The 57,671-nt window shown below is 45.5% G+C and carries 53 protein-coding genes and 1 tRNA gene (2 of these 54 cut by a window edge); 24 read left to right on the top strand and 30 right to left on the bottom strand.

What is annotated here, in order from left to right:
- Positions 1-2,362, top strand: partial view of a glycogen/starch/alpha-glucan phosphorylase gene (locus tag B7990_RS08170; protein ID WP_088640486.1) — the 3' portion only. Its footprint begins 113 nt before the window's first position; the window shows 2,362 of its 2,475 coding nt (coding positions 114-2,475); its start codon lies beyond the left edge, outside the window; it ends in the stop codon at positions 2,360-2,362.
- Positions 2,363-2,648: 286 nt separating this feature from the next.
- On the opposite strand, the gene B7990_RS08165 is transcribed toward B7990_RS08170, so the two are convergent.
- Both B7990_RS08165 and B7990_RS08160 read right to left on the bottom strand, forming a co-directional pair.
- On the bottom strand, positions 2,649-3,608 hold the full coding sequence (locus B7990_RS08165) for a Gfo/Idh/MocA family protein (RefSeq protein WP_088640485.1): 960 nt from the start codon (positions 3,606-3,608) through the stop codon (positions 2,649-2,651).
- A 23-nt stretch (positions 3,609-3,631) separates the two neighbouring features.
- Positions 3,632-4,501 carry a sensor domain-containing diguanylate cyclase gene (locus B7990_RS08160; RefSeq protein WP_088640484.1) on the bottom strand — a complete coding sequence of 290 codons (870 nt, stop codon included), beginning with the start codon at positions 4,499-4,501 and terminating at the stop codon, positions 3,632-3,634.
- A gap of 143 nt (positions 4,502-4,644) precedes the next feature.
- Here B7990_RS08160 and ybaK point away from each other — a divergent pair, with 143 nt between their 5' ends.
- Entirely contained in the window at positions 4,645-5,148 is a 504-nt protein-coding gene (ybaK, locus tag B7990_RS08155) for a Cys-tRNA(Pro) deacylase (protein WP_088640483.1), read from the top strand.
- 86 nt (positions 5,149-5,234) lie between these two features.
- Positions 5,235-6,209, top strand: a complete 975-nt coding sequence (locus B7990_RS08150) for a glycoside hydrolase family 16 protein (RefSeq protein ID WP_254917404.1) — start codon at positions 5,235-5,237, stop codon at positions 6,207-6,209.
- A gap of 90 nt (positions 6,210-6,299) precedes the next feature.
- On the opposite strand, the gene B7990_RS08145 is transcribed toward B7990_RS08150, so the two are convergent.
- On the bottom strand, positions 6,300-6,992 hold the full coding sequence (locus B7990_RS08145) for a 4'-phosphopantetheinyl transferase superfamily protein (protein WP_254917403.1): 693 nt from the start codon (positions 6,990-6,992) through the stop codon (positions 6,300-6,302).
- Positions 6,993-7,070: 78 nt separating this feature from the next.
- Here B7990_RS08145 and rd point away from each other — a divergent pair, with 78 nt between their 5' ends.
- Positions 7,071-7,232: a rubredoxin gene (rd, locus tag B7990_RS08140; RefSeq protein ID WP_073423447.1), complete on the top strand. Its 162-nt coding sequence runs from the start codon at positions 7,071-7,073 to the stop codon at positions 7,230-7,232.
- A 41-nt stretch (positions 7,233-7,273) separates the two neighbouring features.
- Here rd and B7990_RS08135 read toward each other — a convergent pair whose 3' ends face one another.
- The 5 genes from B7990_RS08135 to B7990_RS08115 form a co-directional block, all read right to left on the bottom strand.
- Positions 7,274-8,422, bottom strand: a complete 1,149-nt coding sequence (locus B7990_RS08135) for a GGDEF domain-containing protein (protein WP_088640482.1) — start codon at positions 8,420-8,422, stop codon at positions 7,274-7,276.
- Positions 8,423-8,613: 191 nt separating this feature from the next.
- Positions 8,614-10,551: a threonine--tRNA ligase gene (gene thrS, locus B7990_RS08130; protein ID WP_088640481.1), complete on the bottom strand. Its 1,938-nt coding sequence runs from the start codon at positions 10,549-10,551 to the stop codon at positions 8,614-8,616.
- Between the two features lie 125 nt (positions 10,552-10,676).
- Complete coding sequence (locus B7990_RS08125; RefSeq protein WP_141099241.1) at positions 10,677-11,627, bottom strand: hypothetical protein; 951 nt, start codon at positions 11,625-11,627, stop codon at positions 10,677-10,679.
- 48 nt (positions 11,628-11,675) lie between these two features.
- A complete protein-coding gene (locus B7990_RS08120; RefSeq protein WP_176407251.1) occupies positions 11,676-12,698 on the bottom strand; it encodes a hypothetical protein in 1,023 nt (340 codons plus the stop codon).
- Entirely contained in the window at positions 12,623-13,450 is an 828-nt protein-coding gene (locus B7990_RS08115; protein WP_254917402.1) for a hypothetical protein, read from the bottom strand. The genes B7990_RS08120 and B7990_RS08115 overlap by 76 nt, the downstream gene beginning before the upstream one ends.
- Before the next feature lie 192 nt (positions 13,451-13,642).
- On the opposite strand from B7990_RS08115, the gene B7990_RS08110 reads away from it, so the two are divergent.
- The gene (locus tag B7990_RS08110; protein WP_088640477.1) at positions 13,643-14,128 is read left to right on the top strand and encodes a hypothetical protein; all 486 of its coding nucleotides are present in this window, start codon (positions 13,643-13,645) and stop codon (positions 14,126-14,128) included.
- A 5-nt stretch (positions 14,129-14,133) separates the two neighbouring features.
- Here B7990_RS08110 and B7990_RS08105 read toward each other — a convergent pair whose 3' ends face one another.
- Complete coding sequence (locus tag B7990_RS08105; protein WP_088640476.1) at positions 14,134-15,069, bottom strand: bile acid:sodium symporter family protein; 936 nt, start codon at positions 15,067-15,069, stop codon at positions 14,134-14,136.
- Between the two features lie 173 nt (positions 15,070-15,242).
- Between B7990_RS08105 and B7990_RS08100 the strand changes: the two genes are divergently transcribed.
- The 3 genes from B7990_RS08100 (at position 15,243) to B7990_RS08090 (ending at position 20,027) form a co-directional block, all read left to right on the top strand.
- Positions 15,243-16,226, top strand: coding sequence for an acyltransferase (locus B7990_RS08100; protein WP_088640475.1), 984 nt, complete (start codon positions 15,243-15,245; stop codon positions 16,224-16,226).
- A 242-nt stretch (positions 16,227-16,468) separates the two neighbouring features.
- Entirely contained in the window at positions 16,469-17,074 is a 606-nt protein-coding gene (locus B7990_RS08095; protein ID WP_088640474.1) for a ribonuclease domain-containing protein, read from the top strand.
- Positions 17,075-17,114: 40 nt separating this feature from the next.
- Entirely contained in the window at positions 17,115-20,027 is a 2,913-nt protein-coding gene (locus tag B7990_RS08090) for a glycoside hydrolase family 44 protein (protein WP_088640473.1), read from the top strand.
- Positions 20,028-20,174: 147 nt separating this feature from the next.
- Here B7990_RS08090 and B7990_RS08085 read toward each other — a convergent pair whose 3' ends face one another.
- Complete coding sequence (locus B7990_RS08085; protein ID WP_254917401.1) at positions 20,175-21,185, bottom strand: hypothetical protein; 1,011 nt, start codon at positions 21,183-21,185, stop codon at positions 20,175-20,177.
- Positions 21,186-21,583: 398 nt separating this feature from the next.
- Here B7990_RS08085 and B7990_RS08080 point away from each other — a divergent pair, with 398 nt between their 5' ends.
- Both B7990_RS08080 and B7990_RS08075 read left to right on the top strand, forming a co-directional pair.
- Positions 21,584-22,423: a DUF4423 domain-containing protein gene (locus tag B7990_RS08080; protein WP_088640471.1), complete on the top strand. Its 840-nt coding sequence runs from the start codon at positions 21,584-21,586 to the stop codon at positions 22,421-22,423.
- On the top strand, positions 22,420-23,988 hold the full coding sequence (locus tag B7990_RS08075; RefSeq protein ID WP_088640470.1) for a carboxypeptidase-like regulatory domain-containing protein: 1,569 nt from the start codon (positions 22,420-22,422) through the stop codon (positions 23,986-23,988). The genes B7990_RS08080 and B7990_RS08075 overlap by 4 nt, the downstream gene beginning before the upstream one ends.
- 76 nt (positions 23,989-24,064) lie before the next feature.
- Here the strand turns inward: B7990_RS08075 and B7990_RS08070 are convergent, their stop codons facing one another.
- The 3 genes from B7990_RS08070 to B7990_RS08060 are packed head-to-tail and all read right to left on the bottom strand — an operon-like array spanning position 24,065 to position 25,889.
- Positions 24,065-24,388, bottom strand: coding sequence for a DUF3392 family protein (locus B7990_RS08070; protein WP_088640469.1), 324 nt, complete (start codon positions 24,386-24,388; stop codon positions 24,065-24,067).
- A gap of 13 nt (positions 24,389-24,401) precedes the next feature.
- Entirely contained in the window at positions 24,402-24,992 is a 591-nt protein-coding gene (gene coaE, locus B7990_RS08065) for a dephospho-CoA kinase (protein WP_088640468.1), read from the bottom strand.
- A 27-nt stretch (positions 24,993-25,019) separates the two neighbouring features.
- The gene (locus tag B7990_RS08060; protein ID WP_088640467.1) at positions 25,020-25,889 is read right to left on the bottom strand and encodes a DMT family transporter; all 870 of its coding nucleotides are present in this window, start codon (positions 25,887-25,889) and stop codon (positions 25,020-25,022) included.
- An 86-nt stretch (positions 25,890-25,975) separates the two neighbouring features.
- On the opposite strand from B7990_RS08060, the gene mscL reads away from it, so the two are divergent.
- On the top strand, positions 25,976-26,425 hold the full coding sequence (gene mscL, locus B7990_RS08055) for a large-conductance mechanosensitive channel protein MscL (protein WP_088640466.1): 450 nt from the start codon (positions 25,976-25,978) through the stop codon (positions 26,423-26,425).
- A 161-nt stretch (positions 26,426-26,586) separates the two neighbouring features.
- On the opposite strand, the gene B7990_RS08050 is transcribed toward mscL, so the two are convergent.
- Genes B7990_RS08050 through B7990_RS08035 form a run of 4 tightly spaced genes read right to left on the bottom strand, consistent with a single transcriptional unit; the run spans position 26,587 to position 31,099 of the window.
- Positions 26,587-27,768: a DNA replication/repair protein RecF gene (locus B7990_RS08050; RefSeq protein WP_254917399.1), complete on the bottom strand. Its 1,182-nt coding sequence runs from the start codon at positions 27,766-27,768 to the stop codon at positions 26,587-26,589.
- A gap of 8 nt (positions 27,769-27,776) precedes the next feature.
- Positions 27,777-28,820, bottom strand: coding sequence for a hypothetical protein (locus B7990_RS08045; RefSeq protein ID WP_088640464.1), 1,044 nt, complete (start codon positions 28,818-28,820; stop codon positions 27,777-27,779).
- The gene (locus B7990_RS08040) at positions 28,817-30,451 is read right to left on the bottom strand and encodes a hypothetical protein (RefSeq protein WP_088640502.1); all 1,635 of its coding nucleotides are present in this window, start codon (positions 30,449-30,451) and stop codon (positions 28,817-28,819) included. The genes B7990_RS08045 and B7990_RS08040 overlap by 4 nt, the downstream gene beginning before the upstream one ends.
- Before the next feature lie 15 nt (positions 30,452-30,466).
- Positions 30,467-31,099, bottom strand: coding sequence for an outer membrane lipoprotein carrier protein LolA (locus B7990_RS08035; RefSeq protein WP_088640501.1), 633 nt, complete (start codon positions 31,097-31,099; stop codon positions 30,467-30,469).
- Positions 31,100-31,262: 163 nt separating this feature from the next.
- On the opposite strand from B7990_RS08035, the gene B7990_RS08030 reads away from it, so the two are divergent.
- Positions 31,263-32,393, top strand: a complete 1,131-nt coding sequence (locus tag B7990_RS08030; RefSeq protein ID WP_088640463.1) for a hypothetical protein — start codon at positions 31,263-31,265, stop codon at positions 32,391-32,393.
- 320 nt (positions 32,394-32,713) lie between these two features.
- Here the strand turns inward: B7990_RS08030 and B7990_RS08025 are convergent, their stop codons facing one another.
- The gene (locus tag B7990_RS08025; RefSeq protein ID WP_088640462.1) at positions 32,714-33,769 is read right to left on the bottom strand and encodes a hypothetical protein; all 1,056 of its coding nucleotides are present in this window, start codon (positions 33,767-33,769) and stop codon (positions 32,714-32,716) included.
- Positions 33,770-33,926: 157 nt separating this feature from the next.
- On the opposite strand from B7990_RS08025, the gene B7990_RS08020 reads away from it, so the two are divergent.
- Positions 33,927-35,360 (top strand): glycogen synthase, encoded by a 1,434-nt coding sequence (locus B7990_RS08020; protein ID WP_088640461.1) that lies wholly within the window; start codon positions 33,927-33,929, stop codon positions 35,358-35,360.
- Positions 35,351-35,424, top strand: a tRNA-Ile gene (locus tag B7990_RS08015). The genes B7990_RS08020 and B7990_RS08015 overlap by 10 nt, the downstream gene beginning before the upstream one ends.
- A 59-nt stretch (positions 35,425-35,483) precedes the next feature.
- On the opposite strand, the gene B7990_RS08010 is transcribed toward B7990_RS08015, so the two are convergent.
- Positions 35,484-36,929, bottom strand: coding sequence for a sulfatase-like hydrolase/transferase (locus tag B7990_RS08010; RefSeq protein ID WP_088640460.1), 1,446 nt, complete (start codon positions 36,927-36,929; stop codon positions 35,484-35,486).
- A gap of 131 nt (positions 36,930-37,060) precedes the next feature.
- Between B7990_RS08010 and B7990_RS08005 the strand changes: the two genes are divergently transcribed.
- Positions 37,061-37,552, top strand: coding sequence for a type II secretion system protein (locus tag B7990_RS08005; protein WP_088640459.1), 492 nt, complete (start codon positions 37,061-37,063; stop codon positions 37,550-37,552).
- A gap of 474 nt (positions 37,553-38,026) precedes the next feature.
- Positions 38,027-38,632: a hypothetical protein gene (locus B7990_RS08000; protein ID WP_088640458.1), complete on the top strand. Its 606-nt coding sequence runs from the start codon at positions 38,027-38,029 to the stop codon at positions 38,630-38,632.
- A 242-nt stretch (positions 38,633-38,874) separates the two neighbouring features.
- On the opposite strand, the gene B7990_RS07995 is transcribed toward B7990_RS08000, so the two are convergent.
- The gene (locus B7990_RS07995) at positions 38,875-39,060 is read right to left on the bottom strand and encodes a hypothetical protein (RefSeq protein ID WP_088640457.1); all 186 of its coding nucleotides are present in this window, start codon (positions 39,058-39,060) and stop codon (positions 38,875-38,877) included.
- Positions 39,061-39,393: 333 nt separating this feature from the next.
- Between B7990_RS07995 and B7990_RS15220 the strand changes: the two genes are divergently transcribed.
- The 3 genes from B7990_RS15220 to B7990_RS07980 all read left to right on the top strand — a co-directional run bounded on the left by B7990_RS15220 (position 39,394) and on the right by B7990_RS07980 (position 41,307).
- Positions 39,394-39,615, top strand: coding sequence for a helix-turn-helix transcriptional regulator (locus B7990_RS15220; RefSeq protein ID WP_088640456.1), 222 nt, complete (start codon positions 39,394-39,396; stop codon positions 39,613-39,615).
- A complete protein-coding gene (locus B7990_RS07985; protein WP_088640455.1) occupies positions 39,612-40,841 on the top strand; it encodes a type II toxin-antitoxin system HipA family toxin in 1,230 nt (409 codons plus the stop codon). The genes B7990_RS15220 and B7990_RS07985 overlap by 4 nt, the downstream gene beginning before the upstream one ends.
- Before the next feature lie 64 nt (positions 40,842-40,905).
- Positions 40,906-41,307: a hypothetical protein gene (locus B7990_RS07980; RefSeq protein ID WP_088640454.1), complete on the top strand. Its 402-nt coding sequence runs from the start codon at positions 40,906-40,908 to the stop codon at positions 41,305-41,307.
- A gap of 271 nt (positions 41,308-41,578) precedes the next feature.
- Here the strand turns inward: B7990_RS07980 and B7990_RS07975 are convergent, their stop codons facing one another.
- Positions 41,579-41,809, bottom strand: a complete 231-nt coding sequence (locus B7990_RS07975; RefSeq protein ID WP_088640453.1) for a hypothetical protein — start codon at positions 41,807-41,809, stop codon at positions 41,579-41,581.
- Between the two features lie 154 nt (positions 41,810-41,963).
- Between B7990_RS07975 and B7990_RS07970 the strand changes: the two genes are divergently transcribed.
- Positions 41,964-42,161: a hypothetical protein gene (locus B7990_RS07970; RefSeq protein WP_254917397.1), complete on the top strand. Its 198-nt coding sequence runs from the start codon at positions 41,964-41,966 to the stop codon at positions 42,159-42,161.
- Positions 42,162-42,296: 135 nt separating this feature from the next.
- Here B7990_RS07970 and B7990_RS07965 read toward each other — a convergent pair whose 3' ends face one another.
- Positions 42,297-42,692 (bottom strand): hypothetical protein, encoded by a 396-nt coding sequence (locus tag B7990_RS07965; RefSeq protein ID WP_088640452.1) that lies wholly within the window; start codon positions 42,690-42,692, stop codon positions 42,297-42,299.
- Between the two features lie 86 nt (positions 42,693-42,778).
- Here B7990_RS07965 and B7990_RS07960 point away from each other — a divergent pair, with 86 nt between their 5' ends.
- Positions 42,779-43,000, top strand: coding sequence for a hypothetical protein (locus tag B7990_RS07960; protein WP_088640451.1), 222 nt, complete (start codon positions 42,779-42,781; stop codon positions 42,998-43,000).
- Between the two features lie 56 nt (positions 43,001-43,056).
- Positions 43,057-43,404, top strand: a complete 348-nt coding sequence (locus B7990_RS07955; protein ID WP_173466963.1) for a putative toxin-antitoxin system toxin component, PIN family — start codon at positions 43,057-43,059, stop codon at positions 43,402-43,404.
- Between the two features lie 148 nt (positions 43,405-43,552).
- Here B7990_RS07955 and B7990_RS07950 read toward each other — a convergent pair whose 3' ends face one another.
- Positions 43,553-44,536: an Rpn family recombination-promoting nuclease/putative transposase gene (locus B7990_RS07950; RefSeq protein WP_254917396.1), complete on the bottom strand. Its 984-nt coding sequence runs from the start codon at positions 44,534-44,536 to the stop codon at positions 43,553-43,555.
- 209 nt (positions 44,537-44,745) lie between these two features.
- Between B7990_RS07950 and B7990_RS07945 the strand changes: the two genes are divergently transcribed.
- Positions 44,746-45,786, top strand: a complete 1,041-nt coding sequence (locus tag B7990_RS07945) for an acyltransferase family protein (RefSeq protein WP_088640449.1) — start codon at positions 44,746-44,748, stop codon at positions 45,784-45,786.
- Here the strand turns inward: B7990_RS07945 and B7990_RS07940 are convergent.
- The 7 genes from B7990_RS07940 to B7990_RS07910 all read right to left on the bottom strand — a co-directional run bounded on the left by B7990_RS07940 (position 45,783) and on the right by B7990_RS07910 (position 56,079).
- Positions 45,783-47,261 (bottom strand): sulfatase-like hydrolase/transferase, encoded by a 1,479-nt coding sequence (locus tag B7990_RS07940; protein ID WP_176407249.1) that lies wholly within the window; start codon positions 47,259-47,261, stop codon positions 45,783-45,785. The two genes, B7990_RS07945 and B7990_RS07940, sit on opposite strands and share 4 nt — an antisense overlap.
- Before the next feature lie 45 nt (positions 47,262-47,306).
- The gene (locus B7990_RS07935) at positions 47,307-49,412 is read right to left on the bottom strand and encodes a hypothetical protein (RefSeq protein ID WP_088640447.1); all 2,106 of its coding nucleotides are present in this window, start codon (positions 49,410-49,412) and stop codon (positions 47,307-47,309) included.
- A gap of 21 nt (positions 49,413-49,433) precedes the next feature.
- The gene (locus B7990_RS07930; protein ID WP_088640446.1) at positions 49,434-50,861 is read right to left on the bottom strand and encodes a sulfatase-like hydrolase/transferase; all 1,428 of its coding nucleotides are present in this window, start codon (positions 50,859-50,861) and stop codon (positions 49,434-49,436) included.
- A gap of 104 nt (positions 50,862-50,965) precedes the next feature.
- Complete coding sequence (locus tag B7990_RS15175; RefSeq protein WP_088640445.1) at positions 50,966-51,469, bottom strand: type IV pilin protein; 504 nt, start codon at positions 51,467-51,469, stop codon at positions 50,966-50,968.
- A gap of 394 nt (positions 51,470-51,863) precedes the next feature.
- Positions 51,864-53,153, bottom strand: a complete 1,290-nt coding sequence (locus B7990_RS07920; RefSeq protein WP_088640444.1) for an ATP-binding protein — start codon at positions 53,151-53,153, stop codon at positions 51,864-51,866.
- A 313-nt stretch (positions 53,154-53,466) separates the two neighbouring features.
- Positions 53,467-54,819 carry a GGDEF domain-containing protein gene (locus B7990_RS07915; RefSeq protein ID WP_088640443.1) on the bottom strand — a complete coding sequence of 451 codons (1,353 nt, stop codon included), beginning with the start codon at positions 54,817-54,819 and terminating at the stop codon, positions 53,467-53,469.
- Positions 54,820-54,855: 36 nt separating this feature from the next.
- Complete coding sequence (locus tag B7990_RS07910) at positions 54,856-56,079, bottom strand: ATP-binding protein (RefSeq protein WP_088640442.1); 1,224 nt, start codon at positions 56,077-56,079, stop codon at positions 54,856-54,858.
- 222 nt (positions 56,080-56,301) lie between these two features.
- On the opposite strand from B7990_RS07910, the gene B7990_RS07905 reads away from it, so the two are divergent.
- A protein-coding gene (locus B7990_RS07905; RefSeq protein WP_088640441.1) for a TIGR03960 family B12-binding radical SAM protein crosses the window boundary here: on the top strand, positions 56,302-57,671 show its 5' portion. 1,204 nt of this gene lie beyond the right edge of the window; the window shows 1,370 of its 2,574 coding nt (coding positions 1-1,370); its start codon is at positions 56,302-56,304; its stop codon lies off the right edge, out of view.

The following is a 57,671-nucleotide window of genomic DNA, read 5'->3' as shown; positions in this document are numbered from 1 at the left end:
CACGGTGACGGACCACGAAAAGTTCCTCGCTGTGGCTTACGCCGTGCGTGATCGTCTTGTTGACCGTTGGATCAAGACGCAGAACACCTATTATGAAAAAGACGTCAAGCGCGTCTATTACCTCTCTCTCGAATTTTTGATTGGCCGTACGCTCGGCAACTCCGTGTTGAACCTCGACGTCGAAAGCGCCGTGACGGAAGCTCTTGACGAAATCGGCATGACGCTCGAAGAACTCCGCGAACAGGAAGTGGACGCAGGGCTTGGCAACGGCGGTCTTGGCCGCTTGGCAGCTTGCTTCCTCGACTCCATGGCTACGCTCGAGCTCCCGGCAACCGGTATGGGCATCCGTTACGAATACGGTATGTTCAGCCAGAAGATTGTGAACGGCGAACAGGAAGAACAGCCGGACAACTGGCTGCGTCTCCCGAACCCGTGGGAAATCGCCCGCCCGGCAAACGCTATCAAGGTGCCGTTCTACGGCTACGTGGTCAGCTGGATGGACGAAAACGGCCGCCTCCGCAACCGCTGGGAAACGAAGGACTACGTGATGGCCCTCCCGTACGATACGCCGATCCCGGGTTACAAGAACAACACTGTGAACAACCTCCGCCTCTGGAGCGCCAAGTCTGCTGACGACTTCGGTCTTAGCTACTTCAACAACGGTGACTACATCGCCGCTGTGCAGGACATGGAACTTTCCGAAACGATTTCCAAGGTCTTGTACCCGAACGACGCTTCCATGAACGGTAAGGAACTCCGCCTCAAGCAGCAGTACTTCCTCTGCTCGGCCTCCTTGCAGGACATCATCAAGCGCTTCAAGAAGCTCCACAACAACGACTGGAAGCTCTTCCCGGAAAAGGTCGCCATCCAGTTGAACGATACGCACCCGGCAATCTCTATCGCCGAAATGATGCGCATCCTCCTCGACATTGAAAACCTCGAATGGGACGAAGCTTGGGACATCGTGACTCACACGTTCGCTTATACGAACCACACGCTCATGCCGGAAGCTCTTGAAAAGTGGCCGGTAAGCTTGTTCGAAAAGCTCTTGCCGCGTCACCTCCAGATCATTTACGAAATCAATGCTCGCTTCCTCCGCATGGTTTCCATGAAGTGGCCTGGCGACAATGCTCGTCTCGCCCGCATGAGCCTTATCGAAGAAGGTGGCTGCAAGATGGTCCGCATGGCATACCTCTCCATCGTGGGTTCGTTTGCTGTGAACGGCGTGGCAGCACTCCACTCCGACCTTTTGAAGACGACGCTCTTCAAGGACTTCTACGAACTGTGGCCTGAAAAGTTCAACAACAAAACGAACGGCGTGACACCGCGTCGTTGGGTCCGCAAGGCTAACCCGGCTATGTCCGAACTCATCTCTTCTAAGATTGGTGAATCCTGGGTCAAGGATTTGGACGATTTGAAAAAGCTCGAAAAGTTCGCCAAGGACGCCGATTTCCAGAAGAAATTCATGGAAGTCAAGAAGCAGAACAAGGAACGCCTTGCCAAGTACCTCAAGGCAACGCAGAATGTCGATGTCGACACGAACACGTTCTTCGACGTGCAGGTCAAGCGTATTCACGAATACAAGCGCCAGCTCTTGAACATCCTCCATGCCATCCACCTTTACATCCAGGTGAAGGACGGCAAGGAAATCATGCCGCGCACCATCATGATCGGTGGTAAGTCCGCTCCGGGTTACTGGATGGCTAAGCAGATTATCCGTCTTGCTAACGCTGTCGCATCCATCATCGACGCTGATCCGGATTGCAAGGGCAAGCTCAAAATGGTGTTCCTCGAGAACTACCGCGTGTCCTTCGCCGAAAAGATCATCCCGGCCGCAGACCTTTCCGAACAGATTTCTACCGCCGGTACCGAAGCTTCTGGTACGGGCAACATGAAGTTTGCTTTGAACGGTGCTCTCACGATTGGTACGCTCGACGGCGCTAACGTGGAAATGAAGGAAGAAGTCGGTGACGACAACATCTTCATCTTCGGTCTCACCGTTGAAGAAGTGACGGACCTCCTCGCTAAGGGTTACCGTCCGCGCGACTTCTACGAGCATGACGACGATCTCCGCCGCGTGATTGACCTCATCGCTTCTGGCTTCTTCAGCCCGGATCATCCGGAAACCTTCAAGCACATTGCAGAAAAGCTCTTGTCGCATGACCCGTACATGCTCTGCGCAGACTTCCGCAGCTATGTGGATATGCAGAAGAAGGTTGCCGATGCTTACCAAGACAAGAAGCACTGGGCAGAAATGGCAATCCTCAACGTCGCTCGCATGGGCAAGTTCAGCTCCGACCGTACCATCAAGCAGTACGCCGAAGAAATCTGGAATGCCAAGCCGTGCAGCATTAAGCTGTAGTTAGTAGGCAGTAGACAGTAGGCAGTGATTAGTAAAATAATCACAGCTTCGCTGTCTGACTAACCAAAAAGTTCGCGATGAAAGTCGCGGACTTTTTTTATTAAAAAATAACTGGATCCTGCTTCTTCGAACCTAATTCAACTAAGGCAACAAAAGCATACAAGGCGAATGCCGCGACAGGCTGCTTGCAGACTGGCATGGTTGAGCCGAAGTCGCGGATGCCAAAGGCATCAACTTGCCAAGTTTCATATATCACATTCGTTCAGGATGACGCTGTAGCTGTTGCTTAGGACGACGCGGTGGTAATTGTCGCGAGCTTGACGGCGTTCGCGGCGCATTGCGCGGCTCGCCTCCCCCATTCAGAACAGGCGCCAGCCATCAGCTTCAAGAAGAATTTGTGCTCATTTTCGAGCGAATCTGAGATGTGGACGACCTCGCCATTTTCGTTATGCGGTGCAAGACTCACCGAGTAATCGCATGATGAGCTACCATCGTCGTTCACGAATTCCACAGAAATTGTCCGCACATCGATATCGCTATTGCGGTCCACGATGAAGTCGAATTCAGCCCCAGCATGGGCGCCTTTCGCAACATTTATTTGCATTTTCGCACGGTCCTCGTTTTTTGAAACCGTGAACTTTTCCACTTTCAAATCTTCATAGCGGAACATCGAAAGGCAAAGGCTCAAGTCATGCACCAGCAAATCGAGCGCCACGTTCACATCGCGGCAACGCGCAGAATACTTGTGTTCGCGACGGAATTCCAAACGGAACGACGAATTTGCAGCAATCCCAACATGCGTGGCATCTCGAAAAATGCAGGCGGCACTCCCGGCAGTTCCGATTTCATTCATAAAATGTTTGCGGAAATTCAAGAATACCGAATTAAAGCATTCCGACTGCGCCACAAATAAAATCACATTATTGCGATTTGCCAAATCCACCAATTCTTGCGCCTGTTCGCCAAGCGTTGCTAGCGGTTTTTCAACAAATACGGAGATTCCACGTTCCAAACAAAGCTTTGCATACTGGTAATGCGTTGTTGCCGGAGACGCAATCACGGCAAAGTCTATCTTTTCGTTTGATACAAATTCATCAACAAGCGAAGTTTTTAAATTCCCTGCGTCATCCAAATCTTCCAAGTCAAAAATTTTTAGGAACTGTACACCGGAATATTCAAAAAACCGGCGATGGCGCTCACCCATCGTTCCATTGCCAAACAATACAGCCTTGTATTTTCTATTCATGAATAATATATAAACCCAAAAATTTATTCATTCGTCTCTGAGTACTTGATACTTTTTTCCATATACATTCGTTTGTCCGCAGTTTCCATAGCTTGCATAAAGCTGAGCGATGGCGACGGTATTTCACAAGAACCAAACGAAACGCAAATCGGCTTGCCCTTCAAGAGAAGTGCCCGAGACATTTCATTCATGTTGTCAATATATTTTTTGCACTCTTCTTGCGTTGTATTCGGGAGCACAAGGAAAAATTCGTCCCCGCCCACTCGGAACATCACTGCATTTTCAGGAAGCGTCACGCGGAACAGCGATGCCGTCAGGCGAATCAGTTCATCACCGATGGCATGTCCGTACGTATCGTTCGTTTTCTTTAAACCGTCGCAGTCCGCAGAAATCACGCACATCGGGCACATTTCCGGCTTAATGGGATTTACAATCCATTCCTCAAAATAATTTCGGTTGTATAAGCCCGTGAGCATATCAGTGTGGGCATACTTTTCAAGTTTCTTTTCAAGTAGAACCTTTTCTGTGACATTGTTGATAAGGCCAACAATGCCAATGATATTGCCATCATCATCGCGAACAGGATTCTTGATAAGCTCCAAATATTCAGTCACGCCATCTTGATTGATTTCGATAACATAACTCGTACCCTTGCCAGTACGAATAATTTCACGATCCTGTTCCATCGCGAGTTTCGCATTCTCTTTATCCTTGCGAATTTCCAGATCTGTCTTGCCAGCAATGTCCCATGAAGGATCGTCTGCACCTTGCAAATGACGCCAATAATGTGTTGAAAAAACGTAACGGCATTCAGTATCCTTGAAAAAAATATTCGACGGAATTTCCTTCAAGATCCTCTTGAAGAGGTCATAATCAATCTTCATCAATTCCATAGAATACTCCTTCTCCACCGAAACACCATACAACCATACTTTTTAATTTAGCATTCACTTTGGTCTATTGCAACTGGTCCCGCTAAAGATTTATATTTGAAAATGGAATATTCAAGAGTTCAAGACCCGCTATAGAGGTTTATATGGAAATAAAGAAGACAAACGCTGCACGCATTTTGGACAGACAAAAAATTTCATACGAACTCATCCCGTACAAGGTTGATGAAAACGATCTTGGAGCACAGCACGTGGCCGACAGCCTCGGCGAAGACATCAACCAGGTTTTCAAGACAATTCTCGTACACGGAGACAAAATCGGATACCTGATTTGCGTTGTGCCGGGCAATCTCGAAGTTGACCTGAAGGGAGCCGCCAAGGTGAGCGGCAACAAGAAAATCGATACCGTTCCGCTCAAGGATTTAACCCCGCTAACAGGCTATATTCGTGGCGGCTGCAGCCCGCTCGGACTCAAAAAGAACTTCCCTATTTTCATTCACGAGACGGCAATGCAGTTCCCGTACATTTACGTGAGCGCAGGCGAACGCGGTTTGCAGTTGAAAGTGGCACCGGCTGACTTGATCAAGGCAACGCGAGCCACAGTTGGCGTGATTGCACGAGTCCACCCAGAAGATCCGGACGCAAAGTAATCAACAACAAAGGATGGTTTGGTTTTATGGTTTGTGAGTTCAAAAATATCCGTTTGGGCATTGCCGCAATTGGGTGTGCCGTATCAATGGTTTGGTTGGCAGCATGTTCTGGGGACAAAATTTGCGAGCCACCCATTCCCGCCGAAAGTTCCGCGGAGTCCTCCTCATCCGTCATTCTGAGTGGCGACAGCCGCGATGATTCGGCTGGCTCATCAACCAAATCCAGTGACTCTAGGAATTCCTCAAGCAGCGCGGCAGGTCAATCTTCGAGCAGTTCTGAAACGGTTTCCTCAAGCAGCTCGGAAACAATTTCTTCAAGCAACGCCGAACCCGTAGCACAATACCTCTGGCATGATGAATTCGACGGCGAGACAATTGACACAAGCAAATGGACTTTCGAAATCGGAACGGGCGCAGGCGGCTGGGGCAACAACGAATGGGAATACTACACAAGCCGTAAAGAGAACGCCTACGTCAAGGACGGCGTCTTGCATATCCGCGCCCAGAAAGAAAATTACGAAGGGCAAAAGTACACCTCCGCACGTATGCTCACCAAAGGCAAGTTTGCATTCAAGTACGGCACGGTAGAAGCCCGCATCGCACTCCCGACCGGCAAGGGAATCTGGCCAGCATTCTGGATGCTCGGCGAGAACTTCGATACCGTCGGATGGCCCGCCTGCGGTGAAATCGACATCATCGAAGCGGTCAACAGTGAAAACAAAATCTACGGAACAAACCACTGGGCTAACGGTTCCGAATACGCTACCTACGGCAACAACACTGGCGACTACCGCAACCAGAAATTCGAACTCGACATCACGCAATTTCACACGTACAAATTCACGTGGGACGAGAAGTACATCCGCATGTTCGTCGATGACTTCATGTACCACGAAATTCTAATTGAAGGCAACGAGGGCGACACCGAAGAATTCCACAAGCCGTTCTTCTTCTTGCTGAATGTCGCCGTAGCAGGCAACTGGCCCGGCTTTGAAGTAGACGATTCGCAGTTCCCGAACGAAATGCTCGTCGATTATATTAGAGTAGGAAGTAGACGGTAAGAAGTAGACAGTAGGCAGTGGTTAGTAGGCTGAAGGGCGTTTGTTGAGACGTCATCCTGAATAGCGTAACGACGAAGGATCCAGTTATTTTTACAATAAAGATTTTAGATTCATGCACCTTACTTCTTGAGGTGCATTTTTGCATTCATTCTTGATGCAATAGGCATAGCGGTAGCCGTCGTGCAAGTCGATTTCTCGGAAAGAATATTCCGGGCGATCGCCATCGTGAAACAGCGAAACATTTTCATTCTCGTCCATGTGTAGCGCAAACATATCCGGCATAAGCGACAAGCCGCGACCCGTCACTTTCATATAACATTCCTTGAGCGTCCACAGCCTGTAAAACGCCTCGGACTGCGCATCGAGCGTTTCGAAATGTTTGATCCATGCAGATTCCTCGGGCTTGAAAAAACGCTCGGCAAGCTTGCCCCGGTCGCCCTTGATCATTTCCACATCGCAGCCGACTTCGAATGGCGAAATCACGCACATCACGCGCTCGCCCGAATGAGACAAGTTAAAATGCACATCCGTGAAATCAGCCAAATACGGCTTGCCGTTTTCGCCATACGCAATATGATTGTCAGCCCCATCAAACCCGGCATCGCGACACGCCATCTGGAGCAAAAGCCCAACGCCAAGCGACTGCATTTTGCCTTTAGGGAACTTAAACGACATTGCCTTTTTTTGGCGGTATTCGGGAACTTGCCCCAAAAAACGCTCAAAAACGGACGTTTCTTTCAACGCAGAAATATCGGCAATATAAACACGGATCGTTTCAATCACAAAAAAAATATAAAAAACTGACTTTTCGACTTTTATTTATATAGTTTAAAAAAAGCACAATTAAGCAAGGAGAATTTTATGGCAAAATACAAGTGCGAAGCCTGTGGTTACATCTACGACCCCGCTGTAGGCGATCCGGACAACGGCATTGCGCCGGGCACAGCTTTTGAAGACCTTCCAGACGATTGGACATGCCCCATTTGCGGTGTCGGCAAGGACATGTTCGTCAAGGAAGAATAAATTCCGCTAAGTTTTCGCCGGGTTCAAACACCCGGCATTTTTTATCGGCGACGGCGGCGATCATTAGCGCTTGCTTCGTAATACGCCTTTTTGTCTTCGTACATGCGCTTATCGATGATTTCCAGAATTTCATCAAGGTTATTCTGCTTCAAATCAAAGATACCCATGCCAATCGAAGCCGACAGCTTGTATTTCTTGATGCGTTTCTTGTTGAAGTCAGCCAACTTTTGCTTGATCTTATCACGATAAGAAGCCGCAACCTGTTCATTGTCCGTATTTATAACAATAACAAATTCGTCACCAGCATAGCGAACCGCAGTACCGTGCGACTCCACGGTTTCACGCAAAATTTCAGCCATCGAGAACAAAGCGTCATCGCCCTGGGAATGGCCTAAATTATCATTGATGCTCTTAAAGCCATTCATATCAATCATCATCATTGCAATTTTGTTACTGCGCTTCAGGGTTCCCGAAATTCTATCCAAATAATAGCGGTTGAAAAGTCTAGTTAATTTGTCAATAAATATATTCTCATTTTGCAGCGCAAGCATAAGGCTTGTAAAGCCAACGGCAATACCAACCCATACAGTCGATATTCCATAGAAAAAGTTTTGCAGGCACACGCAAATAAATATAGGCCACACAAATTGCAATACCGGGAAAAATTTAACACCGCCGCTACGCGCTCTACCAATCAAGTAAATAATTACACCATCGATCATGAAAGCAACTTCCATCAGGTTATTCACCATAAATAGCGGACCGCGAGAATACACGTTTGTCTCGCTAATTCTAAAGACAACCGGATAAAAGAAATTGGCAATCAATAATGCAAACACAAGACCGGAAATGGAAGTCATCAAGACGCACTGGAAGCGCGACACATTTCCATAAATATGACGGGAAACAAGCATCACCCAAAGCGGGCCGATCACTAAATTTGCAAAAAACAGAACAAAGTTCGAGACATAGCTGAGTCCACGGAACAATTCACCGGGACGATTATCCACAGCAAAAGACGCCGCATCAGCAACGCACGCGCAAACAATAAGCAACATGATTCCGAGAAGCAGCCGGTCTTCTTTATTTTTCTTTTGTAATTTCCAGGCGCCACTCCAAATAGCACCAAGAATCAAAAAGAGACCCAACATATCGGCAATATAAATTTCAACCAAATGGACTTCTTGCATAAGTTACCCAGCAAAGAGAAGATATCATTCAAGTTATAATAATTTCACAGTACTCTCAAGGAGTAAAATGCATTTTTACGATATATATGGCATAGATGCAAAAAGTTGACAAAAAAAACGTAGGCTCAAAGGAACCTACGCTTAAATTTTATGGAGATTCCCGCTCAGCGGCGGGAATGACAAGCCATTGATTAACGGACGACCTTGCGGTCTTCGGCGGTCATGTCGATGAATGCCTTGACACTCATCTGGCCCTTGTCGCCGTCCTTACGCTTACGGACAGAAACGAGACCTTCAGCAGCTTCCTTCTCGCCTACAATGAGGAGATACGGAACCTTCTGGAGTTCGCACTGGCGGATCTTGTAACCCAGCTTTTCGTTGGATTCGTCGATTTCAGTACGCACGCCGGCAGCCACGAGTTCGTCCTGCACCTTCTTGGCGTAGTCCACGAACTTTTCAGAAATCGGGAGCACGCGGGCCTGAACTGGAGCGAGCCACAGCGGGAAGTCGCCCATGAATTCTTCGATCAAGATGCCGAGGAAGCGTTCGATGGAACCGACAGCAGCACGGTGCAACATCACCGGAATGTGTTTCTGGTTGTCCTTGCCGACATATTCAGCACCGAGGCGCTGCGGCAAGTTGAAGTCCACCTGGATGGTACCGCACTGCCAATCACGACCGAGGGAGTCCTTCAGCGTGAATTCGAGCTTCGGGCCGTAGAAGGCACCTTCGCCCGGGTTCAGCACGTAGTCAAGACCAGCGAGCTTTGTTGCTTCGGCGAGAGCGGCTTCAGCCTTGTCCCAGATTTCGTCAGAACCCACACGCTTTGCCGGGCGGGTAGAGAACTTCACCTTCACATCGTCGAATCCGAAGTCGTGGTAGATTTCCTTGACCAAGTGGCAGAAGTCAGCCACTTCGCTTGCAATCTGGTCTTCGGTGCAGAAGATATGAGCGTCGTCCTGCACAAAGCCACGCACACGCATAAGGCCGTGCATCGTACCGGCAGGTTCGTAACGGTGGCACTTACCGAATTCGGCAAGGCGCATCGGAAGGTCACGCCAGCTGCGGAGCTGAGAATTGAAAATCAAAATGTGGCACGGGCAGTTCATCGGCTTCACAGCCATTTCGACATCGCCAGCCATCGTCTTGAACATGTTTTCGTTGTACTTGTCAGCGTGTCCGGACTTGAGCCAAAGAACCTTGTTCACAATTTCCGGAGTGATCACTTCGAGGTAGCCACGATGGTCGATCTTGCCACGGATGTAATCCTTGAGGGCGTTCACCATCTTGGTGCCCTTCGGGTGCCAGAACACCATGCCAGGAGAATGGTCTTCGATGTGGTAGAGGTCCATTTCCTTGCCGATCTTGCGGTGGTCGCGCTTGGCGGCTTCTTCGAGCAACTTCACATAAGTTTCGAGACCTTCCTTGTCAGCAAAGCAGGTACCATAAACACGAGTGAGCTGGTCGCTCTTCTGGTCGCCGTGCCAGTAAGCGCCGGAAATCGAAAGCACCTTGAAAGCCTTAAGCTTGCCCGTAGAAGGCACGTGAGGACCGGCACAGAGGTCTTCCCAGTTCTTGCCCGGTTCGCCCGTTACATAAAAACTCAACTTGCCATCCGAACCTTCGCGAGCGAGAGCACGTTCAGCGTTATCGTGCTTGTACTTGTCGCCTTCCGTGCGAGCGAGACCTTCTTCGGCGCTAACTTCGCAACGAGTGAACGGACGGTCTTCCTTGATGATTTCCTTCATCCGCTTTTCAATCTTCGGGAAGTCTTCTTCCTTGAGCGGAGTCGGTGTCATCAAATCGTAGTAGAAACCCTTGTCGATTGCCGGACCGTAAGCGAGCTTTGTGCCCGGGAACAAGTCGCAGATGGCTTCGGCGAGCACGTGGCTGCAGCTGTGACGGAGGAGCATCAATGCATCCGGATCGTCATTGCTCGGAGTGATGATGCGGATGGAACCGCTTTCGGTGAGCGGACGGGTAAGGTCCAAAACCTTTTCGCCGAGTTTAACGCCAAGAGCCTTGCGTGCGAGGCCTTCAGAAATGCTCTTTGCAATTTCGAGGCCGGTGGTGCCCGATGCTACGGAACGTACGGAGCCATCGGGGAAGGTAAGTTCGATTTGAGACATAAATAATCCTTTTTGTGGGCGGTTCTCGCCCGGTTCCCCAGAAATACGACATCTGGCGGTGAGGGCTAAGATAGAAAAAGACTATAAGTGTGGCTAGTGGAACTAATCCGCAAGGAACCAATAAATCAATGATAAATCCATGTGCTTATGGCTCGAACGTTCAATTCAGAATCCAGCAAGACATAACCATCATTGTTATATCCTTGTGCAAACAGGACAAAAACGGAATCCTTAGTATTCTTTGTTGAAACCTCATAACGATGAAACAAAGCTAGCGACGGAATACACATATAACCCCGAACACCCGTTTCTTCCGATACATTTTTGACAAACCCATTCTTTACAACAAACAATTCATTAGCCGTACTCGTCATATCACAATATGCCGAATCAATGAGCAGAGTCGTTGAGACTTCGCAAAATGTCATGCCATCCTGAAATGTGTATACAGGTTTTACAACAACATCTTTAGGCGTAGCTGCTCGCATTCCACTATCTAAATCCATCATTCTCTTTTTCTTAAGATACCGTTGGATAATTTTATCCTTAATTTCTTTTGAAACTGAATCGGCTGTCAATTTCGGGAGAATTTTTTCGACACGCGTCCCTTTAGGAACAGCCAACAACGGAGGATAGGTAGGGCCATCCCAAGTATATCGAGAATGAAGTGTAGAATCAAATTTAAGTTTGGTTTTTAAAGGCTTTGCTATAGAAACGAAACCTATTTCGCCACCATTTGTTGCATTTGATGTTTTTAAAGTTCCTGCATTGATATACTTTCCATCAGCATTAATGATTTGCCACGGATTTTTCATAATTTGATGAGAACAGGAGCTTGATTCAGATAAGACATCACTAAAACGACGCCCCTTCACTCGCGAATGGAATTTTTCAAATAAACAAGAACGAGTCCAACCAGAATCCGTCCGTACAAAAGCCAATCTGATTTCATCCTTAATTAGTTTTTGATAGGAATCTACTTCAACAAATCCAATTGCAGTCATCTCCTTGCTAACAGAGTTGACTGGTAGCAGAAACATTGTAAGCAGAAGGGCAAAAATCTTTGTGAAGTTCATAGCGTATAATAAATAAGTTAATTAAGATTTGAGTTGAGGCTAAGACGTTCAATGATAATTCCACGTACTTACAGCCCGAACATTCAATTCAGAATCCAGCAAGACATAGCCATCAAGATTATAGCCACCGGCAAAGAACACATATACGGTATCTTGCCATTTTTTCGTTGAAATGACATATCTATTGAAAAGGGTCATTGAGGTTGTAGTCGGACGGTCATCTGCCATTCCAGATGATTCCGTAAGATTTACAACTTTGCCATTCTTTACAGCCATCAATTCCATTTCGTCATCCAAAATGCCACAACCAGAAGTATCCGGGATAAGCACTTCGTAAAAGGATACGTTGTCCTTATACCCTACTAACGGTTTAATAACGACATCGCTTGCATTTGCGTTTCTTTCAAAGATAAGCGTTTCGTTAGAATCACATTTGCCAACAGTCCGCTTCTTTCTAAAGTATTGTTTTACAAGTTTGTCCTTTATATTCTGTTCAACAGAACCGTTCATCGCAACTGGTTCTATTTTTTCGACATTCGTTCCGAGCGGAACAGCAAGCAACGGGAGCATTCCATTCCCCATCCATGTTTTTCGGGAGTGGTTTGAAGAATCGAATTGAATTTTATTTTCTAGCGAACGGGAACTTTTCGTAAGTCCGATTTCACTCCATTTGCGACGTTTAAACTTCAATGTTCCCGCATCAACGCGTTTGCCATCGGCATCAATCACTTGCCATGATTGCTTCATGATTTTATGCGAACAGGACTTTATATTTTTTAAATTTCCACCTACTTCATCGCCTTCGGAAAAATCACACGATGGGAACCACCCTTTATCATTCCGAACAAACGCCAAACGGATACAATTTCCATCAAGATCAAAAGCCTTTTTATCTTCCACAAAACCAATCGCCGTAAGATCATTTGCAACAGCAAATAAAGGCAAAAGCAAAACGAACAGACAAATAAAAAAACGCTGTTTCATACCACTTAACATCACTCTCTTTTGATCGTCGTTGTAACCTTTAGCGTATCGGCTTTGCTGTAAGGAGTCTTGTATATCAATTTCCAAGTGAAAGAGCTATCCTTCAAAGACAATACGTCCATCGCATAAAAATGACGTTCTGGAGGTGCGGGCAAGTTCGTGTATTTAGGATTTCCGCAATAAGTTGGATAATTGTCGCAATAACATTTATAGTGCGGAATCGCACGCCCCCCAAAATCAGGACATAAAATAGAAAGCTTTGCTGGTTCCGTTTTGAGATTCGAATTTAAAGAATCTTTGCGTTCGTTTTTTGTTTTTGACTTTGCAGTTTTTGGGGAGTCTTTTTTCTTTCCTGTCTCATAAAAAAATACACCACTAGGCAAATCAATAGCAGTCAACTCATAAGGAGACGAGAATGTTTTTGAATGAGAACAAGGGAATGTTTCCTTTACCGAATCAAATTGTTTTTTAAAATAAGCGGTGTCAAATTCTGCATATATTGGACGAGGAATATAACTCGTTTTCTTAAAAAGACCAAAATTTAAATTTATGTAAGCCGTATCTTGATACGTATTTGTGTCCGGTCTATATTTTTGCGAAAGCGGATAGCCTCTTAATTTGTCGTCAGGACACAGTTTCGCATGACAGTGAAATTCATCCCCATTCATCTCGCAGTTAGAGGCTCGCCATACAGAAATTTCGCCCTTGTGATCTTTAATGCGATAATACACCAAAGCATTTTCAGGAATACGATTGCTATAGTACAGAAAGAACAGCGTTCCTGCAACCAAAATAAGCAAAATAGGTAATGCAATTTTCAAAACGAGCTTAAACTTCATATGGCATAACATACAAAAGTCAAACAGCAAGCGCAAGAGACTTCACAAATTCATTCGCCGTTTCACAAAAAAACAGCACTTGCTTTTCTCAAATTCTAATTGTATATTAAGTTTAGCACCAGAAACGGTGATGTTAATAGATCGCAATCCGCGCAAGCGGGGCGATCTTTTTTTCGTCTTAAGGAGAGGAAAATGAACAAAATCAAACTTGTAGGAATCCACACAGAAGGGGCTTTGCGCTTGTGGTATGGGCCAGAAACGAAAATCGGTGTTTTCGCGTCGAGAGATTTTGACGTGAACGACTATCGCTTGGAGCAATGGGCCGCAGAAATGGGGCGATTTCACCAATGCCTTGTAGGCACGTTCCATTCCGATGCGGAGCGTCGCATTTTGGATATTGCACTTGCGAACGGAGCGTTTGCGGTCTGGATTCGCGGATGCAGCCTCCCCCGCATTTATCGTGGCGCCGTGGAAAAAGCGATGGAAAACGACCACTTGCTTACACTTTCATGTTTTCACAGGCGACACCACAATGAAGCGACCGCACGTTATTGCATACAGTTGGCATCCTTGTGCACCAAAAAGCACACATTCTTTTTAAACGAAAACGATTCGCTGCTAGAATCTGTTTATCGCAAGGTTGCCAAGTTTCCTAACACGCAACTTTTCAGCAAATAAAAAAACTACTTGTCCCAGCGGCGGTAAACATTCGCGAGAATCGCGCCGGAAATGTTGTGCCATACGGAGAAAATGGCACCAGGAACAGTCGCCATAGCGAGTGACGAAAACGCCGTTGCCGCAAGGCTTGTAGCAAGCCCAGAATTCTGCATGCCGATTTCGATGGAAAGCGCTTTCGTTTTGGGAGTAGAGAAGCGCAGCAGCTTTCCGAGGCCAAAGCCACAGCCGTAACCAAGTAAATTGTGGAGAATCACCACCGCAAACACGATGGCGCCCGTGGAGAGAATCTTCGCCGCATTGTGCGAAACGACCGCAGCGACAATCATCGCAATAGCAATCACGGAAACGAGCGGCAAAACTTTAATTGCCCGCGCAGTCCATCTGCCAAAGAACTTATTTATAACAAATCCTAACGCAATCGGCACAAGCACAACCTTCACGATGGAAAGGAACATTGCCATCACATCGACGTTCACCGTCGTTCGGAGCAGCAAGTATGTAATCGCCGGAGTCAGCACAGGCGCAAGAAGCGTATTCACGCTCGTCATGCCGACAGAAAGCGCGACATCGCCCTTCGAGAGATAAGTAATGACGTTACTCGCAGTGCCTCCCGGGCAAGTGCCCACGAGAACCACGCCCGCCATTAAGGCAGCATCGAGTCCAAAGATCTTCGAAAGCAAAAAAGCAAGTACAGGCATCACCACAAACTGCGATGTGCAACCGAGGATGATTTCTTTAGGGCGCATGAACACCATCGCAAAATCGCTCAACTTGAGTGTAAGCCCCATGCCAAACATCACGACCATCAAGAGATAATTCACCCACGAAAGTTGGATCCAAAGTGTCGTACTCGGAGCAAATAAAGAGAGCGCCGCAATCGCAAGCACCACCACAGCCATCCACTTGCCAATAAATTCACTGATTTTTTCAAGAATACGCATCGCTAAACGTCCTAGCCAAAGCAAAAGTTTCGGGCATTCAAAGTGCAGCCCCAATGAATATAGAATATTTACAATTTTCACAAGAAAAATTGGCATCGTTATTTTGAAAAATCAAGTATATTAATAAGGTGAATAGCATACTCCAATTATTGTCAAAACACAGAAGTGGCATAATGGGCTTTGCCATATTATGGATTATGCTGTTTCATTTGCCTGTACCCACAGATTTAGCGTTTCTAGATTTTTTCAAGGCGCTCGGCTACGGCGGGGTCGATATTTTTCTATTTCTATCGGGATTTGGCTTGTATTTTTCCATGTCCCGAAAAAATTTTTCATTAAAGAAATACTACAAGAGCCGTTTCTTTCGAATTATCCCTGAATTCTGGCTTATCATTTGCATTGTCTTCTTGACACAAATGAATTTCAGCCTTAAAAGTTTCATCTTCCTGTTTTGCAGAGCAACAACATTGAGTTATTGGATGAAGCTGCAAGAAGAACTATGGTTTATCCCTTGTATCATTTTCTTATACATCATCTTTCCCGTTTATTTTAAGTTATTTAAAAAATACGGAACAAAAGTTTCTTTGTACTTCGTGTGCGCAGGCTTATCTCTTATTTTAATTTACGCTCTAACTTGCATATACTATTACAACAACAAAAATTTCGGGGGATTCATTATATTCACATACGCAAGGATCCCGATATTTTTCATAGGTGCTTATTTTGGGCACTTGGCAAAGGACGGGAGCAATATTGCCTTAAGCAAAAAACTAAAGACAATTGGACTCGTCTCTGCAATCATCGCCCTAATCATTTTACAATGTTTTATGATTTATTTTCCAAGAGAATTACATACCTGTTCTCTGGCGTATTTGCCTTACATCGTCATCACCCCCACCCTGTGCATAATCCTTGCAATGTTTTTTGAGAAATGGAAAGTTCTTGACAAAATATTTACCGTCATGGGGCTTTTATCTTTGGAACTGTACTTGTGCCACGTATACATCTACAAGCTTTTCTTTGTCTTTATAGATTACCTAGATAAAGATTCGTCAAACATTCTCATCATGCTTATTTCATTTGTAGCGGCGTACACATTATTTTTCATCAACAGAAAAATTTTCACAAGAAGAACAAACATTAGAATCAGGCCGTAGTTATGGCTTACCGCCAATGTTGTTTATTGCAATAAATAAATCATGCGGGCAGGGCCCCAGCTCAGAGTTGCGAAGGCCGCATGGCCCCCTCCCTGCACCCTCCCCATCCTTGGCCGACGCCTCCATACTCACGACGAACAATCATTATCCTCAAATTGCATGACTATTTATCTCGCATAGTTGAGGCAAGTGCATAAATGAGTTCATAAATTTCTGTTTAATCGTTTTATTACATTTAAAACATGAAATCTATTAAAGTTCTTTTTCTAGCAACTGCTGCTTGCTTTTTTGCAAGCGCATGTACAGTCTCTGCACCAGAAGACAACTGCAAAGAGGCCTCCTACGACAATATAATGTGTTATGAATATTCTCGCGACGATTGCGGGAATATTATTTGCGCACCACCGTCATCATCAGATTCAAAAAAAATTTCATCTAGTAGCACAGTTAAAAGTTCTTCCAGCGAAAAAAGTAAAACAATCCTTGAAGCAGTCCAGGAATCCGGCAAGTACACCACTCGCGATTCCGTGGCTGCATACTTGTGCAAATTCGACAAGTTGCCGACAAACTACGTCACGCAAAACGAGGGCAAATCACTCTACGAATCAAAAACAGGCAAAGCTTTTGACAAGTGGAATTTCAACCCGTGGACAACTATCGGCGTGATGATTGGTGGCGACAAATTTGCGAATAACGAAGGTCTTCTGCCCAAGGGAACATACCACGAAGCCGACATCGATTACTCGGCCAAGAATCGCGGTACAAAGCGCCTCGTCTATCAAAGCGACTGCGTCATTTACTACACAGCCGACCATTACGAATCTTTTAGCAAGCTAGAAATTCAGTAAATTTTCACAACGAACCCTACCCCATTTTTGAGGAGGTCTTATGAAATTCAAAAAAATCTTGTGCAGCGCAGCATTCGCGATTTCTGCGACCACTGCACTTGCAGCGCAGAACGTCATCGAGGTTGACGACACGCAACCGGGCATCAAAATCAACACAGATAATATGATGGGGGCCGATCTTGCCATCTGGAATCCGCCCACGCGCTATTACGACATGGCGCGCGCCCTCGCCACAGGCGGTTACTCGATTTTCCGTTTCCCGAATGGAAGCCTGAGCAATGATTACCACTGGAACGGAGCCGGCAAATACGATAGCACCGGGCTTTGGATTCCAAGCGACACAAGCTGGGCTCCGGGATTCCTCGGCGAAACAATTTACCGTGGCACAACAAAGGACAACTACGGATTCATCCGTCGCAGCCACCTCGCCGATGGCGACATGAACACAATGTGGTGGGGCGAAATACTCAACCCGAACGATCCGCCTTGGGTTGTCATTGAGTTCCCCGAAAAGAAAGACCTCGATTCCATCATCATCGACTGGGGCAATCTCCGCCCGAAGTCTTTTGAACTTTCGTACTGGACCGAAGACTACGCCGAATACCCGGGCGTCCACCAGAATCTTGAAAACAAGCTTAAAAGATGGGGAACCGTCAAGGTCACGAGCAACCAGACTAAGTACAAGTTTCCAACGACTCGCGCACGTTATGTAGCTGTCCGCTTCAAGACAACCGACTTGCCGTCTAAGGGCGTGCAAATTCGAGAAATGAAACTCTATAGCGGCTCCGATGATTTACTCGCCGGAAACGATTACAAGTTCTTCGCGATGTCCACGCGCAATGGCGACAAGCCGCGCACCGACTGGACAGGCATCAAGTGGCATTTCGAAGAATTTATGACCTACATCAAAAAATTCTCGGAAGGAAGACAGAACGCCGTTATCTGCGTCAACGCAGGTACAGGCACCGCCAAGGAAGCCGCCGCTTGGGTCCACTATGCCAATAAAGTCAAAAAATACAACATCAAGCAATGGCAAATTGGCAACGAACTTGACGGCGAATGGGAAGAATCCGGTCCGCTTTCGGCAAGGCAGTATGCCGCTCGTTTTATCGAGTATGCCCGAGCGATGAAGGCCGTTGATCCGAGCATCATTTTGCACGGTCCTCTCCTCAGTACGCACAAAATGCAACAGAAGGGCGCCGGTCTCATGGATGGCAAATACTGGATGGCCGAATTTTTGCGCATCGTCGGTGAAGCCGAAAAGGCCGATGGCAAACGCTATCTTGACGTCGTTGATTTGCACACTTATCCGTACTGGGCACCCGAAAATCTGAACGCCAAAGACATGCTCAAGGCAACGATGGATGTCGGCCACAACGCCGATACGCTGAACGCCTGGATGAACAAGTATCTCGAAGGCAAGCGTGGCGTGTTTCTCTCGGAATTCAGCACGTCCGTGCAAGGGAGCCAAATCTGGATGGACTACCCGCAAGCCGCCGGCATCGCAAACATTTTCGCACAATACCTCGTCCGCTTTGGCGACCGATTCCAGGCTCTCCCGTGGGATGCATTCGGCAACGTCTTTGAAGGTCCGGACCACACGTGGGGAACTATCAGCATGACCGCTCTCATCAAGGAAGGTTCCTGGAACCTCTGGGGAAGCCTTGAACCCACTGCCGAATACTACGGCATCTACATGACGTTCAAGCGATTCCTCGAAAGTGGCTACGCTGTCGTCCCCGTCAAGAGCACCACAGAATCTATCGTGCCATACGCCATTTGCAAAGGCAACAGTTGCAACGTGCTCCTCGTGAACCTCACAGACACAAAGCAAATTGTGCAGGTCGACCGCAAGAGCGAAAAGAAGAAACCGGGCAACTACCGCACCGAAGTGGACGTATTTGGTGCAGAACAGTTCAAGTGGATTGGCGACCAAAAAGACGCTTACCCGTACCCGAAAATGGGACCGAGCGGTCGCACGCTCGAAGGCAAAAACCGCGATATCGAAATTCCGCCGTTTGGCACCATTGTCGTCCGCATGAACCCAGCTCAGCAAAACAGCGCACCCGAAGTTCTCGCCGCAGCACTTGAAAAGAAAGTCCTTGTCGTAGGCGACACGCTCGACCTCTTTGTGACAGCCACGGAAACATCTTCAAAACCGCTCGCCGGAGCCAACATTCAAATCAAGAAGTGGGACAATAAAGGGGCGCTTACCGTCCGCGCTACACCTGATGACGGCAAATGGAATTCTTCCATCGAAAGTTTCCACATTCAAGTTCCTGTCACAAACAAAGTGTCTATCGGCAAGAAGGAAATCAAACTCACCGTCTCGAATGGACTGAAATATCCGGATACGCTCAATATTCCGTTCCGCGTCCGTGGTGCATACCGCACAACAAGCGTCATGCAAAACTTCGACAACGGTCTAGATAACGTCTCGTGGTTCCCGGTTGTCAACGGAGACAACGCTACCTCCATGGACGCCAAAATCTATAACGGCAATCCGCCTCTCGGCGGCTACATCCGCCACGACTTCGTCGTCGAGCAACCGCCTAATCTCGGCTGGCCGAACTACTCCGGCGCATACTACAACGTCCCCGAAGAAGTCAAGAAATCCGTCGGCATCGTTTTCGATTACGCCACAACGCACAACAATCCGCAAGGCTACATCGAACTACAAATCATGTCGAGCCAAGTCGAAGACTACGATGAATTCATGGTCCGCCTCAAGAACACTCGCGGCAACTGGGTTCGCGACACGCTCATCTGGGAAAACATGAAGCAAGAAGGCTGGGGCAAGACGATTCCGCAGCTCGACCCGACCAAAATCAAGAACTTCGCGTTCCGTGCACGCCACAGCGGCAAAGGCTACATCAGCCTCGACAACATCTACCTGCTCGGCGAAGACGGCAAGGAAGTCCCGATGCCCAAAGGGCTGCGCAGACTCCGATAGTATCAGCGATTCGAGACGCGTATGGTGATGCCCGCTCGGTGGCGGGCATGACATGAAAAAAAACGCCGTCCTTGCAATAAGCAGGGGCGGCGATTTTTTTGCAATTTTTTCAAAGTTCACGGCATTTCAGCCGCATTCTAAATCGCTTTACGCGAGTTCGTTCACGTGCTGAAGTACGAGCTTCTGCGCTGCGCCACTGTACAAGACAGCGTCATAATTTTCGCCGTTCTTGCCCACGCGCGATTCCGTCACAATGCCATTCTGAGCGCCCGATTCCGTCGGTTCAAAGAAAATCTTGCCAAGAGCCGTTTTCTTCTCTTCAAGCATATTCTGAGCCACGAACCAGTCGCGAATCGTCTTGAAATAAATCTTTTCAACGTTGGAATTCTGCGGGAGCAAATCGTTCAAGCGCCTTGCAATTTCACTCACCGGCACAGGAGATTCATCGCTCGGATAATTCTTAAGCTGGTCCTCAGTTACATGGAATTTTTCTTTGCCCGTGCGACCCGATTCGCCAGATTCCGCACGTTCCTTGCGTCTAGCCAAGCGTTCGTTCGCCTGAGCAACGCACTTATCAATGTTGTTCAAAATAAATTTCTGGGCATCGACATTGCACTTCGTATAAATTGAATGGTGCCCACGAATATCCGCTTCGACCTTTGCAAAGCCAAGTTCTTCACCATGCGGAGTCGGTAAGTTCAAGTCCTTGCCCTTATCGCCTTCTTCCTTCAAAAGAATGCCTTCTCTCGAAAGGACTTCGGCAACGTCAGCATACACAAGGGGCATCATTCCACTATCGTGCGGAATCAAGAAATTCAAACGGCGAACAACACCAGAAACAGAAATCGGTTCTTCAGATACTTCATATTTAGACAACATTTCAGGAGTAAGAACAAGTTCCTGGGTTGCCAGTTCGCGCACCTGGCGAGGTTTTAAAACCCTTTGCGGTTTTGGAGCAGCAGCCTTTTCACGGCGTTCCATCACCGGCATCACTTTTTGCTTTAAATAATCGGCCACATAGGTAAGGCACTTGCTAATACGATCCTGCTTGCAAACATCAGTTTCCGGCAAAGCTTCCTCAGTCAGAGGATTCACTCCACAAGAAAGCTTTCGGAGGTACATTTCGGCACGTTCAAGAATCTTAATTTCAGCTGGCATTTTAAATAATCCCTCATGAATCTTTTCGGACATACCCCAATATACATCTTTTATAGACAAAAAAAGCCGGCACAGTATTTAACCGCACCAGCTTTACGCCTATACACCAATTTTTATTTAATTTTTAGCCGTAAACGAAGCCAAGAACAATAGCGATCAACGAAAAAATTACGACCTGCCTAAGAACAACGATGTCTTCTTTTTGCATTTAGCTACCTCTCTGTTTTTATGCCTCTAAAATAGATTTAAAAAAAGGCAACCGAGCAGATGTAAGAAAAACATCATTTTAACACTATACCAGCGTGACATTCATCATATTGTCAAATCGTCAATAAAACTTACAAAAAGCTTTATTCTCGTCGAATGTAAATAATCTATTTCATAATAGAGGTTCGCGCATGTTAAACATTGACGAAATCGGCGATTACAGAGACTTGCTAAAAAATTTTTTCGTGCAGAAAAAATTGGAGTTTCCACTATTCTCTTACAAAATGATGGGACAAAAACTCGGGCTAGAAACAAGCCAAGTTTTCCGCGTTCTCAACAAAGAATCGCATTTACCGGCTCAGAGCATTCCGCTTTCGAAAAAGCTACTGGGTCTCAAAGGACGCGATGGAGAACTTTTTGAGATTTTGGTGGCCGCATCGCGCACCAAGTCCAAAGCCAAAAAAGACAAGCTTTACAAGATGGCGCTCGCATTGCAAGACGTGAGCCTACGCAAACTGAATTCCAACGAAATTTTATTTCTCAGCCGCTGGTGGATACCCGTTGTCCGTTCTATTATTGAAATCAACGGAGGCAAAGCCGACGTCCGCACACTCGTCAAGCAGATTACACCTGCTGTATCCGAAGACCAGGTGAAAGAAGCGATTCGCGTCTTGAAGGAACTCAAGATGATAACGCAGCTCGCCTCCGAGCGCTACGCCGTTTCGACAGTCAATTTCACATCGGCAGGCGCGACCAAGGTTACCGCCATTCGCAGTTACCAGAATCAATTGCTCACGCTTGCGCAAAACGCGCTCGTCAACATTCCGCCAAGCGAGCGCAACATTTCATCAGTCCTCGCTTGCGTCGACGACGAATGTCTAGAAGACCTCGTCGAGATGACTTGCGAATTTCGCAGACAAGTTCAAAAACGCGTTGCCGAAGTTGCAGAGCCAAAGAAGGTCATGCAGTTCGTCTTCTCGCTGTACCCCGTCGCGGACATTTCAGAAAAAGAAAACGCGAGGATAGCATGAAAAAGTTATTAACGTTCCTATCCTGCGTGTTACTATTCGCCTGTTCCTCGGAAAAGGATTTTGCAGGCGCAAGCACCGTTGAAACAGAAAACGCTTACATCATCAACGTCGTAAACGTTGATTCAAAACCGGCCGCCAACGTTATAGCAAGGATCCGTCCGCTTTGGTACGTCGAAGGAGTTTCTAAAGATTCATCCGTCATGCCAAACAACGTTCGAGATGCAATCCTGGAAGTCACCGCCGATTCTCTCGGCAACATTGTCATGGACTCCATCAGCTTCGATAAAGGTTACATCGAAATCATTGATGGCAATACAGGCGTTTTCCAGGCAATTGCCTCTAGCGAATTAAGGAAGAATAAATTAACAACCATGCAGATGGCACCACTAGGCTCTGTTTCTGGCAAGGCAGAACTCCCCAAAGGAACCGACTACGCCTGGATCCAAATTTACGGCACCGATAAAATTGTAAAGACCAACAAAGACGGCGAATTTTCACTCGATTCACTCCCGCCTGCAACATACCAGATTCGAGCCATTTTGCCTGACGAACAAGAAACCATCGGCGAAGCCTCCATTACAATTTTAGCCGGCGAAAAAGGCGATATCCAAACGCTCGCAAAGCCAACTCTCGAAAATGAGCATCTGGAGCAATGGGCACATGCCCGCACCATTCCGCTTGATTCTACAATCTCGGATTGGATGAAACCCATCGCAGAATCCACCGTTGTATTTGTGCGATTAAACGAAACGAACTTCGACTTTAGCGAAGCCATGGACAACGGAAACGACATCCGATTCACCGACCAAAGCGGGAACCGCCTCGCATTCAGGCTAGCGTTCTGGAACAGCGCAACGCAAGATGCCCCGCAATCTGCCGAATTCCAAATTCGCATCAATGGAACATCTAGCGTCGAAAGCATCGAAATGTACTGGGGCAAGACCGCCGCGCTCGACGCAAGCGCAAGCAGCAACATTTGGGCAGGCCTCCCCGACTCGCTCGTGAAAGCCATCCATTCCGTCAAGCTCATTGACTTCGAAAATCAAAAACTCGAATCTGCATTTGATTACAGCGACGGCGCTCGTGAATGGTATTTCTTGCCGCAAGATTCCAACGTCACGACAACTCCCTCAAGCGAAAACGCAAGCGAAGCCTTCGAATTTAACGAAGAACGCAACGGCTACGTTTTCCATTGGAAGAGTACCACCAAGACAAAAAACAAATGGTCCATGATCGGAACGCGCATCAACCGCAATCCAGCAAGCCTTGAAGGCATCGATTCAATCGCATTCTACGCCAAAGGCAAGGGCGAGCTCGGTTTTGCGGTAGAAGTTCTCGACGAGCCGACCGGAAAAACAAAGTATGTAGACTATCTCGATTCCACCTGGAAACGCTTCAGCTTTACGCCAAGCGATTTTGTCGAAGGCGATGGCGAATACGGCAACAAGGGCTGGGACTTTGTAAAAGCCCGCGTCACGACATTCACCATCTGGATTGTAGACGAAAGCGAAATGTGGATTGACGACGTTATTTTATACGGAGTAAACCGCGATAATTTTAATTAGCTATTAGTCATCAGTCATTAGTTAATAGTTATTGATTGAATCTAACGACTATTGACCATTGACTATTGACTAAGTATCAGATATCTTTCCCGCTTTTGGCGAGGAACGCAAGCAGCACAAAGCATCCCGCAACCACACCAATCAAAGGCAAGTCCGAAAGTTCTCGCAGCACCATGCGCAAAAGGCGCACCATCTGCGAACTTGCAAAAGCATACCCCACGCTGCACAGCACAACAAACAATGCAAAGCGCCCGATGAACGGGATGCTTTTCGTAATGCGCTTGAAATAGTTGTTGATGCAGGCGCCATAAAGCATCAAAAGCGTTGCAATCAGCCCAACCGAAATCGAATTCAGGTGCGCTCTCAGAAAATTGGCAAACTGGTGGATGTAAGGTTGCATAACTTCAATATAGTCAAAGTAAATCGTTCAGCAGTTCATCAAGCTGGCGTTCCACATGTATTTTATCGCCATCGTTCATGATCGTGCGAATCCGCTTGCCCGGGAAAAGCTCCGGAGCACAGGCGCCACGCTGATTTTCAATGCGGCGTCTGGCATCGCTTTCACTGAGACCGCGGTCTACCAAGCGTTTCAAGCGCACATTTTCAGGAGCATCGACAATCCAGATTTCGTCGAGCATTTTCACGAGTTCCGGCGCTCGCGAAAAAAGCGCGGCCTCCACGAACCGGCACTTGTCCGCGACTTTCTCGGCAAAGAAATCTGCCACGGCGCGGTTCAAGTACGGGTAAACAATCTGCTCCAACTTCACGCGGGCATTAGCATCCGCAAAAACGCGGTCCGCAATCAGCGCACTATTCACGCCCGTTGGCGTCAAGCTTTCTTCGCCAAAGAACGATGCCATTTCAGCGCGAAGCCCTGCCGAATCCCGGTAAAGCTCATGAATTTTGCGGTCGGCATCAAGCACCAGGAAATTACGCGTACGCAGCAAGCGCCCTATAAAGGACTTGCCCGCACCAATAGAACCCGTAATTCCAATCTTTAGCATAACGCCACTACTCCGCGTCCGTTAAAATCAACGACCGAGCGAAATCAGGCACAAGCCAATCACCACGCCCAGCATCGCAAAAAACTTCATCTTGCTCTTGCGTTCCTTGAATATAAGAATTCCCGCCAAGAAGCTGATGAACACACTCGAACGACGCAGCACCGTAATGATAGAAATCAACGCATCCGAATCGCTCACCGCCAAAAAATAGCAACGGTCAGCCACAATCAACAGCGCCGCCACCGCCAAAAACGACCAACGGAACTGAAACGGAGTCGTCTTCTTGCGCGTCGGGTACCACGTGAACATCGTCGTCAGGAACTGCACCACGCACATGTAAATACTGAACCACACCTGCACCGTCAACGGCTCGAAATTCATGCGCTGCAAAATTAGCTTATCGTAAATGCCGCTGCATGCGGCAAGAATCGTTCCAAGGAGCATCGCCACGACCCAGCCGTTGCTAAAGAAATGCCCCATCTCCTTGCGTCCCGCAAGCGAAAGCCCGATGTACGAACAAACGCAAACCACAATACCGACCCACTGCATCACCTGCGGGCGTTCCCCCAGAAACCCGACCGCGATCATGATTGTGAACAAAGGAGCAAGCGCACGAATCGTCGTCGAAATGCTGAGAGGCATATGCGCAATCGCGCTGTACGTAAAGAGCCAACTCCCGCCGACAATCACCGATTTACCCATCAAGAACAGGTGATCGTGCAAAGTAAGCGGTTCGCAATGTCCCGTCAAAAGCACGGGCAGCATCAACAAAGCGTAAAATACACTGCAAAGTAACAGAACCGGCCGAACCGCGTTATCCTGAACCGATTTTTTCTTGGCCAAATCGTAAAAGCCGAGAAAAACAGCCGAAGCAAAAGCCAATATTAACCATGACATAACGCGCCAAATTTAAAAATTGCTAGCCAATAATCAAAGGTTTTTCCTATTATTTAAACGTTAAACAACCCAACAAGGAGAAAGAAATGGGTATCAAAAACAAAGCAGCTTCACTCATTGAAGAATTCAAGGCGTTCGCCTTCAAGGGAAACATCGTTGACATGGCCATCGGTATCATCATCGGTGCCGCATTCGGAAAGATCGTCAATTCGTTCGTCAGTGACGTCGTAATGCCGACCGTTACCGCCATCATCGCCAAGTGTGGCGGTCAGAACGCAGGCGAAGGCATCAAGACCCTCGTCTACACAACCTCCGAAGGCATCGCCATTCCTTACGGCACCTTCATCGGTGAAGTCCTGAACTTCCTGATTGTCGCATTCGCCGTATTCCTCTTGATGAAGAAATTCCTCGGCTTTATGCAGAACATGCGCAAGAAAAAAGAAGCAGAAGCCGCAGCAGCACAGGCAGCACCTCCGGCACCGAGCGCCGAAGAAAAGCTCCTCACCGAAATTCGCGACTTGCTGAAGAATAAGTAATATAGAGGGGGGACAAAAAGCCCCAATGCCAAAAACGCGCAATCCAATTGCGCGTTTTTTACTGTCATACCGGACTCTGTTCCGGGATCGCCATTCGCAAATTTCACTCCAGCGTCATCCTGAGAGGTGAAACCTCGAAGGATCCAGTCAAATCTAGTCCGTTAAAATCCTATTTGAATTCTCACATCCGCTTTAAACGGCAGATCTTCCGCCTGCGGCGTCGCAATCACGACCTGGCATTCCTTCTCGCGAATGAGAGCCGCAACCGCATCACGACGGTTCACATCCAGCTCGGCGAAAATATCGTCTAACAATAAAATCGGTTTTGTCAAGTAGCGCGACGCCACATCGACCGCCGCAAACCGCATCGCGACCGCAGCCGAGCGGCATTGCCCTTGCGACCCGACAGAACGCATCTCGTAGCCCGACGCACACAGTGCCAAGTCATCACGGTGCGGCCCCGCCATCGTCATCCCCTGCAAGCGTTCCACAAATTCCAGATCCGCGAGTTTTCGCGCAAACGCGTTCCGCAGCATTTCCTCGCTCACGGCATCCGAGCTGTACGCAGCCACCCCGGCGGCATTCACAGAACCGCCCGCAGGAATCTCGTCCATCATCTCTTCCGAAAGCGGATCCGCAACATCCAGCGCATCAAGCGACTTTAGAATCGAACTCTTGTAAGCGCAAGTGATCTCATCCACCCCGCCCGAAAGCTTGCGGTAGTACCGCGTGATAATTTCCGAGACCTCTTTCGAGAGCGCAATTCGCGCCGCCCAAAGCTTTGCGCCAAGTTCAATCAGCTGTTGCGTCAGCACACGGAACAAGTCCTCACCGCCAACCGCAGCACCATTCTGCTTGAATTCCTTGAGCCACTTGTTGCGCTGTTGCAAAACGCGCTTGTAGCGGCGCAGCACCAAAGCATTCGCCGCCGAGCGGTAACAGAGAATTTCATCGAGCCAATGCCTGCGCACTTCCGGCCCGCCACGCAAGAGTTCAATGTCCGAAGGCTGCATAATCACCGCCGGACACGTCCCGAAAAACGCTGTCGGAGACTTAAGCGTTTCACCGTTTTCGCGCACCTCGCTCCCGCGAGAAAACACGCGAAGCGCTCGCATCCGCTCGCGCCCCTCGTCTTCAAATTCACCCCGAAGAATCAGTTCGTTCTGCTTCCATGTAATCAGCTCGCGCAAGTCACGCGACCTAAACGAGAATCCCTGCGCAAGCAGGTGGATCGATTCCAGAATCGTCGTCTTGCCGCAGCCATTCGGCCCGCAAATTACGTTTATGCCAGCATCGAAGTTGCAGTCCATAGATTCTAGACTGCGCACCTTCGAAATGAACACTTTGGAAATCAAGGAATGTATCCCCGCAAACCAAGATTAAACGGAGTCCAAAGCCCCGCTCTCGATTCATAGAGGAACGCGTAGTTCACCTCAATCGGGAACTTCTTGCGGCCAACGCGGATTTCAAACTTGTAGCCAGCACCAATCATCCAGTCCAGATCATCCATACCCAGGCGGAGCGTTCCATTCGGGATCACTTCGCATTCAAAGCCCACGCGTCCCGTCCAGACATGAAGCTGCGGGTCAAACGCCAAAAGCGTATCAGCGACCTGATAATCCAAAGCCTCAAGCCAGGCGTAGACAGGCTTGCCCATAATGTTAGAGCGGTAACCAAGCCCAATCTGCAACACCTTCGGGCGTACGCCCTCAGTCGATGCAAGCGAATTGTCCTTGCTCGGGTTCTTCGACCATTTTGCAGACAAGTTCTCACTAAAACTCAAATTGCGGATCACGACAGAAGAAGACCATTTATCATTCCACTGGCGGAACCAGCTCAAGTTGATTGTCACCGGGCTGCGGAACGATTCTTCAATGCCTTCGTAATACTGAGCAATGTCCAAATTATCATAGCTCATCGAGAACGAAAGACCAAACGCATCACGGCGCGTGGCGCGGAAGGCAAAACCGAGATAGAACATCGAGAAGAACGGCTCGGCCGAACCCATCGTCTGGTCATCATCGTCGATCACCTTAAAATCGGTATCTCCACGGTAAAGCATCGCAAAGCCAACGCCCATGCGCTTTCCGACCTTACCTTCAATGCCCAAGGCGCCCCCCAAGCGGTCCAGGTCGCGCTTTTCAACATTCATCGTAATGCCGATATTTTCACGAAAGCCAAGCAAGGCCGGATTCCAGTAGGCCGCAGGCATCGTCGCCGTATCCGCCGTACCCGTGTTACCACGACCCAGTTCACGCACACCGGCGCCCATGCGTTCCACAAAGCCATCAAAGCCGCCAAGTTCAGACTTTTTCGTAAATCCAAGCGCCATTGCCGAAGTTGCAAAAGCTCCAACAGACAAGACCGCAACGACAAGATTCTTAAACTTGATCATCTGAAGTTACCTCCCAGCGTCATTGCCTTGCCCCAACCAATATGGCCATGATTGTCCTTTACCCTGATGTAATAAACACCCATCGTGCAGTCTTTACCATGATCATCGCGACCATCCCAAAAATCTTCTTTCGGGTTCGTGCTTCGTGACGCATCGGCATCGCGAACAGCATCCTTTACAATCGTACGCACCTTGCGCATGTCGTAACTGAACACTTCAATCGTGATCTTCGATTCCTTGCCTACTTTATATGAAACAAGCGATTCATCGCCAGGAACAATCACGGACGGGACCATTCGAATAGATCCCAAGTTATTGTCAAGTTTTGCGCGATTCAAAATAACAGTCCAGGTCGCTCCAGAATCCGCAGACACAGAGACACCATTTCCATCCGTCGCAATAGCAAGCCCCATGCGGTCTTTCGAAAGCGGGAACGTGCACATAGACCCGATAACGGCCTTACGGTCCGTAGCACCGGTTTCATAACCATAAAGCCACTGGAGCTTTTCATCATCATCTTTTTCCCAGGCCCTGATTCCCAAAGAATCAAGCTTCATGTAACCGCTAATGGCACCGCCAATATTACGGACCAGCACAAAAGCGGTCTTTCCCAAAAACGCAACACTGCTTACCGTGTAATCGGCTTCATCGTAAATATCCTTTTTCTGGACCTTACCCGCAGTATCCAGGAAATTCACCTTGGAAAAGTCCTTCGCCTTTTCGCCATACAGCTGCCAGAGTCCGCCCACGACATCATCGCTACCTTTTTTCTTGTAGCTGGTCTCTGCAACAATCTGGAGCGGCTTTCCGCCCATCCAAAGGCCTGTGACTCGAGATTCCTTCAGCTTTTCCGAAACATTCTTAAGCTCGCTCGAAGTCTTCACCCAGATGCCCTTCGCCGTAGCAAGCCAAAGTTCCTTGGTCTCCGGATGCAAGCGCACATCGAAGATCTCAGGATTATTTTCCAGATCGAGCTTTGCATTATTCTTAAGAGCTTCGAGCTTTTTGCCTTTAAGATTTAGGACAAAAGTCGTATCTTTTGCGCCATTTTTTCCAGACATATCGTGGACCATGACGCCCAAAGCGCCACGAGCAACCCAAAGGCGTTTAGCCGTAGAATCGTAAGCGAAGCCACTTGGCGCATACAGCATCGGTTCACTTTCCAAAGTATCCGCATCCAGCATGAACTCAATCGGATTTTCATTGATATTCTTCAAATCCGGAACCGAAAAGAATCCAAGCGGCTGCAAATAGCGGTCGTTCTTGTCCATTCCAAACATCGGAAGCACAAGGCCCAGCTTAGCGCCTACATAAGCTGCAGGGACTCTCCTACGTTCGGCACGTTCATCATTGCCATACACAATCCCATCGTGAACCGCTGTAAGAGTATCCGAAGTTTGCTCCATCGCAGAAGGCTCAAGCGATACAGACCCCTTGCCCGAGACCTTGAATTTCAACAACGTAATTCCGCTGTATCCACCGTTTCGGGAAACCGCCCACAACGCCCCGTTTTCACCAGTCGGCGCAACGGCAAATACATTGTTGCTGAACAGCGTTTCCGCAGCAAAAGCATTCCCGCACAAAGCCCCACACACAAGGAGACCTGCGATAAATGCGGCTGTTTTCTTCATGCCAAATTTCACGAGCTACCTCATATCGATTTCGTCAACGCCAGCAACAGGCTTGTACTTGAAATCTTCGTTAGAAATTTTCTTGACCACTTTCAAATCTATAATGCCATACCAAGTTGCATTCCCAGCCGGGTCCTCGGTATAGAGCCGCACCGGAGAATAATCCTTCTTTGAAAGCCACACTTCCATCTTGGTAAACTGCCCGGCATACTTCGCCGGATCCAGCTTTAGAATCCAGAGCTTTTGCCCTGCAAATTCACCTTCGCCCATTTCGAGAGCCTTGCAGTTCAGATACTTGAACAAAAGTTCCGACGGATGCAGCGAACTCGACAAGTCTTCCACAGCTTTGATGAGGACCTGCTTCTGTTCCACATTCCACTGCCAAAGGCTCTCGCCATCACTATAGAACTTGATCCCCAGCAGATCAAGCTTAAAACGGTCACCCTCAGCAACCAGAAGGCTGCCCGACTGCGTTCTGATATCAGGAGAATCCGCCTGGAAGACCTGCGCCCTGAAATTGAGGCTCCAAGCCTTGCCCGATTTAAACCAATCCTTAGATTTTGCCAAGACCTGGTCTGCAGTCAACGCAAAAACACCTTGCACAAATGCAAGCAACACAAAAAATAAAACACGGGAGGAAAACTTCATATCCACCTTCATTAAAGACTCTATCAAATTTACAAAACTGTAGTGATTAAGACTTAACATATTCGTATTTTTGGGGTTCCAGGAACAAAACATTGGTCTCACAGCAAAGATATTTCTATCTTTTGCTCGTAAAAATCAAATAAATCTTTTTTGGAAGGATTGTATGCGTAAAATCATTTTGCCGATTGCCCTTGCAGCTACCAGTTTTGCAGCGGCCGCTGACATCGAAATCCACGGAAATGTCGATTTTGACTTCGCGAGCTACTTCGACAAGGACTTTGACCCCACGAACGCCGCCAACCAGGACATCGATTTGTACGTGAAGGCAAATCTCGACGAAAATGTTTCTGTGACCGTTTACACAAACACAAAGAGCAATGTAACGAATGCAGACCAGTCCGCCGAAATTCGCCACGGACTCGCCCGTTCGACTGCAATCAACAGCGCAGACGACCGCTACACCGCATTTAACTTTGACGGCGTGGAACTCCGCTGGACTCCTTTCCAGGACGTAAGCTTGGTCTTTGGCGACTTGACCTACAACGCAGGTGCATTCAACTATTACTTCTGGCGCGATCCAAGCCGCTACGCCGCCATCGCCCGCAACCATACCGTTCGCGGTATCGGCGTTGAAGTCGGCAACGAGAAGTTTGGCGACGGTAAAGTTTACATCGGCGCAACCGAAGAAAGCAAGAGCGCCATCGCCGTGTTCGCAACTTACGGTCTCAAGCTTTTGAACCGTCCGGACGAACACCTGACCATCACCCCTAGCGTGGACTGGGTTTTCGGTTCTGAAATCGGCCGTGGCTACACCTACTTCTTCGGCACGGAACTCGACTATTCCAAGAGCCTCGAAGTCTTCAACTACAGCGTCTATGCCGCTTACGGCTTGCACCCGTACAAGGGCAAGGCCGTCCACTCCTTCCTCGTCGAACCGAGCTTAAATTACGACTTCTTCAACTTGGGTCTCAACTACTTCTACGCGATCGTCAACAAGGAAGACGACTACAAGGCCGCCGACCAGATTTTCACGGACGACCAGATGCTCTTCGCTGTTGAACCAAGCTTCAACATCACAAAGAAGTTCTCCCTTGGCGTAAGCTTCGAATACCACGATCCAGATTCCGAAATCAAGGATGACGAATTCGAATTTCTCGGCATGAACTTCTACCTCTACCCGACCATCAATACGAATCTCGTATTCTGGTTCGGATACAACTTTAGCGAAGACAAGAATCCTGTCGTCGGCAAGTCCAAGTTCGCCCTCGGCATGAGCGCCCACGCAGAATTCTAGCGTTTGTCATGCCCGCCTCCGAGCGGGCATCGCCATCTCGAAAAAAGCACATACATTTAAAAATCCTCGACAACGTCGGGGATTTTTTTCATCCTCCGCTTTCGTCATCCTCCGTTAGGAGGATCCATACAGTCCCGAATGCATTTGCATTTTCTCGCATGGCAAGACTTTACTGGATCCTTCGGCTTCGCCTCAGGATGACGTTTTTAATCCCTAAACACTATTTACCGATCCTTCCTACCGCCTACTGTCTACTACAAAAAAAAGACCCGCCGCGCATCCGCGGCGAGCCTCAAACAGTCTTTAAATTCCGTTACGAATTAGTGACCGAGGTACTTACGGCCAATGCCGAAGTTGTCCTTGTATTCGATGTAGTCCGGAACAAAGCTTGCCGGGAAGGAGAAGCTAATGTTCACAGAGCACTGGAATTCGTTCATCAACTTGCCCTTGCCCTTGAACTTCTTCTGCTTCTTTTCAATCTTTTCGTCACCCTTCTTGCCTACGAGCACTTCAGCTTCGCACCAGCCCGTATTGCCCTTGGCAAAGACTTCCTTGCCTTCGGTAGAGACAAGCTTGATCTGAGACGGATCGAGTTCTGTGTTGTTACCCGTAGATGCCCAGAACTGGAGTTCGCCAGAAAGGGAGGTCTTGGTCATCTTGATGGTCGGCATGGCCATCACGTAGCCCCACTTGTCCACGCGCTGCTTGCCGCTCAAGTCCGGAACGTTTTCGCCAAAGATGAGGAAGTAACCGCGAGTGACCTTACGGCTCTTGTTCAAGGCAGCCTGAATATCCTGGTTCGTCGGAGCCATTTCAGCCATACGGAGGAGCAAGTATTCCTTCACGACCGGATCGTCTTCGCTGGTAGCTTCGCTCAAGTTGCGAGCGACATAGAGCTTTTCGGTTTCTTCGCGGATGCTCTTGATCGCAGATTCTGCAACGTGGCGGGTCTTTGCGACAGATTCGGCAGAGTCGATCTTTGCAAAAGCGTTGATGATCGTTGCGTAGTCAACACCTTCCTGAGCAGCCTGGCGCTTACCGATATCACCGAGCGTCTTCACGTATTCTTCGACGGTTGCGTCTTCCTTGACCTTACCGATATTGGAGGCAGCCTTTTCAAAGTAGTTGCTGATGAGTTCACTGCTCAAGTCCTTCTTGGATTCCATATCGCCCGCGCGCACGAGAGCGAGGGTGAAGTTGTCAAAGAATTCATCGGACATCTTGCCCTTCTTCTTTGCCTCAAGATAAGAGTTGATAGCATTGCGGTAACGGCCTTCCTTAAGGTGTTCGTCGCCGCGCTTTTCGTTCGTACCCTTACAGCCTGTCATCGCAAAAGCGACAGCAGCAGCCATAGCAGCAATGAAAATCTTCTTCATTTTGTATCCTTCAGATGAAGTTTTATTAGAAAATATTGAAAAGGACTCTTTATCAGGTTAAAAAATAAAATACACCCTTTCAGTTGAAATTTAAATAAATAAATTTATACATACTTACTTTTGTAGGTAAATTTTTATTTGGAGTGCACAAAAAACAATGAATATACTCGTCGTAACTCCAGAAGCGGGAAATTGGAAGGTCCCAAGCCCTCTCGCAACTGCAGTGAACTGCATGACAACCGCATTTGCCAATGCCGGCTCCAATGTCATTACCTGTTCACCGTTCTATAAAGACCATATTGTAGATCCCGACAAGTATCATTGCGTTTACAAGGGCGTCGAAGCATTGCAGAACAAGCCGTTCGAAGTCTGGCGTTCCGACGAAGACCCGCTCCATACCTATATATATAATGAGGAATATTTCGGCAGGCCCTACGTCTATGGACCGCCGCACTCGCTCCCCTACAGCGACAACCACCTGAGATTCGCCATGTTTGCCTCCGCCGTGCTCACATACAGCGCACAAAGCGGCATCGAGTTCCAGGCGATTCTCGGACACGAATGGGGCGGAGCCCTTGTCGGCGCCCTCTGCCACACGGTCTATCAAGAAACATTCCACAACATCCCGTTTTTCTTCAACGTCCATAACATCACCTACGACTTCCATGTGCAGCCGAGCGAAATCGAAAAGATCGGCCTTCCGCGCAAGGACTTCAACATGGACGGCTATGAATTCTGGGGCAAGGTGAGCCTCCTCAAGGCAGGCATCCTGTACGCGAACAAGGTGCTGTTCCCGTCGTCGGGCTACCGCGACGCCATGCTCAATACGAACCTCCCAGGCGGACTCAGCGGATTCTTGAACCGCAACAGCGACAAGCTCCTCGGCATCCAGTTCGGCGTAAACTACAAGTTCTGGGACTTCAACGACACGGCCAGGCTCCCGATCAAGGAAGCCAAGCGTGGCGCAAAGGCAAGCCTCGGGCGCCAGTTCGACATGGACCTCTCGAACAAGCTGATCATTTACAGCCACATGGACATGGAATCGGGCAACGCCTCCGAAACGCTTGCGACAATCCTTTCGGACATCGCCAAGCAGAACGTGCTCATCATCGTAGGCATGTCGCCAGAACATCCCGAGTGGAACTACTACCAGGAAGTTTCGCACCAGTACAGCAACTTCGTCCGCATCCTCCAGTTCGATTCCGAAGAAGCGAACAACAGAGAAAAATTGCGCGACACGCTTGCCGCATCTGACATTTTGTTCGCAGCCAACCTCCAGGAGCCGTCCGCCTCGATCATCCTCAAGGCGATGGCCGCAGGCACACTCCCACTCACGGGCAGGAACGTAGGCATCGCAAGCATGCTCACCGACTACACGCTCGAAACCGCCGGCGAAGCAAACGCGTTCCTCGTCGATGACGCAAACGCGCCGCACCAGATGTTGCGCCGCATCAAGGACGCGATCAACGTGTACAATACGGAAGTCGCCGATTGGGACAAATGCGTTGTGAACGCCTACAGCGGCTTCCATTACGAATGGGCAAAGACAATTTCAAAATATTTACTAACTTTGGGTGAGCTGGGGCTTTAGCTCAATCGGTTAGAGCGTCGGACTCATAACCCGTTGGTTCCCGGTTCAAGTCCGGGAGGCCCCACTAATAGCGCTATCTCACAAAGGTAGCGCTATTTTTTGTGCGTAAAAAACAGAACAAGTTCAATTCAGAATAACAAGCGGAACCCATCTAAAGTAGAACGACTGCACAAAGTCCGACTGTTCTATGGACACCATCGGCCGGTGGTCGCCGCGAACGATAAACCTGTACTCAGGGTGCTTTTCAGCAAGCCGAGCAATCATCCGCAACGTATTCTCTTGCAACGTGAAGTACGTGCAGTCCACATCGGAAAGCGAAAAGATCTTGCAGAAATAGGACTTCTCGAACATGCCAGACCATTCATACAGCGGATGCGCATCCAACGTCGTCCAATAAACAAACTTAGGCGTAGGTTCGCTGAGGAGAGAATCTATATATACAATCATCGCCGAATCGCAAATTCCTACGAAGCCGTTTCGGCAGCTCGGCAGCCCTTGCGCCTCGAACTGCTCCTTGAAGAGCATCTTGTCAAAACCGAATTTCGAATAGTTTTCTCCACGAGCATAGAACTCGCTATCGTAGCCATGGACATACCACGTCTGCAAATGATGCTCCTTAAATTTCAAGGGCAAAGGCTCCTCTCGAATCTTACCGCGCAAAGCGCCAAAGTCTTCCCATTCCGACCCCTGCGTATGCGAAGCATTGCGCGGATAAAGCCCCAAGAAGCGGGCATGCGAATACGCAAACGGCGAAAGCAAAGCCCTCGTCTGGTCCAGCGATTTCTTTACGCCATAGCTTTCCACAAGAATCATGACCGTCGGCTTTGAAAAATCTTCGACAACAGATTTTTCTTTTTCCCAAACCGGATACGCACTCCTGATATCGTCATTCAAAATCGTATTGTGCCGCGAAACTCCAGGCATGCAAAACTGATGGAACCACTTATATACCGTAAAATCAAGAATCGGCTGCTGCGGCTTCAAAAAATTCAGGCCGGCATTTAAAAGCAACACAGAGACAACAACGGCAAAGCCCGCCCGATGCGAAAGCTCCACCCTACGCGCACCCCACAGAACCTTCCGCGCAAAAAGAAGTTCCAGCGAAACAACGAGCGGAGGCACAACAATAAAAAGCAGCGCACCCCACCAGAAAAATTTCGCCAGGCCCCATGCATCCGGGAGCGTCAAAAGCACCGAAGAGTAAAAGAAATTTTCAGCATCGGCCAGAACAAACAAAAGCGCAAACAGCGCATACACCGGGAGCAAGAACCGGCACCGCCGAGGAACCACGGACGCAACAAGAATCATCAGCGCATAAAAAATCAAAGTCGCATAGGAGCAAGCCGAATGATCAACAGCGGCCCACACAGCGGCAGGCGCCAAAAAAGCCAGCTTATAAGAAAAATTAAAACGCGGCAAAAGCAAGAGGACCATCAAAAACAGGACATCTGCCGACAAAATCCCATGCAACTGCGGAGAATCATAAACCCTGCACGCCACATACGCAAAAAACGCAGCCACAAGCGCAGGCAAGACAAAATACAGAATGTTTAATTTTCTCCGCAACATATCACCCGCTCCACATGATAAAATAAACTACATAAAACAAAGCCGATGAAATATGAAAATTTTTTATTCAATCTGTATTTCTTGCTCCAAAATATCTTATTTTTTAAACAGAAACATCATTATGGAGTACTATGGAAAAGCAAGGATTTTCCATTATTGAATTGATGGTCGCCCTCGTCATCATGGGCGTCCTCGCGGCGGTTGCGGTCCCGAAACTTTTCGGCATGATCGACAAGTCCAAAGCAGCAGAAATCAGCCTCGCCGCAGGCACCTACATAAAGCTACAGGACATCTATTCTTTCGAGCATCACAAAGGCGGCAGCTGGCAAGCCATCGGGTATAAATCCCCCGCCGGAAACTCCACAGGCAAGGCAAGGACATCCGTTTTCGAATACGACGCCTCCGAAAGCACATACAACTGGTCCGCAGAATCCATCGTAAATTTGAACGAATGCCCCAAAGGCAGAATATGGTTTGTCAACTACAAGCTAGAGACAAACAACCACGCCATTTACTGGGCATCATCCGACGACGTGGCAAACTGCAGCGGAGCGTTAACCCCCAAATTCAGCAACTTAAGCACAACCGCCACAGCCATCACATCCGCAGGCGGGATGGAGTAATTTAAATCCCGTACGGCAAGTTTACTTTACGATGAAAAGCAAAAGTATTGGAGCTACGGTCCATCGTACATTGCGGAAATGTACAAGAAAGAAATGGCAAAATAAATTTGTGCGATAAAACTTTAAAATTCCCACTTTGAATCAAAGCCTAGAATTCGTTCGCATTGGACGTTTTTTATCATGTTCATCTGCGAAAGACGATTCTCGGTGAATTTATCATCACACGGAACAGATAGCGGAGTCTCGCGAATATCCTCTACGCATTTCTTGAGCGAGTCTCCCTATTCATAAGAGTGTAGATTAAATTTTGCATATCCTTACATGATATAGAATATTTCGGGAAAGAAGTCAACCTTGCCGACGCAGAACTGATTGTAAAGACCGATTTCATCCCGATAAACACATTTTTTTATTCTTCATCCATCAACTTTCATATTGCTAGATAGTATAACTTTTATTATATTTTCTAGCAATATGAAAAAAACTCTTGAAAATGCTCAAAAACTACTTGAATTCGCCCCGAAAGTGGGTGGAGTATTTTCGCTATCGGAGCTAAGCTCCCTTTTTAACATATCTAGTCAACAAATGCTTTGGATTAAAATCAAGCAATTTGAAGAGGCAGATTTGCTAAAGCGCTATTCTCGTGGCATTTATGTAACCCAGAACTTCGATCCTATGATTCTTTCGGCAAAAGTTCGCACGGATTCATATGTTTCTTTCGGTTCGGCTTTAGCGTTTTATAAGTTAATCGGCACAGAAAGCCCATTTTTAATCAGTTGCATCGTCACATCAAAGGCCAGTGAATATAAAGGTGATGTAAATATCTCGTACGCCAAAATATCAAAGAACATGTTCTTCGGGACGAAGATTCTTGAAAATGGAGTACGGATCGCAACTGCAGAAAAGGCGGTCCTTGACACGCTCTATTTTTATCAGCACAAAAAAACATTTTACTTTAATGTTTTTCAAGACATTAATTTTTCAACGTTATCAAAAGAAATTTTGGATTCGTATTTGGAACATTACGCCAATCCAAGATTCAAAGCATTTGTAAGGAACACCGTTTATGGAGAACTTTAAAAGCACCGAAGCCCTATTGTCGTGGATTGTTGATTTTTTCGCTCAAAAATTTGGCAATTCCGCAATTTTGAAAGGAGGCATGTGAGAGCTTGACGGAAAGCTCTTTCTCAGAACTTGTTCCGTTACTGGATGCTGTCGAACTCGCTGGGCTATCTTTCAGAATGAGACCATCCATATTAGCGCTTTGTGATAAGATGACAAAGCAGTCACTCTAATTGCACCGATGTTGGTAAAGTTCGGAGTCAATGCCGAGAATTTTTTTGCAGTTCCAATACTTTTTCTTTGGGCAAATGCGAATACTTCACGATTTTTTCAATAGGCACGTTGTCGGCAAGCATATCAAGCGCCGTCGCAGTACGCTCGCCATCACGCCCCTTTTCGAAGCTTTCATCAATAGCGTCACTATATGCGTAGAGGAAATCTTTCATATTCGCCTGCCTGATTAAGAGTTCGTCGCTTATTAAACTTGGTTAGGTCTACAATAATATATTAATATTTGACCGCAATCTGTCAAAGAAACCAACGCAGGATCGTTCCAATACACAGCTACAGTTCCCGCCGATGGCGAAGTCCTAACCCCGACATTTACCCAGATAGTGCATTGATTATAGGCGTTTAACTGTGAGGAAAATATTCCCGTTCGGGAATATTTTCTGCTTTTATAAGCCCCGATTTTGACGATATTCCCGTTCGGGAAAATTTTTGCATTTTCAAGCCCAAATTTCGTTGATATTCCCGTTCGGGAATATTATATTTGAAATATGGATGTCGCTAGCATAAAAAATATATCTGATGTAATCCGTAATCGCAGAAAGAGTTTGAACCTCACTCAAGCGGACTGTGCCGCTTTTTGTGGTGTCGGAATTCGGTTCCTCTCGGATTTGGAAAACGGCAAAGAGTCGCTTCACTTGGGAAAAGTTCTTCAGGTGATGAAAATGCTTGGTTTGAAATTGCATATTTCTGAAAATGAGGCTGAAAAGTGAAACTATCTGTATACTTGGGTGACCGTCTGGCTGGATATCTGTCATCCACCGCAGAAAAGGGTGTCGTTTTTTCGTATGACGACGCATACATAAACGCAGGAAAAATTCCCTTGTCGCTTTCGCTCCCGCTTGACAAAACCGAATTTTCTCAGAAGGAATGTCTTCCGTTCTTTGAGGGGCTGTTGCCTGAAGGAGACGTAAAAAAAAGGATTTCTGAATACCTGCACATATCAGAAACAAGTACATTCAAACTGTTAAAGGAACTCGGCGGTGAATGCGCTGGATTGATTTCGATTTTACCGGAACACGAGTCGAACAAAATAAAAAATACCTATGAATTTTCTCCAGACAACTATGATCTGTTAGCTGAGAAAAAATTAGCAGAGTATATTCAGAATATAAATACACGCCCTTTGTTGAAAGCGAAGGATAAACTCCGTTTATCGCTTGCCGGTGCGCAAGAAAAACTTCCGTTGACATATATGGATGGCAAGTTTTACTTGCCCAAAAATGGTGCGCCGTCAACGCACATTGTAAAGCCAACCGGGATTGGTGAGTTGTCAAATCTTTCGGCGAACGAGTATATATGTTCCAAGCTTGCTGAAAATTGTGGACTGCCGACATCTAAAACAGAACTCAAGCAGATGTACGGAACCGAGTTTCTTTTAATTGAGCGTTACGACCGTGTTCACGAAAAAAATTCTATTTCAAGAATTCATCAGGAAGACGCGTGTCAAGCTTTGGGTATATTGAGCGATCGAAAATATCAAAATGACGGAGGCCCAAGCCTAGTTGATATTTATAACCTTGTAAAAAATAATACGACCATTCCGATTACGGAAACACGAAAGTTCATTCAGTATGCGATTTTCAATCTCGTAATTGGCAACTGCGATGCACATGGGAAAAACTATTCCTTGGTATTTCGCGATAAGAAGGTTCAACTAGCTCCGATATACGATACCGTTAGCACGATCATTTATCCAAATCTTACCCGTAAAGTTTCTATGAAATTCGGAAAACATTACGAATTCAAAAAAATAAACCGTGAAGATCTGGAACTATTGGCAAGCCAACTTGCGTTAAAACCCAAAACTATTTTGAGCTGTTACGATGAAATTATAGCCAAGCTGAGTGATGCGTTCAATATGATTAAAGAAGATCCTTCGTTAAAAGCTCACTCAGCTACTATTGAACTCATAGAGAAAAATATTTTGAGGATATAAGAGAAACGCTGTTTGTATTTCGAGAACTGTACTAAGAAATGGTAAGGTATTAGACGGATACTACGTGAAGTTGCAGGATGCTTATGCATCTGAAGCGAACAAGGTCGGCTCTTGGAAGTTAATCGGTTACGTCGCTCCGGGTGCAAAGTCCGCTGGCGATATTGGTGAAACCACAAACTTCAAGTATTATGCAGGTACTTCTCCTGCAATTGCTGATGCTGAAGGTAAGGCTCTTAGTGGAGACGACGCTTTTGCAGAAGAAGCCGTTTGGGGTGCTGTTAATGTTGCTGCTTTGAACGAATGCGCTATTCAGACTGCAACAACTGCAGCTGCTGCAAACTGGAAAGTTTCCGCAAAAGCTGCTAGCAACGGAAATAGCTTGCTTTACAAGGCTGAAGTCTCTACAAACTGCAAGCCACTTACTCCGACCTTCGATGCCCTCTCTTCTAAGGGTTACGACGACTAATTTTATTTAGAAGTTCACGGCCCACCCATCAGGGTGGGCTTTTTCTTTTTAAGTAGAATTTTTTTATGTCATATATGAATCCAGAAGACGTTACTTCCCCTCAAGACCATTTATCTTCGGTAGATGTCATTTACAATGGCGGTGGAGGTTCCTATGCTGTTGTAGGCGTCTAAGTTTCTATTTTCAATTTTTTCAAATAGTGTACTTGTCGCTTGGGTAGAATCTCGATCAAATAGAAAATCAAGAATAACATTTGTATCTACAAAGACTTTCATAAGCGGTATTTTTCATCCAAAGCCTCTGTGCGCAGCGTGTCGTAATTCTCGTTAGACGACAGAATCCCTTTTAGGGAACGAAGGGATTTTTTTGTTTTATGCTCGTCTCGTTCCAAATCCAAAAGAAGCCTCTCTATCAAGGCGTTCCTTTGAACGTCGCTTAAAGAACGTATAAGCACTGCGTATGCATCAACTACATCCATTTCTTCTAGTGTTGCTGTCGCCATAATAGACCTCTTTTTAATAAAAATACATTCTTTGTCTTTTTTTTTGCAAACCTATTGAATACTAATCCTCTGCTTTTAACGGATTGATAGATATATTGACGAGGAATCAGCCATTTTTTATTTTTCTTTTGGATTAAGTGAGGTCTTGTTTGCTATGAAAGATTTCCTCTACGCATATAGTGATTCCATTGACGAAAGCTTTGAAAAGGGGCGGAATAACGAGCGTGAAGCTATTGCACACGATATGCTTGCCGACAACGTGCCTATTGAAAAAATCGTGAAGTATTCGCATTTGCCCAAAGAAAAAGTATTGGAACTGCAGAAGACGATGGCGGCTAAGGCGGCAAAATAATCGTAATTTGACTAATTTTATGTGTGAAGCCATCTCTTGAATGAGTTGGCTTTTTTAAATGTTGCTAGGTTGCAAAAAAAAGAGAACCCCGATTGGAGTTCTCTTTTTAAGCTTTAATCGTAATGCTATTACGGATTATTCCTTAGCAGCCTTGGTACCGATGTTTTCAAAATTCGGAGTCAACGGCTTGCAATCATCACTAGAATAGGTGTTTGCATAAGTCACACCTGTGGTTGCGCCAGTGACTGCGATAGACCATGTAGCTTTTTCTGGGCAGTCATTTAATGCTGTAAGAGCTTCAGCAACCCATGCGCCTGTTTGAGCTTCGGCACCTTCAGCCTTCAATTCAACAGCGTCACTCATACCACCGGTGTATTTGAAAACGGTAGAAGAAAATTCATTTGCCGTCTTTTTGGTGCCCGGAGCTGTGTAGCCGATAAGAGCCCAAGTGCCAAGCTTATTGGATTCTGCGGCGTAAGCATCCTGCAACTTCACGTAGAATCTAAGGAAAATGAGTGAAAAAGACTTCATAGAATCTCATGAACACTGGGGGAAAATTGCATCAAAGCCTCAAAAATGTATATTAGAATTGGGTAGTTCTCAAAAAGGCGTTTAATATGACTCTAACGGAAATAAATCCAGCACAAATGCTGATATTAAAATCATTTGCCAGCGTTTCCAGCGAAGAGGAACTTAGCGCCTTAATGAAAACGCTTAAAAAATTCTATGCACAGCGTTTGGAAAATGAGTTGGACCGCTTGTGGACTGATGGATCATTAGACCAAAAACGACTTGACGAACTGCAAACTGAACATCTACGGACTCCATATCGTGGATAAATCATTGAAAGTCGTTATTGATACAAACGCCGTTTTGCAAATATTAGGACGCCATAGTGTGTATCCTTTATGAAAAATTCATAAATGAGGAGTATACGCTATGCCTTTCCAACGAAATAATGCATGAATATGAAGAAATTCTTGGTTCACATGCTTCGCCTCTAGTTGCAAACCTGTTTTTAAAGGTCCTTGAATTTTCTGAGAATGTAATCCATAAAGATCCTTTTTTCAAGCTCAACCTTATAAAAAAAGATCCCGACGATAACAAGTTTGTTGATTGCGCTTTCGCATGTCAGGCCGATTATATTGTGACAAATGATGCTCATTTTGCAGAACTCAAGCAAGTGGATTTTCCGATAATACAGCAAAAAACACTAGAAGAATTCGCTGCAGAAATGATGTAGTATTTTATAGTTTATTGCTAATCCACGCAAAAAAAAGAACCCCGATTGGAGTTCTCTTTTCATATCATTGTCTCTATCCATAATGGCAGAGCGAGCAATGTTTGCTATACCATCTGTCATTACGAAGCGCCGTAAAATATTTCAATCACTATTCTTTTATGCCGAGAACTTGTTCAACAGTAATGCCGAACGCATTTGCAATAACATCTGGAGCGACTTTTTGAGATAGCAGCGATTTTATCGCATTATCTCTTTTTTTCTCACCATCAATACGTTGCTTTTCTACACCCTTTTCGAAGCTTTCATCAATAGCGTCACTATATGCGTAGAGGAAATCTTTCATATTCGCCTGCCTGATTAAGAGTTCGTCGCTTGCCGTATCGCATTCAATTCGCCTCAAGGCATCTTCGAAAGTCGGATTGTCGAATTCCGGCAGCGAGCTTGAAGAACCCGCATTCTTCAAGATATAAAGCCAACGATCCTCGTCCGTTTCGAGCTTGTCTTTCAGCTTATTAAACTTGGTTAGGTCTACAATAATATACTTATTTTTTGCAGAAATTGGAACGCAGCCAACCCTGCCGATGCTGGACTGATTGTAAAGACCGATTTCATCCCGATAAACATTCTCCATAAACTGAACAGGATGATCCATGATCCAAATAGAATATATTTCTGGCAACTTGTAACGGAACTTTTCCTTTTTTGCGTCAGGAATATTCCGAAAGCCTATATCCTTGTTGTAGTCGTTCTTCGCCCTCAACAGCAAAAAAGCATTGTATATCATCATGCGGTCGATGTAATCGTTCAACTTGAGTTTTTGCATTTCGACATCAATCCGCTTTCCCGCTCTGGTCCTCGCTCCAATATCGAACTTGACTCGGTATGGCTCCGGCAGATGGAAAATTTCGTCCTGTTGAACCGTATAGGTCAGCGACTGAATTGCATTTTCGCCTTCAAAATGCAGAATTGCGTTCAAAAAGTTCATGAGCGCGTCTTCGCTGTCAAGCAGCGCCCTGAATGCGGGATCACACCGAGGATCGAGATACTTTTGCCCCTCGAACTTTTTCCTGGCACTTTCGACATCGTTTACACGGTCGTATGTTTCGAACAAGCACTCGTCATCTATATCCACTCTAAAATCTCCATCTTTTACGGACGAAGAAACATTCTCCGTCCATATAGATAACACGCTTTTTTCGGAGATTTTGGCCCTCTTTTTTTGTAAATTTCCAGTTTTCTCAGTATTACAGAAAAGAGTCGCAACAGAATTACTTACAGGTCATTCTTTTATAAAAAAGATTATATTCCATATCCGACAGCATATAAAGAAACGGTATTTTAATGGAAGAGTCATTGAGTCAACAAAAATTCGAAACGAATCGAGATGAATTATTTGATGTCCTAAAAGGAATCGCAATAATCTTGGTAATCGTTGGACATTGCCACTTAACGAAGCTCAGGCCAATAATTTACTCATTCCATATCCCTATATTCTTTTTCATTACTGGATACTTTCTAAAAATAAGACCCTTACGGCAAGAAATAACATTAAGCATCAAAAGACTTATCATTCCATACATTTTTACAGCAACCTGTATTTGCATTGCAACATTTATAAAAGAAGCCCTCAATTACGAAGATTCTGACGGTTCGCTATCATACAAAGCAATCGTAACACATTTAATTGGATTCAGAGGAAGCGTCGTTCCCCAATGGATTGGCAGTCACATTGATGTTCTTTGGTTCATCCTCGCTCTATTTTGGGCAAGAATAATATCAATCAGCCTTATAAAAAGAATCAAATCCAACATACTGCTTTTATTAGCATTTCTCTTTCTAGGAATAGCAGGTATTTTCCTGGACAAATCCATTTTTATCCCTTATTGCATATCACAAGGTCTATGCGCATCTAGTTTTATATTTGCGGGATATATAGCCAACAAATACAAAGTACTAGATTCAGAATATTCAAAAAAATATATTCCGATCTTAACGATTCTATGGATATACAGTTGGCATCAAGGCGCAATAAACATGGCTATTTGCAAATACAATGTAAACTATATACTAGCTTGGGGAGGAGCCTTAGGCGCCATCATCTTGTTATATAGTTCGACAAAAGCACTTTATACCAGCAATTCATTTCTTTGGAGAAGCCTTCTTTTCTGCGGGCGATTTAGCTTGATTATATTCTGCGTTCACGCTTTCGAATTTTCAATCTGCAATTGGAAATCTTTGGCCCTGACAAATTTTATTCCAATAGACTATTACAGCATATTCCTCATCATATGCCGTTTAACAATAGCCATCACATTCACATTTGTTTTCTTAAAAATAAAACCTATACGTGAAAATATTTTTCAACTTAAGAAATATTTTTAATTAAGATCTATTGCAGACACCCAACCATAATAGAAATTTGCGGACAAATCTTTTGTTCCTATGGTAGCCATGGGACGGTGATCTCCGTGAACAACAAATTTCACATCAGGGAATTTTTTAGCTAAATTCGAAACAGCTTTTAAAGACATTTCCTGATGTGTGTAAAAAACGCACTCACACTTAGATAAATTAAACTTATCGCACAGAGGAGACCTAACCTCGAAATTTTGCAGATCATACGGATAATGGGCGTCCAAAGTTGTCCAATAAACAAACATTTTATTCGGTCTACTCAGCAAAGAAGAAAGCCAGTCACTCATTGATGAATCACAGATTCCCGGATATCCATATTTACATGAAGCCAATCCCTTTCTTATAAAATCGCCTCTAAACAACAATGTATCAAAACCCAATTTTGGATAGCTTTGATCGCGTTCAAAGAAAGCGCTATCATATCCGTGTACATACCATGTTTGATACCCTGCCGCCTGATATCTTTCAGGAACAGTCATCGAGTTTTTATCACCGTTTGGCATTCCAAAATCTTCCCACTCAGCAGCTTGCGTATAAGCGGCTTTTCTTTCTAAAAGCCCTTTAAAATTCACGTTATTTTCAGAAAAAATCGAGAACAACGCACTATCTAGCTGAATATTTTTCGACACGCCCCAAGATTCGGCAAGAACAACAACAATTTTATCGTAATTCTTCATTGGATTTTTAAATGTAGTATCGGTGCATACGGGATACGCCTCTTTTATATTTTCCTGCAAGAAATGCTGTTCGCTTATATATTTTTCATTATCAAAAATACTGAAATAGGCCTTAGTTCCAAAATTAAGAAACTGAACTCGCCCCATGAAAGCACTGGAAAATAACCAGTTAAACAACAGAACCACCAAAAGAACGGCTATACAAAAAATTCTATATTCATTGTTATTTGACTTTACAAAGCAGCTTCGAGCCATGACCGTTGTCAATACTGTTTGTAAAACAGGAACTAATATAAACAACAACAGCCCCCAAATAAAGAACTTAGAGATATTAAACAATTCCACCAAAGTCATATTGAATGATACAAAGAACAAATGAGACCAATCCATTAAGATTAGGATTGACGAAAACAAGGCAAAGGCAGCTATATTAATTTTTTTTCGCTCTGGTATAAAATTAATTATTAGAAGGAACACTAACCATAAGCCAAACGTATAAAAATCAGACCACTGATCAAAATGGATTAAGCCACAAGAAACCTGAAATGTATTCTCGTAATAAAAAGACACGGCAAACAACACCAGAATCCAAACACTATTCCAGACGATAGATTTCCTAGGCAAAGCAAATAAAAAGAGCAATAGCAAAACATCTAGCGAAAATACACCTTGATTCGGCGTATTGCACATTTCAGATGCAAAATACGGAAATGCGGCCGCAATAAACGGAGAAATCAACATTACAGATAAGTTATTCTTTTTCAACAGTTCAAAAAAAATGTTTTACCTTACAAATCATTTTTTCCTCTTTTACTTCATCTTTTTTTCACACGAATACAAATACGCTTTTTTCTGCATTACATCTAACGGTATAGAATCCAACACAACATTCGGCAAATCGCAATCGCTCACGACATGAGTTATTTCGCCTTTCCCACACAAATAGCTTACACGGTCAAGTAGCGAATCTCTTTGTGAAAGGAATGAACCTGCAAAATTTCTGTATTGTGCATAATCAGACTGCACCCCTTTATCATTTTTCAACAAAAGATTATTGCGGCGGCGGTTTCCTTCACGATACTGTTTTTCGAAAAATACCGCCCCCGTTAAACTATTTTCATCATAATAACCACCATTCAAAAACTGCAATCTGGGCATTGCAACAGCAAAACCTTTTACATAATAAAAGACTTTGCCACGATCATTTATTTCAGGATGATGTTCAAATATATCGTAATTCACAAAAGAATCCATTTGTTTTTCAGAAACAACCATTTCTTCTGGGCGAGCATCCCAACGACAAAACGCAACAAGCAAACAAGTAATAATAAAAAATAAAATCGGGGCTATACTCAACTTAAATTTTCGTTGGGCAATAATACAGAACGAGAAAACGCCCCATAGAATAAGCACTAACACAAACGGCCCAGGAATCGGCATTAGAGTAAGGCGACCACCACCATTTAAAGCACCCTCTGCAATTGCAACAAGACTCAGTAAAACGAAATAAGATCTTTTTATTTTAGGAGAAATCCATGCAAAGGAAACAAACAAGGGCAACAATTGAAACGAAGGGAAAATACAAAAAGCGACAAGAGCGACGGACACTTCAATTCTTTTTTTATAAAACATATAAACAGCAATTGTCACTGACAATACGCTCTCAGCGAGAACTAAAGAATTTACTACTCGGTAAGCATCGCTCAAATTACGAAACATAATTAATGGCAAGCCTTCCAAATACATCTGAAGATACGTTTGATAGCACAAGGCAATCAAAGACGTAAAAAGAAACACAATCTGAAAGAGTTGCAACGGCAACGGACGTTCCTTGCGCAATACGAGAACCAGACCAAGAACCGCAAATTCGATCAAATGCATTGGCAAAAACAGAGCCAAAGCAAACACAGCCAACGCAAAATCATAGGTTGTAATATTTTTTGAAATCCGATACAGCTTATAACGGCTATATGCAAGCAATACAAACAAAGGCAATGTTATAACCTGGCAAATCCATTCTATACGGAAGCATTGAACCTGATATAAAAAAACATGATGCGCTAACCCGCCCCAAATCCACCAATAAACAGCGATACCGACAACAACAGCAACCGCTTGAGCAAACTTTTTAAGGAAATCATCCAGGACCATTCGCCCTACAAAAATTCCAAAGAAAGCTGAATAAATAACAAATTGAGCAATATCATCATACGAAGGTGCAAAATTAAACGGTCTTGTAAGCCAGCCTTCGGGATAAAAATTCAAAACACCTTTCCCTATAAATGCAGAAAAAGGCAGCAAAAATGACAAAACAACAACAGGCTTTAAAGTTACAGGGAAATACACAAACAGCCATAAAGGTAAGCCCCACCCGGCCATAAGAGGATGCATCAAGGCCCCAAGCAAGAAAAACAAAAGAGATTTAATCTTGCAATCTTTAAGCAAAAAAGCAATCCCTAAAATTCCAAACAACACAGATGCAAGTCTAGAAACAGCATAGCTTTCCACAAATCTTAAAAATTCCGTCTGCGAAAGCGGCATACCAAAAGCATAGATTCCCATGCACAAGAAGCAAAGTGCAACAGATGTCAGTAGTTTTTTATCAGCATATCTTTCCCAAAACACTTTTATGCAAAAGGCCCATGCAAAAGCAAATCCCATCTGCAACAAAAAACAAAGTATTCGAGAACCAGCTTCCACCCCAAATTGCAAAATAAAGAATCTATAAAGAGGCGTAAACAAGCTAAAAGAATCCTGATTTCCATAGGCAAACGCAATATCCCCAACAAATCGTTCAGGGAACATGCTATTTATAACCTGTAATACATACAACGGTCCATCTATAATAATGCCATTGTAGCGGTTTACGGCAAAGAAAAAAGGTATAGCTAAAAGAAACAGAAAAAAATTTTGCATGGAACTTCAGGAAATATTTTTTTAATTCACAACCACCATAGAAACCCAACGAGAATAGAACGAATTAACAAATTTACGTTCTTTAAAACTCACAATAGGGCGATGATCTCCTCTTATAATAAACCGATATTCAGGATGTCGGCTTGCAAGCCATGCGATATGTTTTGCTGTATTTTCTTGTAGTGTAAAATATATACACTCAAGATCCGTGAGTTTCATTGTAGAACATTTAAAAGATGGCTCTAATTTTTCAGCGAATTCATAAGGGGTATGGGCATCCAAAGTTGTCCAATAAATAAATTTGGGTTCAGAATCTGAAAGTAATGAATCTAGAAACCCAACCATCGAAGAATCACAAACACCAGCAAAACCATATTGACATTTTGCCAATCCATACGATTCTAAATCTTTTTTGAAAAGTAAACTGTCAAATCCGAATTTCGCATAATTATTTTGACGATCATAAAAATCACCATCATAACCATGAACATACCATGTTTGTAACCCCATCTTCTTAAATTTAGCAGGAATCGGCTCTTCAACAATTTTATTCTCAGGAGAGCCAAAATCTTCATACTCCGCACCTTGTGTATATCCTGCTTTTCGCGCCTTAAGACCAACAAAACTCTTTGAAACGGAATCATACGGTGCAAATAATTCTTGTGTAAACGGAATGCCCATTTTCACACCCCAGCTTTCTACAAGAATCATAACAGTTGGATGGCTGAAATCTGTAACAACATTCTTAGAATCATCCCAAACCGGAAAAGATTGCTTCATATTTTCATCGAGTAAATTTACATCTTCAAAATGTCTAAGAAATATTTTATAGAAATACAGTTTCTTTACGGGAAAATCCAAAACACTTTGTCGAGTCTGCATTTTTTCAATTCCTGCCCCCAGCAATAAAGAAGCCGCAACCAAGACAAACACAGTCTTGTGTGACAATTCAACACGACTTTCACACAGATAATTACGCGAAAACCATAACACCAAAAATGTATGTAATAAAGGAACAATAAAAAAGAGAAGTGGTCCCCACCAATAAAAAGATGCAAGCCCCCAAACATCGGAAATATGTAGAGAAAACGTAAAATTAAAGAAATTCTCGCAATCTACAACAAAAACAAGTAAAACACACAATCCATAAAAGGAAAGTAAGGGAATGCGTTTACGAGGAAGAAATACCGAAATCAGCAAAAGAATTGCAATAGTTATCGAATAAGCATAACAATCTTCTGTCCCCTGCCATATTCCAAATAACACGAGAACAAAAAAGAACGGTAATTTGTACAATAGTTTCCCTTGAGGAAGAGCTACCATCGCAACAAGAAAAAGAACTTCAGCCGAAATAAAACCATGTGACTGAGGAGTATCAAAAAAATTGAATGCTAAAAATGGTAAAAAAGCGGCAATTACAGGAGGAATAAACAAAAAAATCTTTGACATAAGCTTCAATAAAATTATTTGATATACTCATTAATTTTATTCAAATAAAAACAGCTCCCTCGTAAACGGGAGAGCTGTCTTTGCAAATCATATCAATTTGACAATTAGTTGCCAGCAGCAGCGCAGTTAGCCTTATTACCGCCAATATTGCAGTAGTTCGGAGTCAAAGCAGCGCAGTCACCAGTCGGGCCACCAGTCAACTTCGGAGTATAGACAGCAGCACCACCGGTAGAACCATTCTGGCTCACATCCAATGTCCAAACGCTATTAGCCTGGCAGTCATTCAATGCAGCCTTTGCAGCGGCGCTCCAAGCAACAGTCTTACCCGTAGCAAGAGCAATGTCAGCACCAGAGTTAAAACCGGAATAGGTGAATACTGTGGAAGCCGGATCAGCATAACCGATAGCCTTCCAGGAACCAATATACGTACCCTTTTCAGCAACATATGCATCCTGCAACTTCACGTAGGTTCCGGCTGCCGGGCCAACTTCAGAGGCCTTGGACTTAGCGATCATACCGAAGAGTTTCGGTACTGCGACGGCGGCGAGAATGCCCATGATAACGATCACGACCATCAATTCAATAAGGGTAAAACCTTGCTTCTTCATAGTGTATCTCCTTGTTTTTGTTACACATTCTTTTTTTTGAGCGTTATTGCTCGTTTACATTCAGTAATATATCCACTTTTTTTTCGAAAAGCAATACTTTTGTCAAACTTTTGTCACGTTTTTGTCATGACTCGGTTTACTCCATTACAAAAGTGGCTTTTTTTCGCAAAAAAACGCAAATAACAACCAAACTTCCGATGCACTATATATAGATAATTTTTTACGAAAAAAACATTTTCATCTGTTTTTTATATTCCAAATTGGAATATAAATTTCGGGAACGTGACGCCCATCACGCGTTTTTCACGCCATTTTGTTAACAGATGTTTACTTTTAAGGACGTTTTCGTGCAAATCAGGAAGTCGACTTCCACTTTAGCATGAAAAAAGACCCATCACAAGTTGCAAACCGCATATAAGGGGATATTTTCCATCCACTCTTGGTCCTTATGCCCCAACAAAGAGAAACGGACCGAATGTTCCGGTTTGAACTTGTCGTAAAAAGCCTTTAAACTTTGCGACCGGACATTGCATTCCGCTTTAACCTCGATAGGAACAACATTCACTCCCTTTTGCACAAGGAAATCTTGTTCAAACGTTGACTTTTCCGTACCATAATAGTAAGGCGAATAAGCAGTATCGCACAATATTTGCTGGAATACAAATTGCTCAGCAAGAGCCCCCTTAAATTCTACAAAAAGGCGGTTTCCCTCCAGAACACTCTGAACATCCAATTCGCTCATAGCCCCAAGCAAGCCTACGTCAATGACAAATAATTTATATGCAGAAAAATCTTTGTAAGCAGACAGCGGAACTCGGGGTTCATTCACCCTATAGACCTTGTTTACAAGCCCAGCATCAACCAGCCATTGGATCGCAATTTCAAAATCGACACTTCGAGCCCCTCGCTTCATCTGTCCGAAAAAGAACTTTTTATTTTCCTTTGCCAACTGTATCGGGATAGAGTCCCAAACCATGTTTATTCGGGGAAGCTCTTTTTCGCTGACATGCTTACCAAAATCGCCCTTATACTGTAATAGTATCGTCTTCTGAACACTTCGTGCGCCTTGATAATCGCTATTTTGCAAAAACACACTGACAGCTTCAGGCATACCTCCGACATAGTAATAGTTCTTTAGATGGAAAATATACTTGTCGCAAAACGTATCGATAAGAGCGTAATCCTTAGTTATCAAAGCATCAGAAAGCTCTTTTTCACCGACAGCATAAAGGAATTCACGAAAGCTTAATGGATAAAGCTGAAGAATATCGACCTTTCCTACAGGATATGACACCCCCGTATGGACCGCAACACCAAGAAGAGACCCTGCAACCATAATATGATACTCTGGAGCATCTTCGCAAAAATACTTCAATGACTCAAAAGCCTTTGGTGCATTTTGAATTTCATCAAGGATTATCAAGGTGTCGTTCGGAGTAATCGTTACGCCCGAAGCAACATTCAAAGCAGACAAGATTCTCTTTATTTCAAAATCTGTTTCGAAAATGGACGCCGCAGCTTTATTATTGTAAAAAGAAACGTAAGCCACTTTACTATAGAATTGACGACCAAATTCCTTCATTAGCCAAGTTTTTCCAACCTGCCTCGCCCCCATAACAACCAAAGGTTTCCGCCTCGGGCTGTTTTTCCATTTTTTCATGTTTTCTAAAGCAAATCGATCCATCGTTATACCACCAATTATAATATAACATTTTTTCGGGGCTAAAATTTACAGAAACCCGCATTTTTTCCGACCTAATTTTAGCATTAGCACACACTTTTTCGAGCCTAGAATCACTAAAATCACGCATTTTTTCCGGTCTAAATTTAAAAATTTGCACTAACTAGGAAGTCAACTTCCATTTTAGCACAGCTATACATATAAAAAAGCCTCCCGAAGGAGGCTTTACAAGACTTTACTAGATCCTTCGCTGCGCTCAGGATGACGTAATAGTCGGCGTCAGAATGACGATTACGCCATGAAGTAATAAACGCCATTACTTCATCACGGAGTCTGCTATGACTACGCGGTTGCCACCGGCCTGCATGGCCATCTGGAGGGAGGCTTCTGCAGTGTAGATGAGCGAGCCGGCGTCGTTTGCGTGGGTCGGCATCACGGCAACGCCCATGCTGAGCGTGGTCGCAAGGATTCCTTCGCCGTAGGCGATCTGGAGCTGCGAGATTTCGTTGCGGATGCGTTCGGCGCGGTTTCTCGTGATGTTGAGGTCGGCACCCGGCATGATCACGCAGAACACGTCGTCGGAGTATCGGCACGGGATATCTTCGCCACGGATGTAGCTCGGCAAGCGCTGTCCGAGTTCCCAGAAGAGCTGTTCCACAGCATGGCGGCCTTGAGCATTCTGCACGGCCGGAATGGCGTCGGGGTAAAGCATCACGATGCCAATGGGCGACTTGTGGCGCACGGCAGCGGTGATTTCACGGCCAAGCGACTCTTCCATATAACGTTTGTTGAAAAGTCCTGTAAGCACATCGCGGATGCTGTGCTGTTCAAAGCGGATGTTCAGGTCCTGGTTCGCCACATAGAGGCCAAACGCAGCAGCGACAATGCTCACCTTCGCCTGCCAGTATTCCTTTGTCTCGGTTTCGGGGAGCTTATCGACCTGGAGGGTCAGGATGCCGAAGTGCTCTTCGAGGCCTTCGATCGGGGCGCATATAGCAAGACCCTTCGGGCGGTGGTGCAAGTGCGTACAACCGCTAGAAACCTCGGGCGAGCTATAGTCGGTCACGACGATGTCGCCGGTGTTGAAGCTTGCGCATTCCGCAGGCATCACGGTTTCATCGCTGATGACGTTCGGGCCAAAGCGGAATATCTGCGAGAGTTCCGTCTGTACGCCGCCGTACATATAAAGCACACCAGACGCTTCGGGGAAGAGTTCCGGCAAAAGCTTTTGCATGGCTTCGATGACTTCGGTGAACGGACGGTTGCGCAAGATGCCAAGCTTAAAGCCGTTCCAGGCTTCGAGCGGGAACCCGACCTTGAGCGCCGCCGCGTCAAGCTTTCGGACAGAAGCCGGCACCGGCTGTTTAAGCGCCTCGGCCGCAGGGATAGCCCCCGGCGGGAGCGGACTTTTCTTTTCTTCTTGCAGACGGACCGACACGTACTGAGTGTCCTTAGGCTGCGGCTTGTTCAACACCTCGTTAAAGTCATTTTCGATGGCTTCAATCTGCCTGCTGCAGACGGTATAAAAAACGAAGCCGAGCACCGCGCCCCAAGCTCCGACAAAAATGAACTTCGCCCCAATGGACATGGTCTCTTCGGGAACAACATACGCTGCAATGACGCCCATTAAAAAGGCGACCAACCAAAAGATATACTTAACGATATTCATACCATAAATAATATTAAAATATTACAGGGCAGGCAACTAAGACAGATGCAAGTCAACCTTATGCAATAAGAAATCGACAATATTCAGGTGTTCAATTCCATCATGCCCCAAATCAACCCTATCCAAGGAAAGGACATATTTGGGTGAAGCATCTGAAATTTTATCAAAAGCCCCAAACTCTCTTTTAATCGTCTTTTCAGAAGCCAGTAGATACGCAACCTGAATGAAGCATTTTTTATTACCCTTAATAGCAACGAAATCAATCTCCCCCTTAAAGGTCTTTCCCGTAAACACAGTAAAGCCTTGAATTAGCAGTTCGTTATAAATAATATTTTCAAGGAAGAAAGTATCCTCATAATTAACTGTATTCGTATTTAAAGTCCTAAAGCCCGTATCCGTCGCATAAAATTTATCATTGGATTCCATAGCGGATTTTCCTACGATATTGTATTTTTTGCACGAATGAAGAATATATGCCTTGTGGAGTTTTTCAAGGTAATTGTATATAGTACGGGAACTCACAGACTTTTTAGTTTTCTGGGTGTAATAGCGAGCAATATTTTCTGCAGAAAACTCCTTCCCCGCATTTGACATAATATATAGAGAAATATCCTTGAAAGCCTTTTTATCAATCTTGCTAGATTTTTTTATGATATCCCTTTCTATAATATTTGAATAAAGGTTATCTAAAAAACGTTTAATCGAGCCTTCATCTCTAAAGCTAAAACGCAACGGAAATCCACCCCACTTTATATAGTCTTTAATAAACTCATCAGGATTGCATTCAATTTTATTCATTTCAAGAAAATTCACAGCTTCCTTAAAGCTAAAAGGAAACACTTCAAACTCAACAGTCCGTCCAGTCAAAAGTGTTGCCAATTCGCCAGATAGCATTGTAGAGTCGCTTCCTGTAACAAATATGGAGCAATTCAATTTAGCCCTTAATGAAGCAAGCAACTTTTCAAAGCAATCCAAATGCTGAATTTCATCAAGAAAGATGTAGTATTTATCGTCATCAAGAATGCGACTTTTTATTTCCAAATGCAAATCATGAATACTCGAAATAAACGAGTAGTCCAAGTCTTCCAAATTGATGCTAATTATATGCGATCCAGAGACTCCATTTGCAACAAGTTCATCTTTGATGATTTCCATCAAAACAGATTTTCCAGCACGGCGAGCCCCAGTTATCACTTTTATTAGGTCCACATCATAGTAAGGGCGAATAAGCTTTAGATAGTCTTCACGAATTAACTGCATATTGCGAGAAAACTCCTTTTTTCAAAATTTTTGAAAGAATATAATACTTTTTATTCAAAATATAAGCAAAAATCCATATTTTCGCAAATATAAAGGATTTTATTTTCAAAACATCAAAATATTTTACAATTTAAAGTACGAAATGCCACCGTTTTCAGCTTACAGCAAAAAACTTTGATGCCCATAGCATAATATGCAGAGGCTTTTTCTAGATTTTAGCCTATGACAATCCTTGAGAAAATCGCACTTGCACTCCCCGCAGTAGAATCCCCCGCTCGTTACATGGGCGGCGAAGCGAACAGCGTCATCAAAGACCACAGCAAAATGCTTGCCCGCATGGCGTTTGTGTTCCCGGACACTTACGAAATCGGCATGAGCAACAACGGGCTGCGCATTTTGTACCATGTGCTGAATCGCGAACCAGATTTGCTTTGCGAAGTGGCTTTTGCGCCGTGGGACGACATGGCCGCCGAGATGAAGAAGTACGATATTCCGCTTTATACGCACGCAAGCTATACGGCGGTCAAGGATTATGAAGTCGTGGGGCTTACGCTCCAGACCGAACTCAACTTTACGAACGTACCCTACGTGCTTGAACTCGCAAGGATCCCGGCATGGCAAAAAGACCGTGCCGAGAGCGACCCGATTGTCGTTTCGGGCGGGCCTTCGATGGGTAACCCGGAGCCAGTCGCGGATTTCTTTGACGCGTTCATGATCGGCGATGGCGAAAAGCTCGTTGTTGATTTTGTACGCTGCGTGGGCGAAGGCCGCAAGGCGGGCCTCAAGCGCGCCCAGATTCTAGAAAACTTGTCCAAGCTCGATGGCGTTTACGTGCCGAGCTTGACGAAGGTTGTCAAGAACGAATACGGCGTAATCGTCCCGGCAGAACCCGCAAAGGGTTCTTACGAAAAGACGAACGGTGTACGCCGCCAGTTCATTCCAAAGCTCGACCCGAAAGACTATCCCATCAAGAACTTGATTGCGAACATGCAGCTTGTCCACAACCGTTTTAGTGTGGAAGTGATGCGTGGTTGTGCGCAGGGTTGTAGGTTCTGCCAGGCGGGCATTTGGTACAGGCCATGCCGCGAACTCAATCCGGACGATGTTTTGGATATTGCAAAGGCTGGCATTCAGGCGACTGGCGAACGCGAACTTGGACTTTTGTCGCTTTCTACCGCAGACTACAAGCCGGTCGAAGCGCTCACGGATTCCATCATCGACGATCCGTTTTATGACAACGTAGACGTAAGCCTCCCGAGTATCCGCGTCAACAGTTTTGGACAAAGTCTCGCCGAAAAAGTAGCAGCGCTCAAAGGCGGTCGTAGCGCCACGTTCGCACCGGAAACAGGTTCCGAACGTATCCGCAAGATGATCAACAAGACCATCAGCGACCAGGACATGTACGATGCCGCCGAACACGCGTTCTCTAGCGGGTTCAACAAGATCAAGCTTTACACGATGATCGGCTTCCCGACCGAGAACCTGGATGACATGCAGGCGTTCTGCGAACTCATTTTCAATCTCGTGAAAATCGGGCGCAAGTACAACCGCGGCATTCAAATTGCGGTGAGCATCGGCATCCTCATCCCGAA

Source organism: Fibrobacter sp. UWB4, assembly GCF_002210345.1.
In the GTDB taxonomy this organism is placed as follows: Bacteria; Fibrobacterota; Fibrobacteria; order Fibrobacterales; family Fibrobacteraceae; genus Fibrobacter.
Note: the sequence above shows the minus strand (reverse complement) of the source record. Positions and strands in the feature narration are given on the sequence as shown.

Coding starts and splice junctions, on each gene's coding strand:
- B7990_RS08005 (WP_088640459.1), top strand. CDS start 37,061: ATGGAAAAGCAAGGATTTTCCATTATTGAATTGATGGTCGCCCTCGTC.
- B7990_RS08115 (WP_254917402.1), bottom strand. CDS start 13,450: ATGAAGTTTAAGCTCGTTTTGAAAATTGCATTACCTATTTTGCTTATT.
- B7990_RS08040 (WP_088640502.1), bottom strand. CDS start 30,451: ATGAAGAAAACAGCCGCATTTATCGCAGGTCTCCTTGTGTGTGGGGCT.
- B7990_RS07975 (WP_088640453.1), bottom strand. CDS start 41,809: ATGGCGACAGCAACACTAGAAGAAATGGATGTAGTTGATGCATACGCA.
- B7990_RS08150 (WP_254917404.1), top strand. CDS start 5,235: ATGGTTTGGTTGGCAGCATGTTCTGGGGACAAAATTTGCGAGCCACCC.
- B7990_RS07965 (WP_088640452.1), bottom strand. CDS start 42,692: ATGAAGTCTTTTTCACTCATTTTCCTTAGATTCTACGTGAAGTTGCAG.
- B7990_RS08045 (WP_088640464.1), bottom strand. CDS start 28,820: ATGATCAAGTTTAAGAATCTTGTCGTTGCGGTCTTGTCTGTTGGAGCT.
- B7990_RS08085 (WP_254917401.1), bottom strand. CDS start 21,185: ATGCCAGCTGAAATTAAGATTCTTGAACGTGCCGAAATGTACCTCCGA.
- B7990_RS08095 (WP_088640474.1), top strand. CDS start 16,469: ATGAAATCTATTAAAGTTCTTTTTCTAGCAACTGCTGCTTGCTTTTTT.
- B7990_RS08165 (WP_088640485.1), bottom strand. CDS start 3,608: ATGAATAGAAAATACAAGGCTGTATTGTTTGGCAATGGAACGATGGGT.
- B7990_RS08100 (WP_088640475.1), top strand. CDS start 15,243: ATGGGCTTTGCCATATTATGGATTATGCTGTTTCATTTGCCTGTACCC.
- B7990_RS15220 (WP_088640456.1), top strand. CDS start 39,394: ATGGATGTCGCTAGCATAAAAAATATATCTGATGTAATCCGTAATCGC.
- B7990_RS08075 (WP_088640470.1), top strand. CDS start 22,420: ATGAAAAAGTTATTAACGTTCCTATCCTGCGTGTTACTATTCGCCTGT.
- B7990_RS08110 (WP_088640477.1), top strand. CDS start 13,643: ATGAACAAAATCAAACTTGTAGGAATCCACACAGAAGGGGCTTTGCGC.
- B7990_RS08160 (WP_088640484.1), bottom strand. CDS start 4,501: ATGGAATTGATGAAGATTGATTATGACCTCTTCAAGAGGATCTTGAAG.
- B7990_RS08060 (WP_088640467.1), bottom strand. CDS start 25,889: ATGTCATGGTTAATATTGGCTTTTGCTTCGGCTGTTTTTCTCGGCTTT.
- B7990_RS08035 (WP_088640501.1), bottom strand. CDS start 31,099: ATGAAGTTTTCCTCCCGTGTTTTATTTTTTGTGTTGCTTGCATTTGTG.
- B7990_RS07910 (WP_088640442.1), bottom strand. CDS start 56,079: ATGCAGTTAATTCGTGAAGACTATCTAAAGCTTATTCGCCCTTACTAT.
- B7990_RS08030 (WP_088640463.1), top strand. CDS start 31,263: ATGCGTAAAATCATTTTGCCGATTGCCCTTGCAGCTACCAGTTTTGCA.
- B7990_RS07995 (WP_088640457.1), bottom strand. CDS start 39,060: ATGAAAGATTTCCTCTACGCATATAGTGACGCTATTGATGAAAGCTTC.
- B7990_RS15175 (WP_088640445.1), bottom strand. CDS start 51,469: ATGAAGAAGCAAGGTTTTACCCTTATTGAATTGATGGTCGTGATCGTT.
- B7990_RS08135 (WP_088640482.1), bottom strand. CDS start 8,422: ATGCAAGAAGTCCATTTGGTTGAAATTTATATTGCCGATATGTTGGGT.
- ybaK (WP_088640483.1), top strand. CDS start 4,645: ATGGAAATAAAGAAGACAAACGCTGCACGCATTTTGGACAGACAAAAA.
- B7990_RS07930 (WP_088640446.1), bottom strand. CDS start 50,861: ATGTCAAAGATTTTTTTGTTTATTCCTCCTGTAATTGCCGCTTTTTTA.
- B7990_RS08090 (WP_088640473.1), top strand. CDS start 17,115: ATGAAATTCAAAAAAATCTTGTGCAGCGCAGCATTCGCGATTTCTGCG.
- B7990_RS07915 (WP_088640443.1), bottom strand. CDS start 54,819: ATGAATATCGTTAAGTATATCTTTTGGTTGGTCGCCTTTTTAATGGGC.
- B7990_RS08080 (WP_088640471.1), top strand. CDS start 21,584: ATGTTAAACATTGACGAAATCGGCGATTACAGAGACTTGCTAAAAAAT.
- B7990_RS08125 (WP_141099241.1), bottom strand. CDS start 11,627: ATGAACTTCACAAAGATTTTTGCCCTTCTGCTTACAATGTTTCTGCTA.
- B7990_RS08025 (WP_088640462.1), bottom strand. CDS start 33,769: ATGAAGAAGATTTTCATTGCTGCTATGGCTGCTGCTGTCGCTTTTGCG.
- B7990_RS08000 (WP_088640458.1), top strand. CDS start 38,027: ATGAAAAAAACTCTTGAAAATGCTCAAAAACTACTTGAATTCGCCCCG.
- B7990_RS08020 (WP_088640461.1), top strand. CDS start 33,927: ATGAATATACTCGTCGTAACTCCAGAAGCGGGAAATTGGAAGGTCCCA.
- coaE (WP_088640468.1), bottom strand. CDS start 24,992: ATGCTAAAGATTGGAATTACGGGTTCTATTGGTGCGGGCAAGTCCTTT.
- B7990_RS08070 (WP_088640469.1), bottom strand. CDS start 24,388: ATGCAACCTTACATCCACCAGTTTGCCAATTTTCTGAGAGCGCACCTG.
- B7990_RS07920 (WP_088640444.1), bottom strand. CDS start 53,153: ATGGATCGATTTGCTTTAGAAAACATGAAAAAATGGAAAAACAGCCCG.
- B7990_RS07935 (WP_088640447.1), bottom strand. CDS start 49,412: ATGCAAAATTTTTTTCTGTTTCTTTTAGCTATACCTTTTTTCTTTGCC.
- B7990_RS07945 (WP_088640449.1), top strand. CDS start 44,746: ATGGAAGAGTCATTGAGTCAACAAAAATTCGAAACGAATCGAGATGAA.
- B7990_RS08105 (WP_088640476.1), bottom strand. CDS start 15,069: ATGCGTATTCTTGAAAAAATCAGTGAATTTATTGGCAAGTGGATGGCT.
- thrS (WP_088640481.1), bottom strand. CDS start 10,551: ATGTCTCAAATCGAACTTACCTTCCCCGATGGCTCCGTACGTTCCGTA.
- rd (WP_073423447.1), top strand. CDS start 7,071: ATGGCAAAATACAAGTGCGAAGCCTGTGGTTACATCTACGACCCCGCT.
- B7990_RS08010 (WP_088640460.1), bottom strand. CDS start 36,929: ATGTTGCGGAGAAAATTAAACATTCTGTATTTTGTCTTGCCTGCGCTT.
- B7990_RS07970 (WP_254917397.1), top strand. CDS start 41,964: ATGAAAGATTTCCTCTACGCATATAGTGATTCCATTGACGAAAGCTTT.
- B7990_RS07960 (WP_088640451.1), top strand. CDS start 42,779: ATGACTCTAACGGAAATAAATCCAGCACAAATGCTGATATTAAAATCA.
- mscL (WP_088640466.1), top strand. CDS start 25,976: ATGGGTATCAAAAACAAAGCAGCTTCACTCATTGAAGAATTCAAGGCG.